Source organism: Nocardioides pinisoli, assembly GCF_024199985.1.
Taxonomy (GTDB): Bacteria; Actinomycetota; Actinomycetes; order Propionibacteriales; family Nocardioidaceae; genus Nocardioides; species Nocardioides pinisoli.
This window is the reverse complement of record NZ_JANARS010000014.1, coordinates 1-56815: the sequence shown is the minus strand read 5'-3', so window position 1 is coordinate 56815 and position 56815 is coordinate 1. Positions and strand designations below refer to the sequence as shown.

Below are 56815 nucleotides of genomic sequence, written 5' to 3'. Positions count from 1 at the left end.
GGGCTCACCGAGCACATCGGCGTGCGCAACTACCCCGCCTACTTCCGGCACCTCCGCGACCGGCTCAAGCCCGGTGGCCGGCTGCTCAACCACTCCATCACCCGCCGGCACAACCGGCGGCAGGAGACCGGCCACTTCATCGACCGCTACGTCTTCCCCGACGGCGAGCTCATCGGCTCGGGCACGATCATCGGCGCTGCGCAGGACCAGGACCTCGAGGTGCAGCACAGCGAGAACCTGCGCCTGCACTACGCCGCCACGCTGCGCGACTGGAACCGCAACCTCGTCGAGCACTGGGACGAGTGCGTGGCCGAGGTCGGCGAGGGGACGGCCCGGGTGTGGGGCCTCTACCTCGCCGGGTCCCGCGTCGGCTTCGAGCGTGGTGAGGTCGAGCTGCACCAGGTGCTCGCGACCCGCAACCACGACGACGGCCGCTCCGACTTCCCGATGCGCCCCGACTGGTGAGCCACCGATAACCTCGTCGGGTGAGCACCCGCGCAGCCCAGTTCCAGGCGACCGTCCGTCGCCGCGAACCGCTGTCGGACCACCTCGTCCGGCTCGTGCTCGACGACCTCGACGGCTTCACCTCGACCGGCGTCCCCGACGAGTGGGTCGGTCTGGTCGTGCCCTCGCAGTTCCAGAGCCGCTACTACACCGTGCGCTCCTTCGAGCGCGGTGAGCTGACCCTCGACGTCGTCGTCCACGACGTCGGCCTGGTCACCGAGTGGGCGACGCGAGACTGCCTTGGCGACACCGTCACGATCACCGAGCCCAAGGCGTCGTTCGCGCCACCGGCCGGAGCCCAGTGGCTGCTGCTCGTCGGGGACCTCACGGCCATGCCGGCCATGGCCCGCATCGCCGAGACCCGCCCCGACCTGCCGACCCGCGTCCTGGCCGAGGTGCCCGACGACCTCACCGGCTACCTGCCGGCCGACGTCGACGTGACCTGGCTGGCCCCGCCCGCGCCCGGGCAGAGCGCGCTGGCCGCCGTGGTCGAGGGCATTGAGTGGCCCGAGGGAGAGGGTTACTTCTGGATGGCGGGGGAGTCCGCGCAGATGCGCGCGATCCGCAAGCACCTGATGCGCGAGGTCGGGCTGCCGACCAGCCACTACGACGTGATGGGCTACTGGCGCGCCACCGCCGCCCGGCAGCCGCGGGCGGTCGATCCCGGTCCGATCTGGCGCGCCGGCAAGGCGGCAGGCAAGACTGACGAGCAGATCTGGGCCGACTACGACGCCGCCCAGAGCGAGCAGCCCGGCACGACCGGGCAGGCGCGGGAGGCGAGCGATGGCTGACGACAACGGCACCGACGACCAGGACCTCGAGCAGGTCGACGACGACCAGGACCTCGATCTGGACGACGACGAGCTGGACGACGAGTTCGACCTCTCCGGCGTCGCGCCGGCCGGCGCCTTCTACGAGGCCCCGGAGGGCTACCGCAGCGGGTTCGCCTCGTTCGTCGGGCGTCCCAACGCCGGCAAGTCGACCCTGACCAACGCGCTCGTGGGCCAGAAGATCGTCATCACGTCCTCGAAGCCGCAGACCACCCGCAACGTGGTGCGCGGCATCGTGCACCGCGAGGACGCCCAGCTGATCCTGGTCGACACCCCAGGGCTCCACCGGCCGCGCACCCTGCTGGGCGAGCGGCTCAACGACCTGGTGCGCACCACGTGGGCGGAGGTCGACGTGGTCGCCGTGTGCTTCCCGGCCAACGAGAAGATCGGTCCCGGCGACCGGTTCATCGTGACCGAGCTCGGCAAGGTGCGCCGCACCGTGCGGATCGCGGTCGCCACCAAGACCGACCTGGTCACGCCCGAGCAGCTGGGCCAGCACCTGCTGGACATCGCCGCGCTCGGGGCCGAGACCTCGACCGAGTGGGCCGAGATCGTCCCCGTGTCCGCCGTCTCCGGCGACCAGGTGCAGCTGCTGGCCGACCTCCTCGTCGGGCTGCTGCCCGAGGGGCCGCCGCTCTACCCCGACGGCGACCTGACCGACGCGCCGGAGGAGGCGCTCGCCGCCGACCTCATCCGCGAGGCCGCCCTCGAGGGCGTGCGCGACGAGCTGCCGCACTCGATCGCGGTCGTGGTCGAGGAGATGGGCCTGCGCGAGGGACGACCCGCCGACAAGCCGCTGCTCGACATCGTCGCCAACCTCTACGTCGAGCGCGACTCCCAGAAGGGCATCATGATCGGCCACAAGGGCTCGCGGCTGCGCTCGGTCGGCACGGCCGCCCGCAAGCAGATCGAGGCGTTGCTGGGCACCCCGGTCTACCTCGACCTGCAGGTCAAGATCGCGAAGGACTGGCAGCGCGACCCGCGCCAGCTGCGCAAGCTCGGGTTCTGAGCACGGCGCCGCGGAAAGTGCGATTCCGCCACGCAGGAGCCACATCACGCCTACGCTTCCTCCACGAGAGAGCAACACGCAAGGTCGTCTCGGAGGATGCACCGTGCCCCACCCCCGTCCGCGGTCCGTCGTCGCATGCCTGGGTCTCGTCGTCGCGGCCGCCGTCGCCGTGAGTGCACCCGCGACGGCCGAGCGCCCTGCCCCCGCGCCCGTCCCGCCGACGGCGCGGGTCGTCGGCGTCGCGGTGGCCGGTGCGCCGACCGACCTCTCCGAGGCCGTCTCCATCGCCGATCGCACCGGCGCGACCATCGACCAGATGACCTTCTACGCCGCGTGGTCCATGGGCGGTGACTTCCCGGCGGCCGATGCCTCCCGCATCGCCTCGACGGGCGCCGTCCCGCTGCTCACCTGGGAGCCGTGGGACCCGCAGGCCGGGCTCGACCAGCCGTCGTACACGCTCAACAGCATCGCGGCGGGCCGGCACGACGCCTACCTCAAGCGCTGGGCCACGCAGGTCAAGGCGTGGGGCCGCCCGCTCGTCATCCGGTTCGCCCACGAGATGAACGGCAACTGGTACCCGTGGGCCGAGGGGGTCAACTCCAACGGCGCCGGCGACCACGCCGCCGCGTGGCGCCACGTCTTGGGCCTGTTCCGTCGCGCGAAGGCGGACAACGTGACGTGGAGCTGGTCGGCCAACGTGCCCTACCCGGGGTCCACGCCGCTGGCGTCGCTCTACCCCGGGGACACCTACGTCGACCGCGTCGGGCTCGACGGCTACAACTGGGGCACGACGCAGTCGTGGTCGTCGTGGCAGTCCTTCGGCGAGGTCTTCGGCCCGGGCGTGGCCGAGCTCGACGCTATCTCCGCCCGACCGGTGCACGTCGACGAGACGGCCGCCCCGGAGGGGGCGGGGGGCGACAAGGCCGCCTGGACCACCGACATGTGGGCATGGCTCGACGCCCACCCCGAGGTGCGGGGCGTCACCTGGTTCTCCCTGCTCAAGGAGGCCGACTGGCGCATCGACAGCTCCGAGGCGACGCTGGCCGCGTGGGGCGCCGGCGCCCGGGTCTTCTGAGGCTCGCCGGCACCCGGGACGTCCTCAGGCAGGCACCCAGCAGATCCCGTAGCGCTGCCCGGCGTCCCACTGCTCACGCGTCGGGCTCTCCTGCGACCAGGTGAGGTCGAGCGGGTCGTCGGTGGCGTCCGCGGCGACGTCGCGGCACACCGGGTCCATCCGGGCAGCGACCGCGTCCCTGGTCGGAAGCCGGCGGCCCGGGATGTCGACGGTCGCGGCCGCCCGCCACGTGTGCGGCGCTCCGCAGGTGACCCGCCGGAAGCCGCGGGTGCCGGGCGCGGCGGTCGCACACATCCCGGGACCGTCCCACCCCTTCGTCGTGCGGGGGAGTCGCAGCAGCCTGCCGGGGGAGGCCACGGCGACGACGTCGCAGCGGAACCAGTCGGCTCCGGCCTCCGCTCGCGCCGGGCTCGGGCTGAACCAGACGGCTCGCACCATGCTGAGCCTCAGCTCGCGCGGCGTACGCCCGAGGTGCCGCGGCAGCCGCGTGGTGCAGGCGCGGCTCATCTGCCGCTGGGCGGCCTGCGAGTCGACGCGCCGGGTGAAGCCCGACTTCGTCGTGAGGTCGAGCCTGCCGACGAAGTAGGTCTGGGCGGTGTGGGGCCGGCGGCACGCGACGGGCGCGGTGCGGCCGACGACGGCGACGGCCTGGCGCAGCGACAGGTCGTGGCACTCGCCCACCTCCGGCGTCGGGCCGGGGTCCGGAGGAGTGGTCTCGGTGGGGGTGGGCGTCGAGGAGGGGGACGTGGTCGGGTCGTCCTCAGGTGCGTCCGGGGGCGACGTGCAGGCCGCCAGCAGCACCGCCGCCGCGGCCGCGGCGAGGAGCCGCCTCATCCCATCACCAGCGCCGCGAGCGTCCCGCCCAGCTCGTACGCCGACTCCCGGTCCGCCTCGCCCACCTCGCCCAGCACCTTCAGGACCGGCGCGCTCTGGCGCCAGGCGAGCGCCCCGACGATCGACTGCACCGACCGGACGGCGCCCGTCGTGTCGTAGCGCCCGTGGACGTAGAGCCCGTAGGGCTTGCGGCCGCCCTCGACCGTCGCGGCGGAGCCGTCGTCGGTGAGCGCGCCTCCGGCCTGGAGGAAGATCGAGTCGAAGAAGTGCTTGAGCGCGCCGCTCATGTAGCCGAAGTTGGCAGGCGTGCCGAGCACGTAGCCGTCCGCCGCCAGCACGTCGTCGGCGTCGGCCTCCAGGGCTGCGCGGACGACCACCTCCACGCCGTCGATCGCGTCGTCCGAGGCCCCGGCGACCACGGCGTCGGTGAGCGACCGGACCGACGGGGTCGGGGAGTGGTGGACCACCAGCAGACGGGGCATGACGTGAGCCTACGAGGCGAGTAGCGTCGTGTGCCGTGAGCTTCGAGGTGGCGGGCGACGCGTACGACCGGTTCATGGGCCGCTACTCCGGCCCGCTCGCGGTCCGGTTCGCCGACTGGCTGGAGGTCTCGGCCGGGCAGCGGGTCGCCGACGTCGGGTGCGGTCCGGGTGCCCTGACGGGCGTGCTGGTCGAGCGGCTCGGCCCCGACCGGGTGGCCGCGGTGGATCCGTCGCCGCCCTTCGTGGAGGCGTGCCGCGAGCGCCACCCGGGCGCGGACGTGCGCCTGGGCACCGCCGAGGACCTGCCGTGGGAGGACGACGCGTTCGACGCCGCGGCCGCCTGCCTGGTCGTCCACTTCATGACCGACCCCGTGCGCGGCCTGGCCGAGATGCGCCGGGTCGTGCGCGAGGACGGGCAGGTCGGCGCGACCGTGTGGGACCTCGCGGGCAACCGGGCGCCGATGCACCCGCTCTGGGACGCGGTGGCCGAGCTCGACCCCGACCACCCGGGGGAGCGCGACTTCCAGGGCGGCTCGCGCGACAGCCTCGTCGAGGTGTTGGACGGGGCGGGGCTGCGCGACGTCGAGGCGGTGGAGCTGGCCGTCACCGTCACCCACCCGACCTTCGACGAGTGGTGGGAGCCCTACCTCCACGGCGTCGGTCCGGCGGGCGAGGCGGTGGCCGCCCTCGGCCCCGACGGTCGCGCTCGCCTCGAGGAGGTGCTGCGGCGTCGTCTCGGCGACGGACCGTTCGACCTGACCGCCACGGCCTACGCCGCACGCGGGCGGGCGTGAGCACCGGTCCGGGGACCGGACAACCGGCTGTGCCCGTGGGCGCGACGGCGTACGCTGGTCCCGTCATGATGCGCAGCCTCCTCCTTCGCTGCCGCAACGAGGCCTAGGATCCGGCCCCCTCGTTGCGGAGGGTGTCGCGCGCCGGTCGCCCAGCACCGACCGATCCTGACGAGGTAGACCATGACCAACCTGAGCAACACCGCCAACCAGCAGGGCACCAGCCCGATGCCGTTCGGCCGCTACACCCCGTTCTCGCCCGTCGACGTGCCCGACCGCACCTGGCCGACGAAGAAGATCGACAAGGCGCCGCGCTGGCTGTCCACCGACCTGCGCGACGGCAACCAGGCGCTGATCGACCCGATGACGCCGGCGCGCAAGCTCACGATGTTCGAGCTGCTGGTCTCGATGGGCTACAAGGAGATCGAGGTCGGCTTCCCCAGCGCCAGCCAGACCGACTTCGACTTCGTGCGCAAGCTCATCGACGAGGACCGCATCCCCGACGACGTACAGATCTCGGTGCTGACGCAGGCCCGTGAGGACCTCATCGAGCGCACCGTCGACTCGCTGGTCGGCGCCCCGCGCGCCACCGTCCACCTCTACAACGCCACCGCTCCGCTCTTCCAGCGCGTCGTCTTCAACGTCACCCCCGACGAGTGCCGCAACATCGCCGTGCGCGGCACCGAGATGGTGATGAAGTACGCCGAGGAGCGGCTCGGCGGCCTCGTCGGCAGCGAGGACTTCGGCTACCAGTACAGCCCGGAGATCTTCACCCAGTCCGACACCGACTTCGCCCTGAGCGTGTGCGAGGCCGTCTCCGACGTGTGGCAGCCCGAGGCGGGCCGCGAGATCATCCTCAACCTGCCCGCCACCGTCGAGATGTCGACGCCCAACACCTACGCCGACCAGATCGAGTACTTCGGCCGAGGGCTGACCCGCCGCGAGCACTCGGCGATCAGCCTGCACCCGCACAACGACCGCGGTACCGCCGTCGCCGCCACCGAGCTCGGCCTGATGGCGGGCGCCGACCGGGTCGAGGGCTGCCTGTTCGGCCACGGCGAGCGCACCGGCAACGTCGACCTGGTGACCCTTGGCATGAACCTGTTCAGCCAGGGCATCGACCCGCAGGTCGACTTCAGCGACATCGACGAGGTCCGCCGCACCGTCGAGTACTGCACGAACCTCCCGGTCCACCCGCGCCACCCCTACGCGGGCGACCTCGTCTACACCGCCTTCTCCGGCTCCCACCAGGACGCCATCAAGAAGGGACTGGAGGACCTCGACAAGAAGGCCGCCGCCCTCGGCGTGCCCGTGGGCGAGCTGCCCTGGGAGGCGCCCTACCTGCCGATCGACCCCAAGGACGTCGGCCGCACCTACGAGGCGGTCATCCGGGTCAACAGCCAGTCCGGCAAGGGTGGCGTGGCCTACGTGCTCAAGTCCGAGCACAAGCTCGACCTGCCGCGTCGCGCGCAGATCGAGTTCAGCCGGGTCGTGCAGCAGCGCACCGACACCGAGGGCGGGGAGATCACGCCCGAGGAGATCTGGTCGGTGTTCCGCTCGGAGTACCTCGACCGCGAGGCCCCGCTCAAGCTCAACTCGGTCCACACCTCCAGCGCGGCGGGCGAGAAGGACCAGCTCACCGTCGGGGTCTACGTCGACGGCGAGCGCCGCGAGCTGACCGGTGAGGGCAACGGCCCGATCGCCGCCTTCGTCGACGCGATCACCGCGGTCGGCCACGACGTCCGCGTCCTCGACTACCACGAGCACGCGCTGTCGTCGGGCGGCGACGCCATCGCCGCGGCCTACGTGGAGTGTGCGGTCGGCGAGAAGGTGCTCTGGGGCGTGGGGCTCGACGCCAACATCGTCACCGCGTCGCTCAAGGCGGTCATCAGCGCGGTCAACCGCGGCTGAGGGACAGCTCCTCGACGCGCAGCGGCGAGCCCTCGCGCAGGGGCTCCCAGGTGCCCGTCGGCTCGAAGCCGCGGCGGACGTAGAGCCGGCGGGCGACGTCGTTGCCCTCCGTGACGTGCAGGTGCAGGACGCGCCCGAGGTCGTGCGCCCACGTCACGACGGCCTCGAGGAGCGCGCCCGAGTGCCCGCGTCCGCGCGCCTCGGGCGCGGTCCACATGCCCCACACGAAGGCCTCGGGTGAGTCGTCGGGCGCGAACCCGCCGGCCATCGCGACGGCGCTCCCGCCCTCCCGCACGACGTACGTCGGGTTGCCCGTGGCGAGCCGCTCGCGCCAGACCTCGTCGTCGTACGCCTGAGCGTCGGCGAGGACCGCCGCGAAGGCGTCGGGTGCGTCGGCGAGCGCGCGGAGCCGGATGTCACGGAGCTCCGCCCAGTCCCCGGGAGCGAGCCGGACGACGGTCGAGGTGGTCACCTGGCGAGAGTGCCAGCCGTTCGGGCCGGACGCGACTACATTTCATGCATGTTGGTGAGCGAGCGGATCGGACAGTTCTTCGTCGAGTCCGACGGCGGGCGCGACCGGCTGGAGTACACCGAGTACGGCTCCGGCGACGACTGGGTCGTGCTGCTGCACGGCCTGCTGATGCCGCGGCGGATGCAGCAGCCGCTCGCCCGGGCGATGGCCGCGCAGGGCCTGCACGTGGTCACCCTCGACCTCCTCGGCCACGGCCGCTCCGACCAGCCCGCCGACCCGCTCGTCTACTCGATGACCTCGTTCGGGGAGCAGGTGGTCGCGTTGCTCGACCACCTCGGTGCCGAGCAGGCCGTCATCGGCGGCACGTCGCTGGGGGCCAACGTCTCGCTCGAGGTGGCCGTCATCGCTCCCGAGCGGGTCAAGGGCCTGATCGTCGAGATGCCGGTGCTCAACAACGCGCTGGTCGCCGGCATCCTCGCGTTCGTGCCGATCATGCTGGCCGCGCGCTACCTGCCCGTCACGGCCAACACGCTGCAGCGGCTCTCTCGCTCCGTTCCTCGCGGCATCGTCCCCTTCTGGGCCGGGATCTGCCTCGACACCGTCGACCACCGCGCCGAGTCCATCGCCTCGGTGCTGCACGGGGTGATCTTCGGCCGGCTCGCGCCGTCGCGCAGCCAGCGCCGCCGCATCCAGGCGCCCGTCTTCCTGGTGGGCCACCCGGTCGACCCGATCCACCCCTTCGTCGACGCCGACATGCTGGCCGCCGAGCTGCCCAACGTCCGGCTCGAGCGGGCGAGCTCAATCCTCGAGTGGCGGATCCGGCCGGAGCGGCTGACCGCCGCCGCCACGGACTTCGCGCTCGACTGCTCGCGGGTGCGCCCCGCCACGACGGCGGCCCGCACCCGGAAGCGCTGACGCCGGCGGTCACTCCCAGCGACGGGACGCGCCGGGGGACCTGAGGGCGGGTCGGCAGCCCCCACGGGTGGACAATGGAGGGGTGCCCCTCTACCGCGACGAGGCCGTCGTGCTCCGCACCCACAAGCTGGGCGAGGCCGACCGCATCATCACCCTGCTGACGCGTCAGCACGGGCGGGTGCGCGCGGTCGCCAAGGGCGTGCGTCGTACGACGTCGCGCTGGGGCTCTCGCCTCGAGCCGTTCACCCACGTGGACCTCCAGCTGGCGGAGGGCCGCAGCCTCGACGTCATCACGCAGGCCGAGACGCTCGACCCGTTCCACGCCCGGCTGGGACTCGACTACGACCGCTACACCGCCGGCACGGTGATGCTCGAGACGGCCGAGCGGCTCGTCACCGAGGAGAAGGAGCCCGCGGTCCAGCAGTTCCTCCTGCTCGTCGGCGGGCTGCGGGCGATGTCGGGTGGCGAGCACCCGGCCAAGCAGGTCCTCGACTCCTACCTGCTGCGCTCGCTGTCCGTCGCGGGCTACGCGCCGTCGTTCGACCACTGCGTGCAGTGCGGCGTCGAGGGACCGCACCGCTTCTTCAACCCGTCGGCGGGCGGCGTGCTGTGCACCTCCGACAAGCTGCCCGGATCGGCCACGCCGGCCACGGAGACCGTCCGCGTGCTCGGCGCGCTCCTCGTCGGCGACTGGCCCGTGGTCCACGCCGCCGACCCGCGCCACCTCCGCGAGGCCAGCAACCTCGTCTCGGCCTACCTCGCCTGGCACCTCGAGCGCGGCCTCCGCTCGATGGCGTACGTCGAGCGGTGACCGCCGGCGGCACGGCCCGCCTCGTGCAGGAGGCCCTCGACCCCGTGCTCGTCGCCGCCGGCTTCCTGGCCGGGCAGGGCGGGGACGCCCCCGACGGCAGCACCCAGGTCATCTACTGCCTCGCCCACGACGAGCTGGTCCGCCGCCATCCGATGCTGCCGCAGGCGGGTTCGGGCGACGCCCCCGGCGCGTGCGACGACCTGGTGGTGGAGATCGGGATGGACGGCTCCCTCGGCCGGCTGGACCTCGAGCAGCTCCCCGTCGTCGAGATGCTCCGCCGGGCGGGGTTCGTGACCGACGCGGAGGCGGTGGCCGCGGTCCTCGGACAGCCGGGCGGCCGGACTCTCCCGACGGTCAGGGCAGCCCTCGGGCGACTGTTCGACGTCCCGGGCTGACCACCGCCGACGGCCTTCGGGCGGGGAGAGCGACACGGTCGGTCGGGCGGTAGTGGGAGTCGCTCTGGTGTGCTTCTTCGCCTCGGTGGCACCGACCCGTGCCGGCTCCGGCATCGCATGCCTCCGCACGACCTCTCCGTCATCAGCGACCTCGCGGGTTCGGAACGTGCCTGTGACCCCGCTACCTGGTGGGTGGCGGGGTGTGGGGCGGGGTCATGGTCGGCGGGGTCGTGGGATGCCGGGTGGATCCGGCGGGTGGGGCGCGCTGGTGGAGGAGTGCGCTCTGGCGCGCGTCACGAGACCCCGTTCCGGCTCGATCCGTTCGGTGCCGGTGTGGTCGCGGCGGTAGCGGTGGCCGTGCGGTGAGGTCCACTCATAGGTCCCGGGCGCGACCATCTCGTAGCGCCAGGCCGAGTGCGTCTTCAACCGGTGGTGGAACCGGCACAGGCAGGCCAGGTTCCACGTGGCGGTGGGTCCGGGCTGTTCGCGTCCTTCTGCGGCGGCGTCGGGGTCGTGCGGGATGACGTGGTCGATGTCGGCTCGCCGCGCGGGTCGGGTGCACCAGGGGAAGACGCAGGTGCGGTCTCGGAGGATGACCTGCTCGCGCAGCTTGTCCGGGACCGCGTAGGCCTCGGTCGCCAGGTCGGTGTTGAGGTCGATGACGGGCTTGATGGTGACCTTGGTGCGGGTGTCGGCGCACCAGGACTTGATCTGGTCCAGCAGTACCAGCCGCTGGCCTTCCTCGAGCCGTCCGGTGGGACCGAACACCGTCGACAGGCCGTCGAGGTTGGCGGCGAAGTGGACGTGCAGCACGACCTCCCGCGCGGCCGGCAGGCGCTGCGGGTCGGTGCCCGTGTCGCTGTCAGTGCCCGTGCCGGTGTCGGTGTCTGTGCTGGTGTCGGTGGACTTGGCCGCGGTGGAGCCCCGGGTGTGAAGGTCGAGGGCGGTCTGGGTGCGAGCCAGGTCGCCGAGGGCCTTGGCCCGGCGGACGTTCAGCGATTCCGTGGAGCCGAGTGCCTTCAACGTGGCCGCACCGTGGACGAGGGCGCGGTCGACGTCGAGGGCGTCGGCGATGCCGAGCTCGGCCTCCATCCGCATCGTCCCGGCGTAGTGCACGTCCTGGGTGTCGATGCTCGCGTGGCGGGGGTCGACGTAGAGCCAACCGTCCTCCGGATCCTCCGTCGGGTCAGGCACGGCGAGGTCGAACCGCTTGATCGCCTCGGCCACGAGCCGGTCGAGCTGGGCGGAGCCGACCTTCCCCGCCACGGCGGCGACCTGCGCGTCGACGAACGCCGCCGCCTCACGGGTCAGCGACGGGCACGAGTGGATGGTGGTCTCAGCGACCAGCCGGGCCCGCCACGCCGGCACGGCCCCGGCGTGCACCTGCGCCCACAGGCGGGGCAGGCGGTGGCGCAGCTCGAGGGCGTGGCCGATGAGCTTCTTCGCCGCCGTCGTCGAGATCCCGAGGACGCTGCCGAGCTCGGCGACGCAGAACTCCGCCACCAGCGGGCACCCCTCACCGGCGATGGGTTCCTCGTGCTCCCGGCCGCCGGCGGGGATCGAGAACACGGCCGCGTCGTGGATCGATTCCGGCGGGTGCAAGTCGGCCCACTGCGCGGCGATCGTGAGAAGGTCGGCCGCAGCCCGGTCCTCGGTCGCCTTGCGGTCGCGGGCGAGCGCGAGCAGGTCACGGGCGGTGAGATCTTCGACCTCACTTGCTCCGGGCCCTGCCAGCACTTCGATCATGTGTTCGATTGTACGGCGGACCACCGACAGCGGCCGATGACCGCGATCTCAACCGGTTGTTGCAACGAGCCTCTTGTTGAGGGCCTGGCTGGGAGTCTGCCATTCGAGGGTCTTGCGGGGTCGGGTGTTCAGCTGCAGGGCGACCCGGTCGCACTCGGCCATGGTGAGGCGACGCAGGTCGGCGCCCTTGGGCCAGTACTGGCGCAGCAGGCCGTTGGTGTTCTCGTTGGTGCCGCGTTGCCACGGTGATTGGGGGTCGCAGAAGTAGATCGGGATCCCGGACTCGATGGTGAATCTGGCGTGCTGGGCCATCTCGCTGCCGCGGTCCCAGGTGATCGACTTGCGCAGCTCCAACGGCAGGGTGGCGATCATCTCGTTAAGCGTCCACCGGGCCTGATCGGCGCGGTGCTGGCCCGGCAGCGGTGCGAGGAGCACGAACCGCGAGGACCGTTCGACCAACGTGAGCACGGCGCCCTTGCCGACGCCGCCGAGCAGCAGGTCGCCCTCCGGTGCCCGGGCACTGCCCGGTCCTCAACCTCGGCCGGCCGGGCGGAGATCCGGATGTCGTCAGTGATGCCGAGCGTGACCCGCTTCGCGCCACCGGTCTGGGCCTTGCGGTGCTGGCGCCGGGTGCGCAGGTGCGCGGTCAGCTCACGCTTGAGCTCACCTTTGGTCTGGACGAACAGCGACTGGTAGATCGTCTCGTGCGACACCCGCATCCTCAGATCGCGTGGGAACAACACCGGCAGCATCGCCGCGATCTGTTCGGGCGACCAGTTCGCCCGCAGCAGCTCCCACACCTTCTCCCGCAACGGGGCGTGGTCGAGCCGTCGCGGTTTGGGCCGGCGTGCCTTCCGGGCGGCCTCACGCTGGGACCACTTCGCGCTGTACTTCACCCGATACCCACGACCGCCCGCGCGTGCCGTGCGAGCACGCGGGGACCGGGTCCCGAACGAGCCCGCCCGCCGTAGCTCCCGCGAAATCGTCGAGGGATGCTTGCCCACCAACGCCGCAATCGTCGCCTGTGGCAGACCCGCCATGTACGCCCGCTCAATCACCCACCGCTGATCTGCGGTCAACCTCACTCCCGGCACGCGCCGCAACCTCTCACTCACGATCGAGTTGCAACAACCAGTTGAGTTCGCGCTGTCGAAACGGCCCGGGTGTGGACGGTCGCTGGGCGACCTTTCGGACGGGTCTCGGGACGGGACTTCGTCCCTCCTCAACCAGCGGGGTGCGGGGTCTCGATACGCCCGCTCGTTCCTCGCGGGCTACTCGACCGACGAGGGCGGGTGCGGGGTCTTGATACGCCCGCTCGTTCCTCGCGGGCTACTCGACCAGCAAGGTGGACGGGCTACAGGACCATCGACGTACGAGGGGTCTCGATACGCCCACTCGTTCCTCGCGGGCTACTCGACCAACGAGATGGGCGGGCTACTCGACCAACGAGATGGGCGGGCTGCTCGACCAACGGCCCGCGCCCCGACCGGGACGGGTGACGCAGGGAGGTCGGACCTTCGGCCCTACGCCGGCGGCGTCGGGTCCGGGACGCTCGGGGCATGGATGACGCGTCCCACAGCCAGCCGCGTCGTGACACCCGGTCCGCAGGCGGGTCGGCCTGGCGGCTCGCGGCGCTGTCGCTGATTGTCCTCGCGCTGGCGGCAGTGCTGTTCGGGGCGGCGTGGGCGATCGGGGGTGACGACGCGGTCTCCGACAACTGGGTCGGGATGACGGTGGTCCTGGGCCTCTTCGTGGGCGTGACCGAGGCGTTCGTCGCGCTGGTCATGGCGCTCTACGCCGGACTGCGGCGTGAGCCGTGGGGGACCCTGTGGTTCCCGCTCACGACGTTCCCGGCCGTCGTGACCGTCATCGTGCTGCTCGAGGCGTTCGTCTTCGAGTGAGCGACACACCCGCCTGGGAGTCGAGGCGCACTGGCCGCGACGCCGCCCGCCCGGCCTACGCTGGGCACCGTGAAGCGACAGGTGAGGCCGCCGACCCCGCACCCGAGCGGCGCCGTGCCGCCGCCGGTCCCGCGCGACCTCGTGCCCGAGCACGTCGCGATCATCATGGACGGCAACGGTCGGTGGGCGAAGGAGCGCGGGCTGCCGCGTACCAAGGGCCACGAGCAGGGCGAGCACACCCTCTTCGACGTCGTCGAGGGCGCGATCGAGATCGGCGTGAAGGCGGTCTCGGCCTACGCCTTCTCGACGGAGAACTGGTCGCGCTCGCCCGACGAGGTGCGCTTCCTGATGGGCTTCAACCGCGACGTGATCCGTCGGCGGCGCGACGAGATGCACGAGCTCGGCGTACGCGTGCGCTGGGCCGGTCGCACTCCGCGCCTGTGGAAGTCGGTCATCAAGGAGCTGCAGGTCGCGGAGGAGCTGACCAGGGACAACGACGTCCTCACCCTCACGATGTGCGTCAACTACGGCGGCCGTGCGGAGCTCGCCGACGCCGCCCGGGCGATCGGTCGCGAGGTGGCGGCCGGTCGCCTCAACCCGGACAAGATCGACGAGAAGGTCTTCGCCCGCCACCTCTACGTGCCCGAGCTGCCCGACGCCGACCTCGTCTGGCGCACGTCGGGCGAGCAGCGGCTGTCCAACTACATGCTGTGGCAGGCGGCGTACAGCGAGATGGTCTTCACCGACGTGCTGTGGCCCGACGTCGACCGGCGACACCTGTGGTCGGCGATCGAGACCTACGCCAGCCGCGACCGGCGCTATGGCGGCGCCGTCCCCAACCAGACCCCCCAGCAGACCTAGCGGCAGGCCGGGCAGGTCCCGAAGATCTCGAGCGTGTGGCTGATGTCGCCGTAGCCGTGCTCGGTCGCGATCGCGCTGGTCCACCGCTCGACGGCCGGGCCCTCGACCTCCACGGTCGCCCCGCACGTGCGGCACACGAGGTGGTGGTGGTGCGTGTCGGAGCAGCTGCGCCAGATGGCCTCGCCGTCCTCGTTGCGCAGCATGTCGACCTCGCCGGCGTCGGCGAGCGTCGCCAGCGTGCGGTAGACCGTCGCGAGCCCGACCGACTCGCCCTGCCGCGAGATGAGGTCGTGGATCTCCTGCGCGCTGCGGAAGTCGTCGAAGCCGGCCAGGGCCGCGGCGACCGCCCGGCGCTGGCGGGTGGGGCGGACCGCGGGACGCGGGGTCGGGTCAGTGCTCGTCATAGTGCTCTCCGTGTACGGCGTGCCGGTGGCCGTCGTGGACGTAGTCGACGTGGTCGCCGTGGGGGACTGCCGGGTGACCGCAGGCCTCGCCGTGCTCGTGGGGGTGCTCGTCCACCTCGTGCGGGCCGGGCGTCTCGGTCCCCAGGGCGGGGAACGGCTCGGTGAGACGGCGGCGTCGTCGGATCCACACCCCGACCGGCCAGGTGGCGGCGAACATGACCAACGCGAGGATCACGATGGAGGGGCCGGGGGCCACGGTCGCACGCGCCGACAGCCAGGCTGCGACGACCAGCCCCCCGACCGCGGCGACGCCCCCGACGACCATTGCCCCCAGCAGCGTCGACCGGAAGGATCGCGCGAGCTGCTGGGAGGTCGCGACCGGCACGACCATCAGCGCCGAGACGAGCAGCAGCCCCACCGTGCGCATGGCGACGGTGACGCTCACGGCGGCCAGGACGGCGACGAGGAGGTTGTAGGCGCGGACGCGGAGACCGGCGACCCGCGCGAACTCCGGGTCGGAGGCCACCGCGAAGAGCTGGGGGAGGAGACCGAGCGTGAGGGTCAGCACCACCAGCGCGAGCCCGGCGGTGTACCAGACCTCGGTGGGACTGATGCTCGTCACGGACCCGAAGAGGTAGACCTGCAGAGCGGCGGCCCCGTCCCCGGCGAGCCCCGTGATGAGGACTCCGCCCGCCAGCCCGCCGTAGAACAACAGCGCCAGGGCGACGTCGCCGTTGGTGTGTCCCTGCTCCCTGATGACCTCGATGAGCACGGCACCGAGGATGGCGACGACGACCGCCGTCCACGTGGGGGAGGCGCCGGTGAGCAGCCCGAGCGCGACGCCGGTGACGGCGACGTGCCCGATGCCGTCGCCCAGGAGGGCAAGGCGGCGCTGCACGATGAAGGTGCCGATCGCGGGTGCGGCCAGCCCGGTGAGCAGGGCGGCGAGGAGCGCTCGTTGCATGAAGTCGCGCCCCAGGAGGTCCGCGAGCTCGGCGAGGCTCATCGGAGGTCCTCCCTCGGGTCGAGCGACATGGTGTCGAACGGTGAGCCGACGTGCGGCGCGTGGTCGTGCGGACCGGCGAACGGGTGGTGGTGGCCGTGGACGTCCTCGTGGGCCAGCGGTGGCCCGTCGTAGGCGATCCGGCCGTCGCGCATCACCACGGCCCGGTCCACGAGCGGCTCCAGCGGTCCGAGCTCGTGCGCGACGAGGACGACCGTGGCCCCTCGGTCCGACAGGGTCCGCAGGGCCTCGGCGAGCGCGCGCTGGTTGGGCAGGTCGACGCCGGCGGTCGGCTCGTCGAGGAAGAACAGCTCGGGCTCGCCCGCGAGCGCCCGAGCGATGAGCACCCGTTGCTGCTGGCCGCCGGAGAGGGTCGAGACCCCGTCGCCTGCCATCTCGGTGAGGCCCACGACCTCGAGGGCGTCGTCGACGGCTGCCCGGTCGGCCTTCCCGGCCGGTCGGAGCAGGGGACGCCGGGTGAGCCGGCCGGAGGCCACCACCTCGCGCACGCTGGCCGGGACGCCGCCCGCCGCGGTGCCGCGCTGGGGGACGAAGCCGAGACGACGACGCTCCTTGAAGTCGTGCAAGGGCGTGCCGAAGAGGAGGACCGAGCCCTGGGTGAGTGGACGCAGGCCGGTGAGTGCGCGCACGAGCGTGCTCTTGCCCGACCCGTTGGCGCCCATCAGCGCCACGAACTCGCCCTGCCGGACCACGAGGTCGTTGCCGCGCAGCACCGGACGGCCGCCGAGGGCGACCGTGACGTCACGGGCCTCGACGACCGGAGTGCCGGCGGGGTTCAGCATCCGTTGGCTTGACGGAGGGCCGCCAGGTTCGCCTGCATGAGAGCAACGTAGTCGCTGGCCTCCTCTCCGTCGCCCGGTCCCTCGATCGGGTCGAGGACGGCGGTCTCCACTCCGGTGTCAGAGGCCAGGCTCTCGGCCATGGCGGGCGAGGCGAGCCGTTCTGAGAAGACGGTGGTGATGCCCTCGGAGGCGATCAGCTCCTCCAGCTCGGCGAGCCCGGCCGGGGTCGGCTCCGCATCGGGGGACAGGCCGGCGATCCCTTCGAAGTGGAGGCCGTAGCGCTCGAGGTAGCCGAACGCCTCGTGGCTCACGACGACCGTGTCACGCTCGCAGCGCGCGAGCCCCTCGGTGAACTCGGCGTCCAGATCCTCGAGCTCGGCTCGCAGCTCGTCAGCGTTGGCGCGGTAGGTCGCCGCGCCGTCGGCGTCGACCTCGGCGAGGCCGTCGGCGACGGCGTCGGCCAGGTCGGCCATCAGGAGGGGGTCCTGCCAGAAGTGCGGGTCGGTGTCGCCGTGCGAGTGCTCGTCGTCGGAGTGCTCGTCGGAGTGCTCGTCGGTGTGCTCGTCGTCGTGGCCCGCGTGCTGCTCCTCGATCGAGCGGAGCTCGATCGACTCGGCGGCGTCCACGACGACGGCGTCCGAGACGTTGTCGATCGCCTCGTCGACAGCAGGCTGGAACTCGTGCTGGAAGACCACCACGTCGGCCTCGTCGAGGTCCGCGGTCTGGGCGATCCCGAGCTCGAGGTCGTGGGGCTCGCCGCCGGGCTGGGTGAGGTTGGTGACCTCCCACGCGTCGCCCGCCACCCGATCGGTCACCCAGGCCAGCGGGTAGAACGCAGCGATGGCCGAGCGACCATTCCCGGCGGCAGCGTCGGACCCGCCACAACCGGCAAGGAGGGCGGTCGAGGCGAGGGCGGTGGCGAGGGCGATCGATCGAGTAGCGGACGACATGAGAACGATTCTCACGATGTTTGAGAACCGTTGTCAAACCAAGGGGGTAGTCCACCGGGAAACGGTCGTGGGAGTGGTGTCCGGACGACCGGATCCCGGTGGACTACCCGCCACTAGGGTGGGCGCCGTGCTGGTCGTCACCCGTCTCCGCGCCCCCGCCCCCGACGACGCCGCGGGGGAGGAGCTGCGGCGCGGCCTGCTGCACGCGCTCGGCATCCTCGCCGCCAAGCCCGGCTACGTCGGCGGCGAGGTCGGTCGCAACGTCGACGACCCCACGCTGTGGGTGCTGACCACCCGCTGGCAGAACGTCGGCTCCTACCGGCGCGCGCTCGGGTCGTACGAGGGGAAGATGCACATCCAGCCGCTGATGGTCCACGCGCTCGACGAGCCCAGTGCCTACGAGGTGGTCGAGGAGGGGACCGACCTCAACGAGGCCCAGCCCCGGTCGATAGGCTGACCGCTCGTTCGTGCGAGCCGGCAGCCAGCCGACCCGACCTGCCCACACCTGAAGGACCTGCACCGTGGCCAAGCCCGCCCCGACCGCCCTGGACAACGTCGTCTCGCTCGCCAAGCGCCGAGGTTTCGTCTACCCCAGCGGTGACATCTACGGCGGCACCCGCTCGGCCTGGGACTACGGCCCGCTCGGCGTGGAGCTCAAGGAGAACATCAAGCGCCAGTGGTGGAAGTTCATGGTCACCCGCCGCGACGACGTGGTCGGGCTCGACTCGAGCATCATCCTGCCCACGCGCACGTGGGACGCCAGCGGTCACCTGAGCACGTTCAGCGACCCGCTCGTCGAGTGCCAGTCCTGCCACAAGCGCTTCCGCGAGGACCACCTCCAGGAGGACCACGCCGCCAAGAAGGGCATCGACGACCCCGACACGGTCGACATCAACGAGTCGGTCGCCTGCCCCAACTGCGGCACCCGCAACGCCTGGACCGAGCCGCGCAACTTCAACATGATGCTCAAGACCTACCTCGGCGTGATCGAGGACGAGTCCGGCCTGCACTACCTGCGGCCCGAGACCGCGCAGGGCATCTTCCTCAACTTCGCCAACGTGGTGACCTCCAGCCGCCAGAAGCCGCCCTTCGGCATCGCCCAGATGGGCAAGAGCTTCCGCAACGAGATCACCCCCGGCAACTTCATCTTCCGCACCCGCGAGTTCGAGCAGATGGAGATGGAGTTCTTCGTCAAGCCGGGCGAGGACGACGAGTGGTTCCGCTACTGGATCGCCGAGCGCACCCGCTGGTACGTCGACCTCGGCATCAACCCCGACAACCTGCGCCACTACGAGCACCCGCAGGAGAAGCTCTCCCACTACTCCAAGGGCACGACCGACATCGAGTACCGCTTCGGGTTCTCCGGCCGTGACTTCGAGGAGCTCGAGGGCATCGCCAACCGCACCGACTTCGACCTCAAGCAGCACAGCGAGTTCTCCGGCAAGGACCTGTCCTACTACGACCAGGCCGCCGACGAGCGCTACCTGCCCTACGTCATCGAGCCCGCGGCCGGCCTCACCCGGTCGCTGATGGCCTTCCTCATCGACGCCTACACCGAGGACGAGGCCCCCAACACCAAGGGCGGCGTCGACAAGCGGGTCGTGCTGAAGCTCGACCCGCGCCTCGCCCCGGTGAAGGTCGCGGTGCTGCCGCTGAGCCGCAACGCCGACCTCTCGCCCAAGGCCAAGGCCCTCGCCGCCGAGCTGCGCGACAACTGGAACGTCGACTTCGACGACTCCGGCGCCATCGGCCGCCGCTACCGGCGCCAGGACGAGATCGGTACGCCGTACTGCGTGACCGTCGACTTCGAGACCCTCGAGGACGACGCCGTGACGGTGCGCGAGCGCGACTCGATGAGCCAGGAGCGGGTCGGCCTGGGCGGCATCAGCGCCTACTTCGCCGAGAAGCTCCTCGGCTGCTGACGCGGTACCACGCGCGTCCGTGGCCGTCACCGGCCCCGGGCGTGGATGATGGCGCGGTGCGGTCCACCCTGCTCCTGACGACGGTCCTGACGGCCGCCGTCTCGCTGTCGCTCGCGGCATGCTCGACCTCGACGCCGGCGGACGAGCAGCCGGAGTCGTCCCGCGTCCCCGCGGCGGCCGCCACGGCGTCGGGCACCGAGCCCGGCACCCGGCTCGAGCACGGTGACGCCGCGACGCTGGTCTGGCAGCCGGCCCGCGACGTGACCGGCGAGCTGGAGCTGAGCGTCGACGCCGTCGTCGGGAAGTGGCCGGGCGTCTTCGACGGCTGGGTCGGCGGCGAGGCGGCTGGTGACGCGCGGCCCTACTTCGTGACGGTGACCGTGGCCAACGTGGGGGAGTCCGGCCTCGGCGGGCAGGACGTCCCGCTCTACCTGCGCGACACCCGGGGCACGCTCGGGGCGCCGTGGACCCTCGGTGGCGACTTCACGCCGTGCCAGAGCGGGCCGCTGCCGGAGCCCTTCGAGCCGGGCGACGAGACCGAGATGTGCCTGGTCTACCTCGTCCCCGACGGCGGTCGCGTCCGGGACCTCGTCTTCGAGCCCACCGAGGGCTACGACCCGATCACCTGGACCGGCGAGGTTCGGGAGCCCCGCACGCGGGACGAGCGGCGGGACGACCGGCGCGACGACAGGGGCTGATTTGGGCGCATCGCCGGCGGGCTCGGACAATGGGGCCATGACCGTCGTGCCCGACTCCCTGACCCTGGGCCCGCTGCGCGTCGACACCCCGGTCGTCCTCGCGCCGATGGCCGGCATCACCAACGCCGCCTACCGCCGCCTGTGCGCCGAGCAGGGCGCTGGCCTCTACGTCTGCGAGATGATCACCAGCCGCGGCCTCGTCGAGGGGGACGAGACCACGAAGAAGATGCTGGTCTTCGACGAGCTCGAGTCGGTGCGCTCGGTCCAGCTCTACGGCACCGACCCGGTTTACATCGGCAAGGCGGTGGAGATCCTCTGCGCCGACCACGGCGTGGCCCACGTCGACCTCAACTTCGGGTGCCCGGTGCCCAAGGTCACGCGCAAGGGTGGCGGGGGCGCGCTGCCGTGGAAGCGGGGCCTGCTCGGCGAGGTCCTCGAGCACGCGGTCGCCGCCGCGGCGCCGTACGACGTCCCGGTGACGATGAAGACCCGCAAGGGCCTCGACGACGACCACCTGACCTACCTCGACGCCGGCCGCATCGCCCAGGAGAGCGGGGTCGCGGCGATCGCCCTGCACGGACGCACCGTCCAGCAGGCCTACTCCGGCGAGGCCGACTGGGACGCCATCGCCGCCCTCGTCGACCACGTGGACATCCCCGTCCTCGGCAACGGCGACATCTGGGAGGCCGCCGACGCGCTGCGGATGGTCGAGCAGACCGGCGCTGCGGGCGTCGTCGTGGGCCGCGGCTGCCTCGGGCGCCCCTGGCTCTTCCGCGACCTGGCCGCGGCCTTCCACGGCGAGGACGTCGCCACCCTCCCGACGCTCGGGGAGGTCAAGGCGATGATGCGTCGTCACGCCGAGCTGCTCTCCGAGCACATGGGGGAGGAGCGGGGCTGCAAGGAGTTCCGCAAGCACATCACCTGGTACCTCAAGGGCTTCCCGGCCGGCGGCGAGCTGCGCCACCGGCTGGCCCTGGTCGACTCCCTCGCCTCCCTGGACGAGCTCCTCGCCGGGCTCGACGACACCGCGCCGTTCCCCGAGCACGAGCTCGGCACGCCACGTGGGCGACAGGGTTCCCCCCGCAAGCGCGTCGTGCTCCCGGACGGCTGGCTCGACGACACCGACGGCCGCGGCGCCCACCTGCGCGAGGACGTCGACGAGACCACGGGCGGCTGAGCCCGGGGCTTCGTCGCGCACGGATCCGTCGACGGGTGAGCCGGAACACGCGGAAATTTACCGGGGAAGATTGGGACAGGCCGAGTTTCCTGTGCTTCACTCGTGGATCGCGTCGACGTGGGCATGAGTTCTTCCCCCGTTTCCGGGCTCGTGGATCGGCGCAACGTCCCCCCGACAGCAACCGCAAAGGATCAGCGCTGTGGCTCAGCATCGCCACAAGCGGGAAGCCCCTGCTACCACCACCCCCCGTCCCTCCCGAGTCCCCCGCTCCGTCCTCGTCTCCGCACCGCTCGCCGTCGTGGCGACGCTCTCCGCGGTGACCATGGGCGTGCTCGCCGCAGAGCCGGCGACCGACGTGAACCTCCTGGCCTCCTCCGGCACCTCCGAGCCGGTCGCCGCGGGCACGTCCGCCGACAGCACCGTCGAGGACTCCTCGCTCCGCCGGCGCGCCGTGACCACCACCGTGTCCCGCTCGCAGATCCGCGGCGCCGCCAGGGCCGAGGCCGCCGCGCGCAAGGACATCAGCGTGGACAAGAAGGCGCGCCAGCTCGCCAAGAAGCTCGACGACACCGTGTGGACCACCGACGTCCTCAACCTCTGGGACGGCCCGTCGGAGAAGGCCGACAAGCTCGGCGTCATCGACGCCCTCAAGAAGGTGCCGGTCACCGGTCGCGAGCAGCTCGGCCGCACCCAGGTCGTCATCGACGGCCAGTCCCGCTGGGTGACCTCCGACTACCTCAGCGCGACGAAGCCGAAGCCCGAGCCCGAGCCGAAGCCCGAGGTCCAGGCCAAGCCCGCCGGTCCGAGCCTGGGCGGCAGCTGCGCCAACGGGTCCTCCATCGACGCCGGTCGCGCCTCGCTGTACGAGATCCACGACGTGGTGTGCGCCAACTGGCCCTCGATCACGAGCTACGGCACGTGGCGCGGTGACGGTGAGCACGGCCAGGGCCGCGCCATCGACATCATGGTCAGCGGCGACACCGGCTGGGCCGTCGCCGACTTCCTGCGCGCCAACTACGCCGCCCTCGGCATCGAGTACATCATCTACGCGCAGAACATCTGGTCCGTGGAGCGCTCCGGCGAGGGCTGGCGCGGCATGTCCGACCGTGGGTCGGTCACCGCCAACCACTACGACCACGTCCACGTGACGGTCTACTGACACCACACCGCCGAGCATGTCGCCGACCGGGGCGTCGGCGGAGTCCGTGGCGCTCGCTAGGCTGACCGGCCGATGAGCATCGAGGACCCGTACGACGACTCGGCGCGCGAGCGCATCGTCGCCGAGCCACCCAAGCGGGTGGAGGCGCCGGTGCGCCTGGCGTTCGAGCGCGACCGGGCGCGCGTCGTCCACGCGGCGGCGTCGCGCCGGCTCGCGGCCAAGACGCAGGTCGTGGGTCCGCAGACCGACGACTTCGTCCGCAACCGGCTCACGCACAGCCTCGAGGTGGCCCAGGTCGCCCGCGACCTGGCCCGCGCCATCGGCACCCACCCCGACATCGCCGAGACGGCGGCGCTCGCGCACGACCTCGGGCACCCGCCCTTCGGCCACAACGGCGAGCGGGCGCTCGCCGGCCTCAGCACCGACTGCGGCGGGTTCGAGGGCAACGCGCAGACCCTGCGCCTGCTCACGCGGCTGGAGTCCAAGACCTTCGACGCCGACGGCCACTCCGTCGGCCTCAACCTCACCAGGGCGACCCTCGACGCCTGCACGAAGTACCCCTGGGCGCGCTCGGAGGCCACCGGGCCGCACGGCGTGCACGCAGACGGCACCCCGCGGGTCGTCGTGAAGTTCGGCGTCTACGACGACGACCGGCCCGTCTTCGACTGGGTGCGGTCAGGGATCGAGGGCCGCCGACGCTGCCTCGAGGCGCAGGTGATGGACCTCGCCGACGACGTCGCCTACTCGGTGCACGACGTCGAGGACGGCATCGTCGCCGGTCGCCTCGACCTGACCCGGCTCGACCGGGACGCGCTGTGGGAGACCGTGCGCTCCTGGTACCTGCCCGGCCTCGACGACGACGCCCTCGACTCCGCGCTGGCCGACCTTCGGGCGATGGGCAGCTGGCCCCGCACGTCCTACGACGGCAGCCGGCGCAGCCTCGCGGCGATCAAGAACCTCACCAGCGACCTCGTCGGCCGCTTCTGCGGCAGCGTGCAGCAGGCCACCCTCGCCGCCACGGGAGGAGAGCCCCCGGTGCGGCACCGGGCCGACCTGGTCGTCCCGGAGGCCACCGAGGTGGAGATCGGGGTGCTCAAGGGGATCGCCGCCCACTACGTCATGCAGGCCGACGACCGGGTCGCGCTGATGGAGCGGCAGCGACAGCTCGTGGCCGAGCTCGTCGAGCGGTTGTGGGCGCGCGGTGTCGACGCGCTCGACCCGGTCTTCGTCGAGGACTGGGAGCGGGCGGGCGACGACGCCGGTCGGCGACGCGTGGTCATCGACCAGGTCGCGTCACTGACCGACGCCAGCGCCGTCGCGCGCCACGAAGCGCTCGGTCAGGGCAGGTTGCCCTGGGGGTAGGGGTCGTCCTGCCGTGCCGTGCTGTCGGGGTGCAGCTGTTCCTCGAGGTCGGAGCGGTGCTCGCCGCTGCCCGACGGGGTCACCTTGTCGGCGGCCGTGCTGGCGGCCGTGCTGGCGGCGGAGGTCACCTTGTCCTTCACCACCGGGGCCTTGTCCTTGGCGAGGTCGGCGGCCTGGTGCGCCTTCTCCTGGACCCGCGGATCCTCCTTCACGCGGGTGGCCGCCTTCTTGATCTGGTCGTAGCGCTCCCGTCCGGCACGGGCGCCGAGCACGTAGCCGACACCTCCGGCGACGAGCAGCATGAGCTTCTTCATGGGGTCTCCCTTCCCTGGGTCAATGGTTGTTCAGTGGGCACCGCGGCGCCGCCACAGCAGCAGCACCACGGCCATCGCCACGAGCGATCCGGCAGCGGCGAGCACCTCGGTGCGCGGCTTGCCGGTGTCGTCCGTGACGGAGTCCTTGAGCGAGGCCACCTTGTGCTGGGCCTGCGACTTCACGTCGAGCTTGGCGGCGAGCTGGTCGACCGTGCCGGCCAGCTGCTCACGCTGCTGCGCGATCTCGGCCTCGAGCTGCTCGGGCGTCTTCTCGGGCGTCTGGTCACCCATGGTGGCCTCCCTTCACCGTCGCGATGTCCTCCTTGATGCCCTCGATCGCCCGCTCGGGCGCCGGAGGAGCGGCCTCGGCCACCTTGCTCCTGCCGACCACGCCCGCCACCGCAGCGGCGGCGACGAGGGCGAGCGCCACGACGAGCGCGGCCAGCCACGCGTCGACGACGAGCGCGAGGGCGAGGATGGCGGTCGTCACCAGGCAGGCGAGGGCGAAGAAGGCGAGGAGCCCGGCGACGCTGAACATGCCGATCCCGACGCCGGCGCGCTTGCCCTTCTGGGCGACCTCCGCCTGCGCGAGGCGGATCTCCGAGCGGATGAGCTCGGGGACCTGCTGGGTGAGCTGGTGGACCAGTGCGCCGAGGGTCTGACTCTGGGTCTGACTCTCTGGCGCTCCGTGCTGAGCAGTCATGTTTCGACCTTCCCAGACCCGCGGGCGGGGCACCAGCGACGTACGCCCCAAGGGGTGGCGTGACCCCCGTGAAGGGGGTGGCCGCGGCCGTTGTGGAGACGCCGCGGCGCTCGTGGGAGGCCGCCCGTAGACTCCCCGGCGTGGCAGGCCGGATTCGCGACGACGACATCGCCGAGGTGCGCGAGAAAGCGCGGATCGACGACGTGGTCTCCGGCTACGTCACGCTCAAGCGCGCGGGCGGCGGGTCGCTGAAGGGGCTCTGCCCGTTCCACGACGAGAAGACCCCGTCGTTCAACGTCAACCCCGCGCGCCAGTTCTTCCACTGCTTCGGCTGCGGCGAGGGCGGCGACGTCCTCTCCTTCCTCATGAAGGTCGACGGGCTCACCTTCACCGAGGCCGTCGAGCGGCTCGCGGAGAAGTTCGGCGTGCAGCTGCGGCGTGAGGACGGCGACGACGAGCCCGTCCGGCCGCGTGGGCCGGCTCGTGGCCGGCTGATCGAGGCCCACAAGGTCGCCCAGGAGTTCTACGCCGAGCAGCTCGCCGGCCGCGATGCGGTCGTCGCGCGGCAGTTCCTCCACGAGCGCGGCTTCGACCAGGCCGCGGCGGCGACCTTCGGGGTCGGCTTCGCCCCCCGCGACGGCGAGGCGCTGCTCCGTCACCTGCGCGGTCGGCGGATCAGCGACGAGGAGTCGGTCGCCGCCGGTCTCGTCGCCCTCGGTCGCTCCCACTACGACCGCTTCCGGGGTCGGCTCGTGTGGCCCATCCGCGAGGCCAACGGCGACACGATCGGCTTCGGCGCCCGCCGGATCTTCGACGACGACCGCATCGAGGCGAAGTACCTCAACACCTCTGAGACGGCGATCTACAAGAAGAGCCAGGTGCTCTACGGCATCGACCTGGCCCGCACCGCGATGAAGGAGAGCCAGCAGGCCGTCGTGGTCGAGGGCTACACCGACGTGATGGCCTGCCACCTCGCCGGCGTCAAGACGGCCGTGGCCTCCTGCGGCACCGCCTTCGGCACCGACCACGCCCGCGTGCTGCGTCGTTTCCTCGGCGACCACGACACGACCAGCGGCGAGGTCATCTTCACCTTCGACGGCGACTCGGCCGGGCAGAAGGCCGCCATGAAGGTGCTCGACAGCGACCAGGTGTTCGCCTCGCAGACCTACGTCGCCGTCGCCCCCGAGGGGATGGACCCGTGCGACCTGCGGCTCAAGGAGGGCGACGAGGCCGTGCGGGAGCTGGTCGCGAGCCGCCAGCCGCTCTACCGCTTCGCGCTCGACAACGTGCTCAACCGCTACGACCTCGACCGGGCCGACGGCCGTGTCGACGCCCTGCGCGACGCCGCCGGCCTGGTGGCGAGCATCCGCGACCGGACGAAGGTCGAGACGTTCTCCCGCGAGCTCGCCCACATGGTGGGGGTCGACCTCGACCAGGTGCGCGCCGAGGTGCGCCGGGCCGCCGACCGTCCGGCCCCCGGCCCCAAGGACGAGCGCCGACCCGCACGGGGAGCCGAGGCCGCCCACGCCCCGGAGCCGGCCCGTCCGGCCCTGCCGAGCCTGTCCGACCCGCGCTTCCTCATCGAGCGCGAGCTGCTCAAGCTGGTCATCCAGCACCCGGGCGGCGTGGGCCGCACCACCACCCACGTGACGACCGGCGACTTCACCCACCCGACCTTCCAGGGGGTCTGGGCGGCGGTGACAGAGGCGGGTGGTCCGGTCGCCGGCGTCGACGACCAGGGCTGGGCCGCGAAGGTGCGTGGCTCGGCCACCGACCCCGCGGTCGCCGCAGCGATCACCGAGCTGGCCGTCGAGCCGGTCCGCGGCACGACCGACCCCAACCCGACGTTCGCCGTGGCCTACGTCTACCGACTCCAGGAGCTCACCACGTCCCGCCGCATCGCCGACGTCAAGGCCCGCCTCCAGCGCACCAACCCGGTCGAGCAGGCGCTCGACTACAACCGGATGTTCGGCGAGCTGGTGGTGCTCGAGCAGCACCGCCGCAAGCTGCGCGAGGGCGCCGTCGGGCAGCCGGGAGGACAGGCATGAGCACGCCCGCCAGGAAGCGGTGGGGCCGTCGGCCCGGCCCGTCCGTCGCGGTCGGTCCGGGCGAGCGGGTGCTCGCGGCGGCGACCACGGGCGACGGCGTCGTGCTGGCCGGCACCCGCGACGCCTTCTACGTCGTCCGCGACGGTGACACCCGGCGCGTCCCGTGGGAGCAGGTGGAGGCCGCCGGCTGGGACCGCGACACCGACACCTTCCGGCTCTCGGAGGTGGGCGCGTGGGGTGAGCAGCGCCCCGTCCACACCGCGACGCTCGACGAGCCGGGGCGACTGCTCGAGCTCGTGCACGAGCGGGTCACCGCGAGCGTCGTCCTGCAGCGCCACGTGCGGCTGGGGCGGCGCCTCGGCCTGCGGGTGATCGCGCGCCGCGCTCCCTCCGGCGCCGGGGGCGTCCAGTGGGTCTACGAGTACGACGAGGGGGTCGATCCCGACGACCCGGAGGTCCGCGCCGCGGCCCGCGAGGCCCTCGAGCTGGCGCAGCGCGATGTCGGGCTGCCCTGATTTCACCCGCGGCGCGGAGGCTTGCTAAGGTTTCGCCTCGCTGCACAAGCGATCCCCTGTAGCTCAACTGGCAGAGCATTCGGCTGTTAACCGGAGGGTTGTTGGTTCGAGTCCAACCGGGGGAGCAAGAGAAACAGCCCGTGACCTGCGGAGACGCAGGTCGCGGGCTGTTCTGCTGCGCCGTGCAAGCGGCCATGCGTCGCGCGCAGGGTGATCTGGGACCGGCGGCTCAGCCCAGGCGGCGCGCGGCGAGCACGGCGACGTCGTCGTCGCGTCGTGGGTCACCGACCTCGTCGACCAGCGACGGAACGAGGTGACTGAGGGGTCGACCAGCCAGCGCCTGAGCTGCCGCAGCTGCGCGGTCCTGTCCGTCGGTGATGTCCTCACCACGTCGTTCGATGAGCCCGTCGGTGAAGGCGACGACGAGGTCGCCGACTTTGAAGGGGATCTCGATCGCGGTGCGGGTCGGGGTGCCGACGCCCAGCGGCGGACCGTCGGCTGAGGGGAGCCGTACGGAGCTCCCGCAGCTCACCAGGAGAGGTGCGGGGTGGCCTGCGTTCGCCAGGCTGAGGGTGTCTCGGTCGGGGTCGGCCAGCATGTACAGGAGCGTGACGAGCTGCTCCGACCCGTAGTGCTCGAACATCCGGTCCAGCCGGGCGAGGACGACCACCGGCTCAGGGTCGAGTGCTGCGTAGGCTCGTACCGCTGCACGGACCTGGGCCATCGCCGCAGCAGCTCCGACGCCTCGTCCCATCACGTCACCGATGAACATCAGCAGGCGGCCGTCAGCGAGCTCCACCACGTCGTAGAAGTCGCCGCCGACCTCCGTGCGGCCCGCTGGACTGTAGGAGTGCTCGAGCTCCCATCGCGAGGACGCGACCAGCGCGTCCGGCAGCACGGCGCGCTGCAGCTGGACCGCGGCGGCCAGGGTCTGGCTGTGGAGCTCGGAGTTGTCGAGCGACACGGCTGCGCGCTGCGCGAGCTCCTCGGCCAGGGCGAGGTCGTCAGGGGTGAAGTGGCGTTCGGACTCCGCCGTGACCCACGTGATCACTCCCAGGACGCGATTGCGCGCGACGAGTGGCACGGTGACGGCGCTGCGGAGGTGGAGGGCACGCGCGATCGCGGCGTGCTCGTCGTCCACGGCACTGGCCGTCAACATCTCGTCCGTGATCTCGGTGATGAGCTCGCTGCGACCGGTGCGCATGACGTGCCACGCGCCATGCGCGGCCTCGGGGTCGGCGGGGTAACGCTCGGCCAGCTGATGGGCGAGCCGTACCTTGTCCGGGTCGACGCGGGCCACCGCGAGCCGGTGCAGCCGGCCATCGTCGACCACGTCGATCGCGCACCAGTCGGCGAAGTCCGGCACGGCGAGGCGGGCGACGTTGGCCAGTGTCACCTGGTAGTCCAGGCTGCTGGCCAGCTCGGCGGCCGCCTCGGCCAGGAACTCCAGCTTGGCCCGCTGACGCGCTGCCTCGTCCCTGGCCGAGATGCGGGCGACGCTCTGCGCGCACGCACCGGCCAGGATGTCGAGGAACTCGATCTCGGTGTCATCGAGGTGCCGGGCCTCGGTGAAGATCAGGCTGATGGCTCCGATCACGGCTCCCGCTGTGACCAGGGGCAGGGCGACGACGGTCTGGGCACCGTTCCTCGGCATGTCACTGAATCGACGCTCGATGCTGTCCGGTCCGTTGACGACCATCCGGCTGCCGGCGCGGATGGCCTCCGCCGACGGCGTCTGCACGGTGAGGGGAAAGGTGCTCCACTGCTCCTCCGCCTCGGCGAGACCACCGGTCAGCGCCATGAGCTGGACCGTCCGCTGGTCCTCGTTCAGGAGCGTCATGGACGCGACAGCTGCCCCGACGGCTTCCGCCCCGTGGGTGACGACGGCGTCGCCGACCGCCTGGACGGTGTGCAGGTCCGCCAGCTCACCCGTCACGCGTGCGAGACGGGTGAGCCGGTCGGACAGGGTCACGGGACCGGGCACGGGATCATCATCGCAATGAAGGGACCCGGTGCGAGCAGCTATCGGCGCGAGCTCCATCCTTCGGTCGGCCCTGTCGTGACCTTTCGACGACGGTGATCAGTGGTTCCATCGGCGGTGTGCACTCCTCGAGGTCGACGCTGACCTGCTGCCCGCGCTCGACGACCACGGGCACGGTCTGCAGACGTGGCCGTCCCTCTCGCACGTCAGCGTGTGCCGTTGCGGCGGTCGGTTGCCAGATCAACGCGGCAGCATGAGCTGCGTTACGGGCCGGCCAAGCGTGCGATCGGCAGCAGGCGCCGGCCAGCCGGGGTGGGGCGGATCACCGCCCGGACTTCCACATCCGACCCCCGGCGGGCGGATCGGGTCACGACATCCGGGTACTGCGGGTCAGGTCCTTGCGGCGTCGCGACTCCGCACGGACCCAGGCCCGGGTGGTCAAGAAGCGGCCACCCGGGCCGCCTCCATGGTCACGTGACGACGGATCGGGCGAGACCGGCAGGGGGCGTCCCGTCCGCCGTGTCAGGCCTCGTCTATACGATGCGGTCGGGGTGACCCCATGGGAGGGAAGTCTTGAGCATGGACCGACACGAGTTCGGCCGACGGCTGGCCGAGGCCGCACGCGCGATGTCGGGCACCCGGCACCCGGCCGACACCCTCGAGCACATCGCGGCGATGGCCGTCGACCTGATCGGCCCGTGTGCCGTCGCCGGTGTGTGCGTGCTGCGGCCGGGGCGCAACGACACGTGCGCCCACTCCCACGCGTCCGTGCAGGTGATGGACGACCTGCAGCACGACCTGGCCGAGGGTCCGGCCATGGACGGCCCGTCGACCGCCGACGTGGTCTCGATCGGTGACCTCACCAAGGACGCCCCCTGGCCACGGTGGGCCGAGGAGGCGGTCGCGCGGACCGGCGTGCGGTCCTACCTGGGCTTCCGCCTGTTCGTCGAGGACGACGACAGCATCGGGATGCTCAACCTCTACGCCTACGAGCCCAACGCCTTCGACCACGAGGACCGGCTCGACGGTCTCGTCGCAGCCGCGCACGCCTCGGTCGCCCTGAGCACCACCGTGCGTCACGACCAGCTGCACACGGCGCTGACCAGCCGTCAGCTGATCGGCGAGGCGACGGGGATCCTCCGCGAGCGGTTCTCGCTGACGTCCGACCAGGCCTTCGCCGTGCTCAAGCGGCTCTCGTCGCAGCAGAACATCAAGCTCTTCGCCGTCGCCCAGCACGTGGTCGAGACGGGCACCCTCCCGAGCCCCGCCCCCTCGTCGCCCTAGCCCGGTCGCCTCGGTTGCGGTGACGTAACGCTTCCGAGGGCCCGTGTGAACTGTGCGTTACGTGCCTGCCGGAACCCGTGGGGCTGGGTCAGGGTGGCCGCATGAGCACAGACGCGAGCGAGGTTGACGACGAGCGTGGGGGGTTCGTCGTACGCCCGGACGGGACCGTGGTCGGTGACGACGGGGCCGCGGGTGCGCTCGCCGCGGCGTTGCCCTACACGGGCCGGTTGGCGCGGCGCGCGGGCGAGCTCGTCGGTGTCGGCGACCTGCGAGCCGTGGAGGCGCTGGGCTCGCGCCGGCTCACGGTCGGGGTGACCTGGACCCCGGCCGGCGAGGGCACCTACCGGGCGGTGCTGGCGCAGGCCGAGCCCCGCACGGTGCCGACCTTCATGGTCGTCGGTGGGGCGGACGCCACCGCCGCGGTCGTCCACTGCGTCGACCGGCTCGTCGCGGTCGCGGGGGTGCGCTGGGGCTCGGTCGTCACAGCAGGCTCGCGCGTGGTGGCGGCGGCGGGGGAGACGACCGGGACGGCCCACCTGGCCGAGGTGGGCACCCGCATGCTGGCGATCCTGCGCTCGCTGGAGGACCAGCAGGTCGCCGGCTTCGTCCGGTTGCGCTTCGAGGACGGCTCCCTCGTCGGCGCGTCGCTCGGCCGCCACGCCCTCCTCGCCCGCACGGACACGACGGACGACGAGGCGCTGCTCGCGACCGTCGACGAGGTGCGCGCGATCCTCGCCGACCGGGACCTGTCGCAGGTGCCGACGCAGGACGGCCCGGTCGCCGCCACCCGCCCGGCCCCCGAGCCCGTGCCGGAGGCCGCCCCGCCGGTTCCGCCCCCGCTGGTCGGTGCCCGGTTCGCCGGCGCGGGTGCTCGTGAGCCGCGCCGTGCTCGACGCCGCCGCTTCGCGCGGTGACTCAGCCCCAGCCGAGGGGGAACACCTCGAAGGTGGCCGCGTGGGTGACGCCGAGGCCCTGACCGCCACCGCGGAGGATGCCGTCGAGGAACTCCTCGGGGTCCCAGCCCTCCCAGCCGAGGCCCTCGATGTAGGCCCGGTGCTCCTTCAGCGACGCGACGCCGGCGGCGAAGGTGTCGGTGACGTCGACGGCGTGCGTCGCCTGCGGTGACCCGCCCGCCCACACCGCTTGCACGCCGCCCCAGGGCTCGAGGCCGTCGGTGAGCTGCTCGGAGAACACCCAGCGGTTGCCCGCGTCGCGGACCGCGTCGAGGAGTGCCTTGCCCACCGCGATGTGGTCGGCCTGGTTGAGGCTGGTGCCGCCGAACGTCTCGCGGAAGTTGATGGTCAGGGCGATGTCGGGCTTCTGCTCGCGCACGACCTTCGCGAGCACGCGCCGCAGCTCGACGCCGTACTCCAGGATCCCGTCGGGCAGGCGCAGGAACAGCACCTCGTCGACGCCGACGGTGGCCGCGGACGCGATCTCCTCCGCCTCGCGCAGCGACCTGCACTCGTCGGGATGGAGCCCGTCGATGCCGGCCTCGCCGCTGGTCACCATGCAGTAGACGACCTTCTTCCCCTGACCGGTCCACCGGGCGACCGCAGCGGCCGAGCCGTACTCGATGTCGTCGGGGTGCGCCACGACGAACAGCGCGGTCTGCCAGTCCTCGGGCAGGAGGTCGAAGGAGGGAGGCGTGGGGCGCTCGTCACTCATGTCCCGAGCATGGCACCGACCGGGCTCGTGTGTCTCGAGGGACGCAGGTCGATCAGGCCATCACGCCGACGGCCTGCGGCGCGAAGCCCGGGAAGACCTGCGCGACGGAGACGCCGAACCGGCGGGTGACGACCTCCGCGAGGACGCTGCGGTAGTCGGTGGTGACGAGCAGGTCGGCGTCGGGGGTGTCGGACAGGCCCGGCCACGAGCCGAGGTAGCGGCCGCCCCGCACCCCGGCGCCGGCGACGAGCATGACGTTGCCGAAGCCGTGGTCGGTGCCGTAGTCGTCGTTCTCCCGCACCCTCCGGCCGAACTCGCTGAGGGTCACGAGGGTGACCCGGTCGGCGGCCGGGCCGAGGTCGGCGAAGAACGCTGCGATCGAGCTCGCGAGGTCGCCCGCGTTGCGCCTCATGTCGCCCCACTCCAGGGTGCCGGCGTCGGTGTGCATGTCCCAGTCGCCCTGGTCGACGGTGACGACCTCGGTGCCGACGCCCGAGCGCACGATGCGCGAGACGTCGGACAGCGCCCGGCCCAGCCCGCTGTCGGGGAAGGCCGTCGCGGGCGTGCCGGCCGGCGTGTCCCGGGCGGCGCCGAAGGTCTGCGCGCCCGTGATCGCGTCGCGCACCGCGCGGCTCATCGGGTCGCTGCCCCGCCAGGCGTGCGCGAGGGACGCCAGCCGACGACCGTCCTCGTCGGCGCCCGCGACCTTGGCCTGGTCGACGCGGCCGACGACGAAGGCCGGCTGCGCGCCGAAGAGCGACGTCGGGGCCTGGTTGCCCATGGCCGTGCCCTGCAGCGGGGAGGTCCCGGGCAGCTCGCCCAGCAGTCGGTTGAGCCATCCGGTGCGCTCTCTCGAGCCTGGGGCGGCGTCCTCGATGGCCTCCATCGCGGCGAAGTGCGACCGGTTGGGCGTCGCCATGCCGGTGGCGTGGACGGCTGCCAGCGTGCCGGCGTCCCACATCGGCAGCAGCGGTGCGAGCGCGGGGTGCAGGCCGAACATCGCGTCCGGTGCCAGCAGGGCGGTGTGCGGGATCGCCAGGCGAGGCCGCGCGGCGTAGTAGACCGGGTCGCCGTGCGGGACGACCAGCGACAGCCCGTCGGCGGCGCCTCGCAGGGAGAGCAGGACGAGCACCGGGCCGCCCGGCACGCTCAGCCCGGCGGCGCTGCGGCCGGTGACGGCGTACGCCGACGGGCCGGTGCCGGTGAGCGACGGCCCGAGCGCGACGGCGCCCCCGGCCAGGGCGGTGCCGAGGAGCGCGCGCCGGCTGAGGGCCAGCCGGGCCTCGTCGTAGCCGGGGCAGCCGCAGGGACGGGCGGCGGGGGAGGTCGGGTGGGGATCGGTCATGTCAGCACGCCAGGTGGTCGGGGGAGTCGAGGACGGCGGCCAGCAGCCGCGGGAAGCCCCACTGGACGAGGGCGTGGTCGCGGTCGATCTTCTCCCTGGCCCGGCAGCCGGTGGCCAGGATCGCCGTCTGCACGAGCCGCTTGCCGGCGGGCCGGTGCAGCAGGTCGCGGCTCACCGCGTCGACGAGGTCCTCGAAGCGGATCGGCTTCTTCGCCGGCACCCACGCCTTCGGGGAGCGGTAGCGGATGCCCTCGGACGGCCACCACCCGCCGGCCATCGACCAGTGCAGGTCCATCGAGCCGAGGGCTCGCGACGGGGAGGCCCAGACGCCGTCGGTGACGGGCGTGCCGTCGGGACGTGGCCAGGCGTGCGGGGAGAGGCCCAGCCGGGACGCCTGCCAGAGGATCGCGTTGGCGGCCGAGTCGTTGCGAGCCGGCCGTCCGACCTCGGCGCCGAGCGCGCGGTAGGTGGCGACGACGTCCTCGCCGGGGTCGCGCAGCTTGTCGCCGGCCGACGTGCGGAACTCCTTGCTGGCCACCAGGGCGCGGAGCACCGGCACGATCGCGGTGTCGTTGCGCAGGTAGACCTTCGCGAGCCGCTTCACCAGCGACCGGGGCGGGTCGTCTCGCACGAACTTGGTCGCCAGCCGCCGGCAGACGTGCTCCGCGGTCAGCGGGTGGTGGGCCAGGTAGTGGAGGTAGTCGCGCGTGACCTCGCGGCCGTCGGCCTTCCGGTTCGCGTGCGTGAACCCCTTGACCCGGACCCTCCCGGTCGCGTGGTCCTCCTTGATGTAGGACGCCTTCCACGTCTCCCAGAGATCGACGTGGTGGCCGGTGAGGATCCGCGCCGACGCCTTGACTTCGTCCTCGTCGTAGTTGCCGGCCCCGAGGGTGTGCAGCTCGAGCAGCTCGCGGCCGAGGTTCTCGTTGGGGGCGCGCTTGGTGGAGGTCGCCGCCGACAGGAAGATCAGCATCGCCGGGTGGGTGGTGGTGGCGGCGAGCAGCTCGTCGAAGCGACCGAGGGCGTGGCGCCGAACGGTGTCGCCGTAGTCCACGCGCCACGTGAAGTGGGCGTCGCCACTCACCGGCACGTGGAGCATCGCCTCCCAGAACTCGGTCATCTTCTCCAGCAACGGCCGTCGGGTGCGGATGCGGCGCAGGAGCAGCCAGCGGCCGTAGTCCTCCATGACCTGCCACCCGCCGCGCACCTCCTGCACCTGGCGCTGCCACAGGTCGGCGGGTCGCCGGTCGAGGTCGGGCCACCACCGGCGTACGGCGTCAGCGGGCCCGTCGGGGAACGACCCCGGCCTGGAGACCTGCTGCTCGAACCACGCGGACGCCCCGCCGGCACGACGTACGTCACGGACGAGCGTCGCATCGATGCCATAGCCGAAGCGCGTGACGAGGTGACGCTGCGCGGGGGGCAGCAGAGCCGAGCGATCCTTGGCCACCGAGGTCCTCCCAAACCCGAGCCGCTTCCGAGACGCCTCACCCTCCCACGTGCGGCTTCGCGTGCGAAGTCGAACGCCGAATCCCGGTTGCCGCCCGGCCGTCGCTGCGGTCGGATGGGGCGGTGGAGATCGAGGAGCTGCCCGTGACCGACCCGGCGGCGAGGGCAGTCTGGCACGACGTGATGGAGCGGGCGGTCCGTGCCGACCGGCCGCACGCGCTGGTCAGCACCGCCGGTGCCTTCGAGGTGACCGCGACGTCGCCCAGCACCCATTACGCGCGCACCTGGCTGCAGGCCGTCGCCGACGGCGAGGTCGTGGGCGTCGCCGAGCTCGAGCTGCCGCTGAGCGAGAACACCGACGTCGCGTGGGCCGAGGTCCAGGTGCTGCCCGCCCACCGGCGCCGCGGCATCGGTCGCGCGCTCTGGGGTGCCGTGGTCGAGCGCGCCCGTGCCGCGGGCCGCAGCCGCATCGGAGGAGAGGTGACGGTGGACGTCGCGTCCCCAGGACCCGCGCACGCGTTCGCGGCGGCGGTGGGCACGGCCGACAGGCACCGCGAGGACCACCTCGTCGTGGACCTGCCCGTCGCCCTGTGCCCGGTCGACCCGGCCTACGAGGTCGTCACCTGGCGCGGCCGCTGCCCCGACGAGCACCGCGAGGCCTACCTCGCGATGCGCAACCAGATGAACGCCGACGTCCCCACCGGGGACCTCGACCTCGAGCCCGAGGTGCTCGACGACGCGCGGCTGGCGACGTCCGAGGAGCGGCTGATGCGGGCGTACGACGTCCGCGTCGCCGCGGCCCGCCGCCGCTCGGACGGCTCCTTCGGGGGCTACTCGCTGCTGTTCGTCCCGCACGGCACCGACTACGGCTGGCAGGACGACACCCTCGTGATGCCCGACCACCGGGGCCACCGGCTGGGGGCCGCCCTCAAGTCCGCCAACTACGCCGACCTGCCCGACGACGTCCGGCTGGTCCACACCTGGACCGCACCGTCCAACACCGCGATGCACCGCACCAACACCGCGCTCGGCTTCCGCGTGGTGGAGCACATGTACGAGGTCGAGGCCCCCATCGCCTAGGGTGCGCCCCGAGGGGCGGTAGCTCAGTCGGTCAGAGCAGAGGACTCATAATCCTTGGGTCGTGGGTTCGAGCCCCACCCGCCCTACGAGAGGGACGTGTATTGCTTCGCCTGATGGGTGACGGCTACTCCGGTTGATTGGTGACCCTCGCCAGATGAGGGACTTGAGCGTGACCGAGCAGCGGTATCAGGCCGTGCTGGCTGTGATCAGTGACGCTTCATCATCGGCGACGTCGATTACGCAACTGCCGGCTGGGTCGACTGGTACAACAACAGACGCCTGCACAGCACCCTTGAGATGATGACCCCGGGTGGAGTTCGAGCAAGCCCACTACGCGACTCTCAACCGAGAGCCGCAACCCGTACAGGAGCGGCGGAGAACCTGGGACGCTTCACCGTGAGAACCTCAGGGTGCGGTGGTGGGCGCGGGCAGATCCAGGACGCGCGAGTGGCGGAGGCGCCATACGAGGTACGCCGTGCCGAGGCGCGTGCGACCGTAGCCATCGAACGGGTCGAACCCGAGGGTCGCCGTCACCGTCTCGAGGCGCGACTGCATCGTGCTGTGGTGGACCCCGGCCGCGCGAGCCGCCTGCCGCAGCGAGTGCGAGCGGACCACCGCCGCCAGCGTCTCCGCGCCCCAGGCATGGGTCATCACCGTGTCGATCAGCGCGACGTCGGGTTGGAAGGAGCCGTCTGGCGCGTCGGCGAGCAGCCCGATCAGTCCGCCGAAGTCGTCGGCCAGGACCGAACCGACCGCGGGTGGGTCGCACAGCCGAAGCGCGACAAGTGCCGTGCGGAAGGAGTGGTGGAGGTCCTCGACCTCGGTCGCGACGCCGACCCCGCTCGGAGCGGCACTCACTGCGTGGTCGCCGTCCGGGAGGACGAGCGCGTGGATAGCGCCGAACCGGGTCGGGACGACGTCCTCGGGACCTTGCGGGTGCTCAGGCCAGACGGCGAAGAGCGGCGCACAGACGACCCGGTAGCGCGATCCCGGTCGCAGCCCGAGGGTGATCGCGGAGACGCAGCGGGCTTGGACGTCCACCTCGCGGTCGAGCAGGAGGCTCAGGTCGCGGCGGTGGTCGCTTCGGCGCCCTCGGCCGTGTCGGATCCGGATGGCCAGTGCGAGCCGCTCGAGCACGATCGCGTCGTTGGGCTGCCGTTCGCCGTAGCGCTCCAGCCATACCGTCAGCCCGTCGCTCGCGTCCTGCCGGAAGTCGGGGAGCACGTCAGGGAGTACGCCGTCCGCGTGGTGACCGCGGGGATCGATGCGCACGGTCCGGCCCGAGACCTCGGACCGGAACCCGGCCACGCAGCCGGCGAGCGAGGCAGCCGCGGCGAGGAGCGCTCGGGTGTTGACGTTGCCGACCATGAGCTCGTCGAAACACGCGATGACGCGCAGCCCGAGGCTCGCGCTTGGGTCCAGACGCGCGATGCGCCCGAGCAGCTCCTGCACGACGACCTCCTTCTGGTGAGCGAGCGTAGTCCGATTCTCAATCGGCGATGATCCGCTCGACCCAGCCGTTCCTGGCCCGGATCATGGCGCGACCGACGGCCGTATGGGCAGCGAAGATGTCACACGCGTGGAACGCGCCCGACCACACGTGCAGCTCGGCGTCGCCACCCGCGTGCCAGATCGCATCGGCGTAGGCGATCGCCTCGTCGCGGAAGATCTCGGCCGCGCCTACGTCGATGAACGCCGGCGGCAGGCCGGAGAGGTCCGTCGCACGAGCGGGAGCTGCGTACGGCGAGACCTCCTGCGTGCCGCGGGCGCTCCCGAGCAGCGCGGTCCAGCCGGTCTCGTTGCTGACGCGGTCCCACACGCCGACGCCGTCGAACTGGTGGGTGGAGGCTGTCACGCAGCGGTCGTCCAGCATCGGGTAGTCGAGCACCTGGCCCCGTAGCGCCGGCCCGTCCCGGTCGCGAGCCGCCAACGCGAGTCCGGCCGCGAGCCCACCCCCGGCGCTCGCGCCTGCAACCAGGAGACGGTCGCGCCGCAGACCCCACTCGCCCGCGCGCGACGCGGCGGCGTCGAGTGCGGCGTACATGTCGTCGAAGGGGAACGGGTGCGGATGCTCGGGCGCCAGCCGGTACTCCACCGTCACGAGGACCGCTCCGAAGTCGGACACCCAGTCGAGCACGAGGTCAATCCCGCTGAACCGGTCGCCGAACATCAGCCCGCCCGAGTGCGCGTAGACCACTCCGGGCCGCTCGCTCGTGACGTCCTTCGGACGCAGCACGGACACCACGACCTCGTGCCCGTCGGGAGCGACGACCACGTCGTCGGTGCACACGATGTCCTTGGCGAGGAGGAGGTCGTCGATCGGCGGCGCGGCATAGGACGTACGCATGAAGTCGATGAGGTCGGGCGTGATCGTCGGGGGGAACATCCCCCCGACGACCGCCAGGCCAGCCCGGAGCTCGGCATCGAACGGCGGCCGCGCGACGGGCTGCACCTCAGCTGTCACAGGGTTCCTCCGCAGTTCGTGTGGTCGGGGGATGGGGGGCAGGTCAGCGGCTCCAGCACATCGGTTTGCTCGCAAGCCTGCCACCGCCATGTGGCGGTCGTCACTGGGCGGACCCGGACGTCTTGTCGGTTCCGAGCGGGAATCGGGTGCACGACGGTGGACGGCAGCCGGACGGAGACACCGTCCCCGCACACCGAGGAGCAGCCATGGCCACACACATCGACGGATCCGGGATCGACCGTGTGCTCGCCGACGCAGTGTCGGACGGGGCGGTGCCCCACGTCGCCGCGATCGTCGCCGACCGCGACGGCGTCCGATATGAGGGGGGCGCGGGGGTCCGCGTGGCGGGTGAGTCCGACGACCCGGTGGGGACCTCCACCCACTTCCGCATCATGTCGATGACCAAGATGGTCTGCACCGTCGCCGCACTGCAGCAGAAGGAGCGCGGCGAGCTCGACTTCGACGCGCCCGTCGAGGACTACGTCCCGGACTTCGCCGACGTCAAGGTGCTCGAGGGCTTCGACGGCGACGAGCCGATCGTCGTCGAGCCACGCACGAAGGCCACGGTCCACCAGCTCGTGACCCACACGTCCGGCCTCGGCTACTGGTTCTGGAACGACCAGCTCGTGAAGTACGAGGCGGTTACCGGCGTCCCCAACGTGGTGCCCGGGTCGATGGCCGCCTTCGGCGCACCCATGACCGCGCACCCCGGCGAGAAGTACGTCTACGGCATCAACACCGACTGGCTCGGCCGCGTCGTGGAGGCGGTGGCCGGCACGACGCTGGACGCGGTCATCCAGGAGGGCATCGCCGGCCCGCTCGGGATGAGCAGCACGACGTTCCACCCCGACGAGACGCAGCTGGACAACGCCGTCACGGTTCACGTGAAGGGCGAGGACGGGACGTGGGGATCCGCCGGCAACATCCTCAACCCCGAGCCCGACTGGTGGGCCGGTGGCCACGGCCTCTTCTCCACGCCGCGCGACTACATCCGCTTCGAGCGGGCGCTCCTGCGGGGCGGCGAGCTCGACGGCGTACGCATCCTCGAAGAGGCCACCGTCGACGCAGCCTTCACCAACCAGATCGGCGAGCTCGACTTCCCCGCCGAGATCCCCACGGCCGACCCGCCGATCACCGACACGATGTATGCCGGCCCCGGTCACAAGTGGGGCTACGGCCTGCTGCTCAACAGCCACGACGTGCCGGGCCGCCGCCGCGCGGGCACGGGCTCGTGGGCCGGGCTCTTCAACACCCACTTCTTCATCGACCGCACGACCGGGATCTGCGCCTCGATCTACACCAACTCGCTGCCCTTCATCACGCGCGACGAGGCCTGGAAGCTCTACGGAGACTTCGAGGAGGCGGTCTACGCCGCCCTCTGATGCGACATGACGTGACGTGACATCCGTGCGGCTCAGCGGCAAGCGCAAGGGAGGGGCTCTTCGCGTGCTTCGTAGTGCCCCAGCCCTGGCTTGGCGCCGGCTTGCAGCAGTGATCTCGCGCACGTGTCGTATGGCGTCAGGTGCGTCCGCGTGAACCCCTGTCCCCGCACGCGCACATCGGGGAGAGTCGTGTCCGAGCAGACCCTGTCGAACCTGTCCCGCGAGGAGCGCCGCTTCGAGCCCCCGGCCGACCTCGCCGCGAGCGCCTACGAGGGGGACGTGCAGGAGAGCGCAGCTTCATCCGTGCGAGGTGATGCCGCCGCGCGCCCCGGCGGTCGAGGCTCGGTCGTGCACCGCCGCTCCGAGGAGACCTCATGACGAAGCCCGCCGACGCCCGCGCCCGCACGATGCTGCCGATCCCGGACCAGAGGCGCCCGGGGCTGACCACCTTCGACGCCAAGGACCCGGACACGTCGTACCCCCCGATCGAGCCTCTGCTGCCTCCGGAGGGTGCGCCCAACGTCCTCGTCGTGCTCCTCGACGACGTCGGCTTCGGTGCCGCGAGCGTCTTCGGGGGCCCGTGCGACACCCCGACCGCCGAGCGGCTGGCGGCGGGAGGGCTGCGCTACAACCGGTTCCACACCACCGCGTTGTGCGCACCGACCCGGTCGGCCCTCCTCACCGGACGCAACCACCACTCGGTGGGCATGGGCAGCATCACCGAGACGGCCACGTCTGCTCCCGGCAACTGCTCGGTGCGCCCCAACACCAAGGCGCCGCTGCCGCTGACGCTCAGGCTCAACGGCTACTCGACCGCGCAGTTCGGCAAGTGCCACGAGGTGCCCGTCTGGCAGTCCTCGCCGATGGGTCCGTTCGACGCCTGGCCCTCGGGGGGCGGCGGCTTCGAGAAGTTCTACGGGTTCATCGGCGGGGAGAACAACCAGTGGGACCCGGCCCTCTACGACGGCACCACGCCCGTCGAGGCCCCGCGGACGCCGGAGGAGGGCTACCACCTCACCGAGGACCTCGCCGACCACGCCGTTGCATGGATGCGTCAGCAGAAGGCGCTGATGCCCGACCGCCCCTTCTTCGTGTACTTCGCCCCCGGTGCCACGCACGCCCCCCATCACGTGCCGCGGGAGTGGGCGGAGAAGTACGCCGGCATGTTCGACGACGGCTGGGACGTCCAGCGGGAGCGGACCTTCGCACGCCAGAAGCAGCTGGGCGTGGTGCCCGCCGACGCCGGCCTGACCGTCCGGCACGACGAGATCGCCGCCTGGGACGACATGCCCGACGACCTCAAGCCCGTGCTCGCCCGCCAGATGGAGGTCTACGCGGGCTTCCTCGAGCACACCGACCACCAGGTGGGGCGGCTCGTCGACACCCTCCAGGACCTCGGCGTCCTGGACGACACCCTCGTCTACTACATCATCGGCGACAACGGCGCGTCGGCCGAGGGCACGATCAACGGCGCCTTCAACGAGATGGCCAACTTCAACGGCATGGCCGACCTGGAGACGCCGGACTTCATGCGGTCGAAGATGGCCGAGTTCGGGTCCCCCACCTCCTACAACCACTACTCCGTGGGCTGGGCGTGGGCGAGGAACACCCCGTTCCAGTGGACCAAGCAGGTGGCGTCCCACTGGGGAGGGACCCGCAACGGCACGATCGTGCACTGGCCGAGCCGGATCCGGGACCGCGGCGGGTTGCGCTCGCAGTTCACCCACGTCATCGACATCGCACCGACCGTGCTCGAGGTCGCCGGCCTCCCCGAGCCGGCGATGGTGAACGGCGTCCAGCAGGCCCCGATCGAGGGCACGAGCATGGCCTACACCTTCGAGTCGGCCGAGGAGCCGGAGCGCCACGACCTGCAGTACTTCGAGATGTTCGGCAACCGCGGGATCTACCACAGGGGGTGGAGCGCCGTGACCAAGCACCGGACCCCCTGGCTGCTCCGGCAGCCCGACGTCCCGGCGTTCGACGACGACGTCTGGGAGCTCTACGACGGCAGGGTCGACTACAGCCAGGCACACGACCTGGCCGCCGAGCAGCCGGAGCGGCTGCGGTCGCTCCAGCGCCTCTGGCTGATCGAGGCCGTCAAGCACGACGTCATCCCGCTCGACGACCGCACGGGGGAGCGGATCAACCCCGACCTGGCAGGGCGGCCCGTCCTGGTGCGGGGCGGCTCCCAGCTGTTCTTCCCCGGCATGGGCCGCCTGTCCGAGAACAGCGTGGTCAACATCAAGAACAAGTCCTTCTCCGTCACCGCGGAGGTCGACGTCCCCGACGGCGGCGCCGACGGCGTGATCATCGCCCAGGGCGGGGGCTTCGGAGGATGGTCCGTCTACACCAGGGACGGGCTCCTCAGGTTCGCCTACAACGTGCTCGGCATCCACCACTACGTCACGACCTCCGAGCGACGGATCCCCGGTGGCACGCACCAGCTGCGGATGGAGTTCGCCTACGACGGCGGCGCGCTGGGCAGGGGCGGAGACGTCACCCTCTACTGCGACGGCGACACCGTGGGCGCAGGACGGGTCGACGCCACCCAGCCGATGATCTTCTCCTCCGACGAGACGACCGACATCGGCTACGAGTCGGGGACGACGGTGTCGGCCGACTACGACGCCCGGACGAGTCGCTACACCGGTCGGATCCACTGGGTGCAGCTCGACACGGGTCGCGACGACAACGACCACTACATCGATCCCGAGGAGCGGCTGCGCATCGCCATGGCCCAGCAGTGAGCGCGCTCGCTACCCCTCGCCGGCGATCAAGTAGCCGTCGCCCTGCCTGGCGAGCTGCAGCTGGCCCTGCTCCGTCCGTGTCTCGCCCGACGTGGTGACGAAGTCGATCGTGTACGTCGTGGTGAGCGAGCGCGGGTCCGCCTTGATGGCGCGCGGGGTGGCCGACTCGATCGTGCTCCAGAAGCCGGAGTAGCCCTCGAACCCACCACTGGCGGCCTGGAACTCCGGGGTCAGCAGCGCGAAGGTCGACTCCGGGTCCGAGGTGACGGTGGAGAAGTAGTCCTGCACGAAGGTGCGCATGGCCGCCGGGGTCCCGGCCGCTTCGGACGGGGTGGGCTCGGAGGTCGGCTCCTCCGTCGGCTCGGACGTGGGCTCCTCGGTCGGCTCGGAGGTGGGCTCCTCGCTCGGCTCCTCGCTCGGCTCCTCGGAGGCGCTGGGCTCCGCCGAGGCGCTGGGGTCGTCGGCGCTGCCGGTCGGCTCGTCGTCGCGCGGCCACAGCAGCCACGCGCCGAGACCCGCGACCAGCACGAGCGCGAGCGCCGCCGCCAGCCAGCCGGCCGGGCGTCGACGCGACCCGTCCGACGCCGCGGCCGCCCCGGGCGGGGGCGGTGCGGGGGTCGGGGCAGGTGCGGGCGCCGGCTCGGCGGGCGCGGCTACGGGCGCCTCCGTGCTCCGTGTCGTCTGCCCCGGGGCGTCTGTCCCCATCGGTGCGGGCGGGGCCATCGCGACCGTCGCCTGCCCGTCGGGCTGCTCCTCGCGGCTGGTCCGCGCTGCCTGCGCCGGTGCCGTGCTGGGCTCGCCCCGGGCGATGCGGCGCAGGTCGTCGCGCACCCGCAGCATGGGCCAGCGCTCGGCGGGGTCCTTGACCATCATCACGGCCAGCAGCGCCGCCGCGGGGTGGTCGTCCGACAGTCGCGGCGGGTCGTCGTTGACGATCCGGTAGAGGCCGCCGAGGACGTTGGTCCCCACGTCGTAGGGAGGCGTGCCGACGACGGCGTGGTAGAGGGTCGCGCCGAGCGACCAGACGTCGCTCGCCTCGCTCGCGGGTTGGCCGGACGCCACCTCGGGGGCGATGTAGGCGGGAGACCCCGTGATCAGACCCGTCTGCGTCAGCGCGGTGTCGCTGGCGGCCCGCGCGATCCCGAAGTCGCCGAGCTTCGCCTGCTCGGTGCCGGTGAGGATGATGTTGCTGGGCTTCACGTCGCGGTGGACGACACCCGCGGCGCCGGCTGTGACGAGCGCGTCGGCTGCCTGGGCGAGGATCGCGGCTGCCCGGCGCTCCGGGAGCGGCCCCTCGGCGGCGACCAGCTCGGACAGCGTCCGGCCGTCGACGTGCTCCATGACGAGCCAGTAGCAGTCCTCCTCCTTGACGAGGTCGAAGATCGACACGACGTTGGGGTGGTTGATCCCCGCGGCCAGCCGTGCCTCACGCTGCGCGCGTACGACGTCGTCATCGGTGGTGCCGGGCAGCAACCCGATGCGCTTCACCGCGACCCAGCGGTCCAGCAGCTCGTCGTGCGCGAGGTGGACCACCCCGGCGCCGCCGCGGCCGATCTCCTTCTCCAGGCGATACCTGCCTGCGATCACGTGTCCCCCTCTCCGTGGCTGACGTTCAAGGCTAGTCACCTCTGCGTGGTGGCCTCACACCCGTTGGGACCAGTCGGGGGTACTAGCACCATCGGCCATCTCGTCGGCGCCCCTGCTGGGAGCGAGGCTGGGAACACCCGACCAAGCCCGACCAAGCCCGACCAAGGAGGAACCATGAACAGCACGACCCGCCTCGCCCGATCGCTCGCAGTCGGCGTCGCCCTCGCCGGACTGGGCGTCGCCACCGTGGGCGTCGGCACTGCCGGCGCCGCACAGGTCGACCACCCGTCGTCGCTCCGCGGTGGTGACGACGACGCGCCCGGCGACGACCATGGCGGTCACGGTGGCGACGACAACGACGACGACCGCGTGATCCGCACGGGGAGCTGCAGCGGCAGCGCCGACTGGAAGCTCAAGGTCAAGACCGACGACGGCCGCCTCGAGGTCGAGGGCGAGGTCGACAGCAACGTCGCCGGCCAGCGGTGGCGCTGGTCGCTGCGCCACAACGGCTCGGTCAGCGACCGCGGCGTGGCCACCACCACGGCGCGCAGCGGCTCCTTCGAGGTCGAGCGCAAGGTGGTCGACCTCGCCGGCGCCGACACGCTGGTGTTCCGAGCCGTGCGCGACGGCCAGGTCTGCCGAGGGTCGCTCAGCTACTGAGCCCCTCAGGCGCGCGGGTCGCCGCCGTACGTCACGCGGGCGCGCTCGAGCGCGGCTACGTAGCCCGATCGCTCGTAGGCGGTCCCGTCCACGTCCCGCGGCACCGCCAGCCGGCCCCGGGCGTCGTCGACCCCGGCGTAGCCCTTCCGCGCCAGCCATGCGGTCAGGCCGTCGAGCAGGACAGACGCGTGCTCGGGTCCGTGGCGCAGCAGCGACGACGTGGTCATCACGACGTCCGCACCGGCGAGGACGTACGCCGCCACGTCCGCGGCGGTCTCGACCCCGGTCGACGCGGCGAGGGAGCACCCCACACGGCCGTGCAGGATCGCCACCCAGGTCCGCGCCAGGGGCGACTCGGCCGGTGTCGAGAGGGCGAAGCCCGGGGTGACGGCCACCCGCTCCGGGTCGACGTCGGGCTGCAGGAAGCGGTTGAAGAGGACGAGCCCGTGGGCACCTGTCCGGTCCAGCCGCACCGCCATCTCGCCGGGTGAGCTGAAGAAAGGGCTGAGCTTGACCGCGACGGGGACCGACACGACCTCCAGCACCCGTTCGAGGATCTCGACGTGGCGGTCCTCGACCTCGCGGCCGGTCGTGTGGGGGTCGGCGGGCAGGAACCGGATGTTGAGCTCGACGGCCGCCGCCCCCGCCTCCTGCATCGCGTGGGCGAACCGGGACCAGCCTCCCGCGGTGCTCCCGTTGAGGCTGGCGACCACGGGTACGTCGACGGCCGCCGCGGCCCGCTCGACGAGGCGGAGGTAGCGCCTCGCACCACCGGGCTCGGACGCCGCCGCTGAAGGGGTCGGCGAAGGGGTGGTCGAAGGGGTGGCCGACGGGAAGTATGAGGCGGCCTCGCTGAAGGCGTGCTCGTGCTCCTCCACCAGCAGCAGGTCGCGCAGCTGCTCGCGGTGCAGCTGCTCCTCGAAGAGCGAGGGCAGCACGACCGCCGCGATCCCGGCGTCAGCGAGGCGGCGGACGTCCGCGACGGTGGACGTCAGGGGGGAGGCGCTGGCCACGAGCGGGTTGCGCAGGGCCAGGCCGAGGTAGCGGGTCGAGAGGTCCACGTCCTACCTCCGCGCGTCCGTGGCGAACCGGGCCGCCCCGCGGCTCGCCATCTCCTCGTAGGTGGCCCAGCGCTGGTCGACCGCCTCCTGGGCCAGGTCGAGGAGGCGCTCGGCCTCGTCCGGGTCGGCGTCGCGCAGCATCCGGTAGCGCAGCTCGCGGTAGAGGTAGTCCTCGAGCCGGATGCGTGGCCGGGGCGAGTCCAGCTGGAACGGGTTGCCGCCCCTCGCGCGCACCGTGGGGTCGTAGCGCACCAGGGGCCAGTGGCCCGACGCGACGGCGCGGTACTGCTGGTCGAGGCCGTCGCGCATCTCGATGCCGTGGGCGATGCAGTGGCTGTAGGCGATGACCAGCGAGGGACCGCCGTACGCCTCCGCTTCGCGCAGGGCGGTCAGGGTCTGGTGGGGGTCGGCGCCCATGGCGACCCGGGCGACGTAGACGTTGCCGTAGGCGATGGCCTGGAGCGCCAGGTCCTTCTTGGCCAGGTCCTTGCCCCCAGAGGCGAACTTGGCGACGGCGCCGAGCGGGGTCGCCTTGGACGCCTGGCCGCCGGTGTTGGAGTAGACCTCCGTGTCGAGGACGAGCACGTTGACGTCGCGCCCGCTGGCGAGGACGTGGTCGAGCCCGCCGGCGCCGATGTCGTAGGCCCACCCGTCCCCCCCGACGATCCACACGCTGCGGCGCAGGAGGTGGTCGGCCACGCTGCGGAGGTCCTGCACGGCCGGGCCGGTCATCCCCTCGAGCCGCCGCCCCAGCTCGGCGACCCGGTCGCGCTGGGCGTCGAGCACCGACTCGCGCACCTGGCCGGCGTCGAGGATGGCGTCGGCGAGGTCCGCGCCGACCTCGTCGCGCAGCTCGGTGAGGCGCGTGCGCGCGAGCGCGGTGTGCAGGTCGGCGGCGAGCCGCAGGCCGAGGCCGAACTCGGCGTTGTCCTCGAAGAGCGAGTTGGACCAGGCCGGCCCGCGCCCCTCGGCGTTGCGGGTCCACGGGGTGGTGGGGAGGTTGCCGCCGTAGATGGAGGAGCAGCCCGTCGCGTTGGCCACCGTCAGCCGCTCGCCGAAGAGCTGCGTGAGCACCTTGAGGTACGGCGTCTCCCCGCACCCCGCGCACGCACCGGAGAACTCGAAGAGCGGCAGCAGGAACTGCGTGCCGCGAACGGTGCCGAAGTCGACGCGCGCCCGGTCGTTGACCGGCAGCGTCTCGAAGAAGGCGACGTCCTGCCGGGCGGGCTCGAGGACCGGCTCGAGCTCCGTGAGGTTGATCGCCTTGCGCGACGGCTCGCCGAGCGGGCTGACCGGGCAGGCCTCGACGCACAGGCCGCAGCCCGTGCAGTCCTCGGCGTAGACCTGGAGCGTGTAGCGCGAGCCGGGCAGGCCGACCGCGTTGAGCGGCGCCGACGCGAACGACTCGGGCGCCCCCTCGAGCTCGGCCTCGTCGTAGTGCTTCGAGCGGATGACGCTGTGGGGACACACGAAGCTGCACGTCCCGCACTGGATGCAGGACTCGGGGTCCCACTGGGCGACGAGGTCGGAGATGCGCCGCTTCTCGTACGCCGTCGTCCCGCTGGGGAAGGTGCCGTCGACGGGCAGGGCGCTGACGGGGAGGGCGTCCCCGCGTCCCGCCATCATCTCCGCGGTCACCGTGCGCACGAAGTCGGGTGCGTCGGCCGGAACGAGCGGCGCCGGCTCGTGCCCGTCCACGCCCTCGGTCGGGACCGCCACCTCGTGCAGGGCCGCCTGGGTGGCGTCGACCGCCGCCTGGTTGCGGCGTACGACCTCGGTGCCGCGCCGGCCGTAGGTCGCCCGGATCGCGACCTTCACCTTCGCGATCGCCTCGTCGCGGGGGAGCACCCCCGAGATCGCGAAGAAGCAGGTCTGCAGCACCGTGTTGGTGCGTCGCGGGAGCCCCGCGTCGCGGGCGACGCGATCGGCGTCGATGGCGAACACCCGCAGCGCGAGCTCCCGGATGCGCTGCTGCACGGGGCGGGGGAGCGCGTCCCACACCTCATCGGGCGGACGGGGTGAGTTGAGCAGGAGTGTGGCGCCACGGCCGGCGGAGCCGAGCACGTCGACCTTCTCCAGCAGGCCGATGTCGTGGCAGCCGACGAAGCCGGCCCGGGTGACGAGGTAGGGGGCGCGGATCTCGTGCGGCCCGAAGCGCAGGTGGCTGACGGTGAGGCCGCCTGACTTCTTCGAGTCGTAGACGAAGTACGCCTGGGCGTGCACGTCCGGGTCGGAGCCGAGGATCTTGATGGTGTTCTTGTTGGCGCCCACCGTCCCGTCCGAGCCGATGCCGTAGAAGACGGCCCGCAGGGTCTCGGGCTCCTCGATGTCGAGGTCGGGGTCCCACGGCAGGCTGGTGCCCCCGACGTCGTCGGTGATGCCGATCGTGAAGCGCGGGCGGGGGACCGGGGTCGCCAGCTCGGCGAGGACGCCCGCGACCATGCCCGGGGTGAACTCCTTGGACGACAGGCCGAAACGGCCGCCGATCACCAGGGGGAGGTGCTCCACCCGACCGTGCTGGTGGGCCTCGGCGAGCGTGGCGGCGACGTCGAGGAAGAGGGGCTCGCCGTGCGAGCCCGGCTCCTTGGTGCGGTCGAGCACCGCGATCCGCCGGACCGTGGGCGGCAGCGCCGCCACGAGCTCGGCCGCCGGGAACGGACGGTAGAGGCGCACGTGCACCACGCCGACGCGCTCGCCGGCCGCGACGAGGTGGCGCACGGTCTCGCGCGCGGTCTGGGCTCCCGAGCCCATCACGACGACCACGTGCTCGGCCTCGGGATGTCCGGCGTACTCGACGACGCGATAGCCACGGCCCGTGTGCGTGGCCAGCTCGTCCATCGCCGCCTGCACCACGCCGGGGGTCCGGGCGTACATCGGGTTCACCGTCTCGCGCGCCTGGAAGTAGACGTCGGGGTTCTGGGCGGTGCCACGGATGAACGGCCGCTCGGGCGTGAGGGCTCGCGACCGGTGCTCGCGCACGAGCGCCTCCGGCACCATGGCGCGCAGCACGTCGTCGTCGAGCAGCTCGATGGTGTTCATCTCGTGCGAGGTGCGGAAGCCGTCGAAGAAGTGGATGAACGGCACCCGCGTGCGCAGGGTCGCCACCTGCGCCACCAGCGCGAGGTCGTGGGCCTCCTGCACCGACGCCGACGCCAGGAGGGCGAAGCCGGTCTGCCGCACCGCCATCACGTCGGAGTGGTCGCCGAAGATCGACAGGCCCTGCGCCGCGAGGGACCGGGCGGCCACGTGCAGCACGGTGGAGGTGAGCTCGCCGGCGATCTTGTAGAGGTTGGGGATCATCAGCAGCAGGCCCTGCGACGCGGTGAAGGTCGTGCTCAGGGCGCCACCTTGAAGGGCGCCGTGCAGCGCTCCGGCCGCGCCGCCCTCGCTCTGCATCTCGACGACCGTCGGGACCGTCCCCCAGACGTTCGTCCGGCCGTGGCTCGACCACTCGTCCGCGAGCTCGGCCATCGTCGACGACGGGGTGATGGGGTAGATGGCGCACAGCTCGTTGAGCCGGTAGGCGACCCGCACCGCCGCCTCGTTGCCGTCGATCGTCTCGCGCACGGCGCTCACTGCTCCGGGACCATCTCGATCGCGTGCACCGGGCACTGCCGGAAGCACGCGCTGCAGCCGGTGCACCGCTCGTAGTCGAACTCGTAGCGCAGGCCCTCGCCCAGCTTGACCACCGCGTCCTCCGGACAGGCGCCCAGGCAGCCGTCGCACTCGAAGCAGTTGCCGCACGAGAGGCACCGGCCGGCCTCGAAGGCCGCCTCGTCCGGGGTGAGCCCGGAGACGACCTCGTCGAAGGCGACCACCCGTGCCGCCGGGTCCAGCTCCGTCTGACGACGGCGGTCGTGGTCGCCGAAGAACCACGGGCTGAGCAGGTCGAACCCCGCGAGCGGGTGCTTGTCGCCGGCGGTCCACTCCGCGCCCCGCAGCCAGGCGTCGACGGTGCGGGCCGCGCGCTTGCCGTGGCCCACCCCGACCGTGACGGTCCGCTCGCTGGGGACCACGTCACCGCCGGCGAAGACGCCAGGGGCGCCGGTCATCAGCGTCGCCGGCGACACCTGCACGGTGTCGTCGACCACCTCGACGCCGGGCACGGTGCGGAGGAACCCGGTGTCGCTCTCCTGACCGAGCGCGAGGATCAAGGTGTCGGCGGCCAGGGTCTCGAACCGCCCGGTCCCGTGCGGCCTGCCCTGCTCGTCGAGCTCCTGCACCTCGACGGTCAGGTCGTCGTCACCCATCGAGGAGATCGTGCGGAGCCAGTTGATCCGGATGCCCTCGGCCTCGGCGTCGGCTGCCTCCTCCTCGTGGGCCGGCATCTGGTCACGGGTGCGCCGGTAGACGATGACGGTGTCGTCGGCGCCGAGGCGGCGCGCCACCCGCGCCGCGTCCATCGCGGTGTTGCCTCCGCCGTAGACGGCGACCCGGCCGTGCAGCGGCTCCTGCTGGCCGGAGGACGCGCCACGCAGGAAACCCACCGCGTCGAGCACCCGGCTCGCGTCCTGGTGGGGGATGTCGACCCGCTTGGAAAGGTGGGCGCCCACGGCCACGAAGACGGCGTCGAAGCGGCCGGTCCGACGCTCCGCCTCGAGGTCCTCGACGACGTGTCCCTGCTCGAGACGCACCCCGAGGTCGGCGATGCGGCGCACCTCCGCGTCGAGCACGTCCCGGGGGAGCCGGTAGGCGGGGATCCCGTAGCGCATCATCCCGCCCGGAAGCTCGCCGCTGTCCCGCACCGTCACGTCGTGCCCGAGACGGGCGAGGTGGTACGCCGCCGACAGCCCGCTGGGGCCCGACCCGACGACCAGGACGCGCTTGCCGGTGCGTGCGGGCGGAGGGGCGAACGTCCAGCCGTGCTCGATCGCGAGGTCGCCGAGATGGCGCTCGACCCCGTGGATCGACACGGCCTCGTCGAGCTCCCTGCGGTTGCAGACGCTCTCGCACGGGTGGTAGCAGACCCGGCCGTGGATCGCGGGGAACGGGTTGTCGTCGGTCAGCTGGCGCCAGGCCTCCTCGGCCCGCCCGGCCTTGACGAGCGCCAGCCAGGCCTGGATGTTCTCGCCGGCCGGGCAGCCCGCGTTGCACGGCGGCAGCAGGTCGACGTACACCGGCCGCTGCGAGCGCACCGGTCCCGCGCGCAGCCGGCCGAGGCCCAGCGGCGCGGGCGGGGTGAGGTCACGATCGGGTCCGGGCACGGCTGTGGCTCCTCCGTCGACTGCTGCCACGGTCGCCCACGGGGCCGGGCCGGCGTAGGGGCGAAAGTCCACCCCCGTGTGGCGGGAGGTCCTGCACGGGTGCCGGGGTCTCGGGCACCACCGCGCCCCCGATGTGGTCCACTGCTCACCTCACCGGAGGTGGAGGATCGTGCGCTGGCTGTCGAATCCCGTGGCCCAGTTCCTGGCCGCGGGCCTCGTCACGCTCGTGACCGTGGTCCTGGTGACCAGCGCCCTCAGCCGCCAGGCGGCCGACGAGGAGGCCGTTGCCGACGCCCGCGCGCTCACGCAGGTGCTCGGCCGGTCGGTGGCGCAGCCCGAGATCCCCGCCGGCCTCGTCGACGGCGACGCCGCTGCCATCGACCGGCTCGACCGCACGGTGCTCGACCGCCTGCTGGTGGGCGACGTACGCCGCATCAAGGTGTGGGCGGCCGACGGGACCGTGCTCTACAGCGACCGCACCGAGCTGATCGGCGCGGTCTACCCGCTCGGCGACGACGAGCTCGACGTCATCGCCGACGGGGGGACCGATGCCGAGATCTCCGACCTGACCCGCCCCGAGAACCGCTACGAGCGCAGCCTCGGCGGCGACCTGCTCGAGGTCTACACGAGGATCCGCTCGCCGGAGGGTGACCCCCTGCTCTTCGAGGCCTACTTCACCGCCGACGAGCTCGGCGAGCAGCGCGCCGCCGTCCTCGACCGGTTCCTGCCGATCACCATCGGCGCGCTCGCCGCCCTGGTCGCGCTCGCCACGCCCCTGATGCTGCTGCTCAACCGGCGCCTGTCCCGGGCGGCGCGCGAACGCGAGCGCCTGCTCGAGGCCGCCGTGCGCGCCTCCGACGCCGAGCGGCTCCGGATCGCGCGCGACCTCCACGACGGGGTGGTCCAGGACCTGGCCGGGGCCTCGATGGCGCTCTCCACGCTGGCCGCGCGCAGCGAGGGCCGCGTGGCCGAGGAGCTGCAGGACGTCGGCCGCTCGCTGCGCGTCAGCATGCGTTCGCTGCGCTCGCTGCTCGTGGAGATCTACCCGCCCGACCTGCACACGGCCGGCCTGGCTGCGGCGCTGCAGGACCTGGTCGCGCCCCTCGCGGCCGCGGGGGTGCACGTGGACGCGGACGTCAGCGGCGACGAGGACGCCTCGGACGCGGCCGTGGCGCTGGTGTGGCGGGTGGCCCAGGAGGCCGTGCGCAACGTGGCTCGCCACGCCCGGGCGAGCCGCATGTCGCTGACGGTCCGCCGCGACGGCGCGGCGCTGGTGCTGGAGGTGGTGGACGACGGGGTCGGCTTCGACCCGGGCGCCACGTCCGGTGACGGTCACTACGGGCTGCGCGCGGCCGGGAGCCTGGTCCGCGAGCACGGCGGGTCGGTGGAGGTGGAGTCCGCGCCGGGCTCGGGCACGATGGTGAGGGTGGAGGTGCCCCTCGCATGATCCGCGTCGTCCTGGCCGACGACCACGCCGTCGTCCGCCGCGGCCTCACCGGCCTCATCGAGTCGACCGAGGACCTCGAGGTCGTCGGCGTCGCGCGCGACGGCAACGAGGCGGTCGACCTGGTGCGTGAGCACCGTCCCGACGTGGCGGTCATGGACCTGCAGATGCCGGTCCTCGACGGGGTCGAGGCCACCCGCGCGATCGTCGGCGAGGCGTCGGGCACCGAGGTGCTGGTCCTGACGTCCTTCTCCGACCACGCCCGCATCGACGCCGCCATCGAGGCGGGCGCGGTGGGCTACCTGCTCAAGGACGCCGAGCCCGAGGCGCTCCTCGACGGGATCCGCGCGGTCGCGCGGGGGGAGTCACCGCTCGACCCCCGGGCCGCGAGGCGGGTGCTCTCACGCCGGTCGACGGGCGTACCCGGGCCGGACCAGGCCGCGGCCGCGCTCTCGCCCCGCGAGACCGAGGTGCTCAGGCTCGTGGTCGAGGGGCTGCTCAACAAGCAGATCGCCCAGCGGCTCGGCATCACCGAGCGCACCGTCAAGGCGCACCTCACCTCGGCCTACCAGCGCATCGGCGTCGCCGACCGCACCCAGGCCGCGCTGTGGGCGCAGCGCCACGACCTCGGCGGGTCGCGCTGATCGGGCGGGTCAGCCCTCACCGGCGATGAGGAGCCTGTCGTCGAGGCGCTCGAGCTGGAGCCGCACCCGCTGGGTGCTGCGGGCCCCCGACTTCATGACGTAGTCCACCGTGTAGCCGACGGTCAGGTCCGACGGGTCGCTCGCGACCTCGGCCAGCGACGCCGACTCCACCTTGCCCCACCAGCCCATGTAGCCCTCGAAGCCGCCGCTGGCGTCCTGGAACTGCGGCGTCAGCTGCTCGAACGCCGCCCGAGGATCGCTCGTCACGGTGGCGAGGTAGGAGGTGATGAACGCGTCCATCTGCTCGCGGGTGTCCTCCGCCGTCATCGGGGGACTGCTGCTGTCGGCGTCGCTGCTGGCGGGCGCCTGCGACGTCTCCGGCGAGCGGGACCGCTGGTCGTCGGGCAGGGCCTCGGGACTGCCGCGCCCCGCCCAGACGTACGCCGTCACGACGGCCGCAACCGCGAGCACCGCCGCGGCCGCCAGCCAGCCCCAGCGCGCGCCGAAGCGGCCGGCGGGGGAGGCGACGGGGGAGGTGACGGGCGGCTGCACCGGCGGGAGCACGTCGGTCGTCTCGCGGACCGGCGCCGGCGCAGGTGCCGGGACCACGGTGGAGCGCTGGCCCCGAGCGATGCGGGCCAGCTCGTCGCGCACCCGCGGCATCGGCCAGCGCGCCTCGGGGTCGCGGTGCATCATCACCGTGAGCAGGCCGGCCATCGGGTGGTCCTCGGGCAGGCGCGGCGGGTCCTCGTGGACGATCTTGTAGAGCGCCCCGATCAGGTTGTCGCCGACGTCGTAGGGCGGCTTGCCCGTGACCGCGTGGTAGAGCGTGGCGCCCAGCGACCACACGTCGCTCGCCGCGGTGGCCGACGAGCCCGACGCCACCTCGGGAGCGAGGTAGGCGGGGGAGCCGGTCACCAGGCCGGTCTGGGTGAGCGACGGGTCGTCCTCCGAGCGGGCGATCCCGAAGTCGTTGAGCTTCGCGGCGCCGCCGGCGAGCATGATGTTGCTCGGCTTGACGTCGCGGTGCACGATGCCGTGGTCGTGCGCCTCGACGAGCGCGTCCGCGACCTGGGCGAGCAGCGTGGCGGCCTCGGTGGCGCCCATCGGGCCTGATGTCCGGACCCGCTCGCTCAGCGTCTCGCCGTCGACGTACTCCATGACGAGCCAGCGCACGTCCTCCTCGTCGACGAGGTCGAAGACGGACACGACGTTGGGGTGGTTGAGGGCCGCGGCGAGCCGCGCCTCCCGCTCGGCCCGCTCCAGCTCGGCGCTGTCCGAGCCGGGGATCAGCCCGATGCGCTTGATCGCCACCTGCCGGCCCAGCACCTCGTCGGTCGCGAGGTGCACCGTGCCGGAGCCGCCGCGGCCGATCTGCTTCTCGAGCCTGTACCTGCCTGCGATCACGTGCCGAACCTCCTGCGTCCTCGCCCTAGGCTAGTGCCCGCGAACCAGTCCACCTCACCCGAAGGAATCCACGTGAGCAGCCCCAACGTCCTCGACGAGCTGGAGTGGCGCGGCCTCATCGCGCACTCCACCGACCGCGACGCGCTCCGCGCCGCGCTGGGCGAGGGGAGCGTCAAGTTCTATGTGGGCTTCGACCCGACCGCGCCCAGCCTCCACATGGGGCACCTGGTGCAGGTGCTGACGGCCAAGCGGCTCCAGGACGCAGGGCACACGCCCTACGCACTGGTTGGCGGCGCCACCGGGATGATCGGCGACCCGCGCGATTCCGGCGAGCGCACGCTCAACTCCCTCGACACGGTCAAGGAGTGGGTCGAGCGGGTGCGGGACCAGATCGAGCCGTTCCTGTCGTTCGACGGCAGCAACGCCGCGGCGATGGTGAACAACTACGACTGGACGGCGTCGCTGTCGACGATCGACTTCCTGCGCGACATCGGCAAGCACTTCCCGGTCAACCGGATGCTCGCGCGCGACACGGTCAAGCGTCGTCTCGAGTCCGGCATCAGCTACACCGAGTTCTCCTACGTGCTCCTCCAGTCGATGGACTACCTCGAGCTCCACCGGCACCACGGCATCACGCTCCAGTTCGGCGGCTCCGACCAGTGGGGCAACCTGACCGCGGGCGTCGAGCTCATCCGGCGCACCGACGGCGCCCACGTCCACGCGCTCGCCACGCCCCTGCTCACCAAGGCCGACGGCACCAAGTACGGCAAGAGCGAGGGCGGCGCGCTGTGGCTCGACCCGGAGATGCTCTCCCCGTACGCCTTCCACCAGTTCTGGCTCAACGTGGAGGACGAGAAGGTCGGTGAGCTGCTCCGGGTCTTCACGTTCCTCTCCCGGGAGGAGATCGAGGACCTCGAGCAGCAGACGGCCGAGAAGCCGTTCCTGCGTGCCGGCCAGAAGCGGCTCGCCGACGAGGTGACCGCGCTGGTGCACGGTGCGGAGGAGGTCGAGCACGCCAAGGCCGCGGCCGCCGCGCTGTTCGGCGGGGGAGACCTGGCGGGCATCAAGCCCGACACGCTCGTCTCCGCGCTCCGAGAGGCGGGCGGTACGACGCTTCCCGCCGGCGAGCTGCCCGGCATCCTCGACCTGCTCGTGGCCGCCGGCCTCACTAAGAGCAAGGGGGAGGCGCGTCGCACCGTCGCCGAGGGCGGCGCCTACCTCAACAACGTGAGGGTCGAGGACCCGGACCTGCAGCCCACCGAGTCCGACCTTGTCGCCGGCTCGTGGCTCGTGCTGCGGCGCGGGAAGAAGAAGTTCGCGGGCGTCGAGGTCGCGTGACGACGCTGTCGGGCGGGCCCGCGCGGCCCGTCCGACACGTCGTCCCAGCCGCACCACCGGCCCCAACAGGCCTCTGACCTGCGGAAACGTCGGTGTGCTCGCGGTCACAGCGTTTCGATTTGCGCGATCCGGGCCAACTGCATAATGTTCTCTCTGTCGCCAGGGAGCGGCGGGGAGCAAGACCGGTCAGGTCGGGCTCCCGGCCCCGGGCAGGACAACCCGAAGCGGTCATCGGTCACGGTGACACCACCGGGTCAGAGCGAAACAGGCGAGGATTTGCTTCGTCAGAAAGTCGCCCGCTAGGTTTGACCAGTTGCCTCACGCAACCGAGATCCTCAGCGGATCTCGATGTGGGTGCGTCTGATACTTGAGAACTCAACAGTGTGTTTGATTAGTCGACGAATTAGTTTGTTATGCCCCGTTGACGTCAACTTGTTCTGCGCCTTTTTTGGGTGTGGGGTTGTTGGTGTCGCGG

The 56815-nt window shown here is 72.1% G+C and carries 51 protein-coding genes, 2 tRNA genes and 2 pseudogenes (1 of these 55 cut by a window edge); 32 read left to right on the top strand and 23 right to left on the bottom strand.

Annotation, left to right across the window (positions count from 1 at the left end; genetic code table 11):
- From NCI01_RS21390 to NCI01_RS21375, 4 genes are all read left to right on the top strand, one after another.
- Positions 1-465, top strand: the final stretch of a protein-coding gene (locus NCI01_RS21390) for a class I SAM-dependent methyltransferase (RefSeq protein ID WP_254183517.1). 840 nt of this gene lie to the left of the window's left edge; only the last 465 of its 1305 coding nucleotides appear in the window; its start codon lies off the left edge, out of view; its stop codon occupies positions 463-465.
- A 20-nt stretch (positions 466-485) separates the two neighbouring features.
- A complete protein-coding gene (locus NCI01_RS21385) occupies positions 486-1295 on the top strand; it encodes a siderophore-interacting protein (RefSeq protein WP_254183516.1) in 810 nt (269 codons plus the stop codon).
- Positions 1288-2343 carry a GTPase Era gene (gene era / locus NCI01_RS21380; RefSeq protein WP_254183515.1) on the top strand — a complete coding sequence of 352 codons (1056 nt, stop codon included), beginning with the start codon at positions 1288-1290 and terminating at the stop codon, positions 2341-2343. The genes NCI01_RS21385 and era overlap by 8 nt, the downstream gene beginning before the upstream one ends.
- A 103-nt stretch (positions 2344-2446) precedes the next feature.
- Positions 2447-3418 (top strand): glycoside hydrolase family 26 protein, encoded by a 972-nt coding sequence (locus tag NCI01_RS21375; protein ID WP_254183514.1) that lies wholly within the window; start codon positions 2447-2449, stop codon positions 3416-3418.
- Positions 3419-3442: 24 nt separating this feature from the next.
- On the opposite strand, the gene NCI01_RS21370 is transcribed toward NCI01_RS21375, so the two are convergent.
- Both NCI01_RS21370 and NCI01_RS21365 read right to left on the bottom strand, forming a co-directional pair.
- Positions 3443-4252 (bottom strand): septum formation family protein, encoded by an 810-nt coding sequence (locus NCI01_RS21370; protein ID WP_254183513.1) that lies wholly within the window; start codon positions 4250-4252, stop codon positions 3443-3445.
- Positions 4249-4734: an NAD(P)H-dependent oxidoreductase gene (locus NCI01_RS21365; RefSeq protein ID WP_254183512.1), complete on the bottom strand. Its 486-nt coding sequence runs from the start codon at positions 4732-4734 to the stop codon at positions 4249-4251. The genes NCI01_RS21370 and NCI01_RS21365 overlap by 4 nt, the downstream gene beginning before the upstream one ends.
- 35 nt (positions 4735-4769) lie before the next feature.
- Here NCI01_RS21365 and NCI01_RS21360 point away from each other — a divergent pair, with 35 nt between their 5' ends.
- Together NCI01_RS21360 and leuA are read left to right on the top strand one after the other, a co-directional pair.
- Positions 4770-5528, top strand: coding sequence for a class I SAM-dependent methyltransferase (locus NCI01_RS21360; protein WP_254183511.1), 759 nt, complete (start codon positions 4770-4772; stop codon positions 5526-5528).
- A 180-nt stretch (positions 5529-5708) separates the two neighbouring features.
- A complete protein-coding gene (gene leuA, locus NCI01_RS21355) occupies positions 5709-7436 on the top strand; it encodes a 2-isopropylmalate synthase (protein ID WP_254183510.1) in 1728 nt (575 codons plus the stop codon).
- Here leuA and NCI01_RS21350 read toward each other — a convergent pair.
- Positions 7423-7908: a GNAT family N-acetyltransferase gene (locus NCI01_RS21350; protein ID WP_254183509.1), complete on the bottom strand. Its 486-nt coding sequence runs from the start codon at positions 7906-7908 to the stop codon at positions 7423-7425. The two genes, leuA and NCI01_RS21350, sit on opposite strands and share 14 nt — an antisense overlap.
- Before the next feature lie 48 nt (positions 7909-7956).
- On the opposite strand from NCI01_RS21350, the gene NCI01_RS21345 reads away from it, so the two are divergent.
- The 3 genes from NCI01_RS21345 to NCI01_RS21335 all read left to right on the top strand — a co-directional run bounded on the left by NCI01_RS21345 (position 7957) and on the right by NCI01_RS21335 (position 10029).
- Positions 7957-8823, top strand: coding sequence for an alpha/beta fold hydrolase (locus NCI01_RS21345; protein WP_254183508.1), 867 nt, complete (start codon positions 7957-7959; stop codon positions 8821-8823).
- 82 nt (positions 8824-8905) lie between these two features.
- A complete protein-coding gene (recO, locus tag NCI01_RS21340; RefSeq protein ID WP_254183507.1) occupies positions 8906-9634 on the top strand; it encodes a DNA repair protein RecO in 729 nt (242 codons plus the stop codon).
- The gene (locus NCI01_RS21335; RefSeq protein WP_254183506.1) at positions 9631-10029 is read left to right on the top strand and encodes a hypothetical protein; all 399 of its coding nucleotides are present in this window, start codon (positions 9631-9633) and stop codon (positions 10027-10029) included. Before recO ends, NCI01_RS21335 begins: the two co-directional genes overlap by 4 nt.
- A 213-nt stretch (positions 10030-10242) precedes the next feature.
- Here the strand turns inward: NCI01_RS21335 and NCI01_RS21330 are convergent, their stop codons facing one another.
- Together NCI01_RS21330 and NCI01_RS22990 are read right to left on the bottom strand one after the other, a co-directional pair.
- Positions 10243-11775 carry an HNH endonuclease signature motif containing protein gene (locus NCI01_RS21330; RefSeq protein ID WP_254183505.1) on the bottom strand — a complete coding sequence of 511 codons (1533 nt, stop codon included), beginning with the start codon at positions 11773-11775 and terminating at the stop codon, positions 10243-10245.
- 48 nt (positions 11776-11823) lie between these two features.
- A pseudogene (locus NCI01_RS22990) lies at positions 11824-12869 on the bottom strand (IS30 family transposase).
- Between the two features lie 465 nt (positions 12870-13334).
- Here NCI01_RS22990 and NCI01_RS21315 point away from each other — a divergent pair.
- A complete protein-coding gene (locus tag NCI01_RS21315) occupies positions 13335-13676 on the top strand; it encodes a hypothetical protein (protein ID WP_254183503.1) in 342 nt (113 codons plus the stop codon).
- A gap of 69 nt (positions 13677-13745) precedes the next feature.
- The gene (locus tag NCI01_RS21310; RefSeq protein ID WP_254183502.1) at positions 13746-14537 is read left to right on the top strand and encodes an isoprenyl transferase; all 792 of its coding nucleotides are present in this window, start codon (positions 13746-13748) and stop codon (positions 14535-14537) included.
- On the opposite strand, the gene NCI01_RS21305 is transcribed toward NCI01_RS21310, so the two are convergent.
- The 4 genes from NCI01_RS21305 to NCI01_RS21290 are packed head-to-tail and all read right to left on the bottom strand — an operon-like array spanning position 14534 to position 17697.
- Positions 14534-14941, bottom strand: coding sequence for a Fur family transcriptional regulator (locus NCI01_RS21305; protein ID WP_254183501.1), 408 nt, complete (start codon positions 14939-14941; stop codon positions 14534-14536). The genes NCI01_RS21310 and NCI01_RS21305 overlap by 4 nt on opposite strands.
- The gene (locus NCI01_RS21300) at positions 14928-15947 is read right to left on the bottom strand and encodes a metal ABC transporter permease (RefSeq protein WP_254183500.1); all 1020 of its coding nucleotides are present in this window, start codon (positions 15945-15947) and stop codon (positions 14928-14930) included. Before NCI01_RS21300 ends, NCI01_RS21305 begins: the two co-directional genes overlap by 14 nt.
- The gene (locus NCI01_RS21295) at positions 15944-16747 is read right to left on the bottom strand and encodes a metal ABC transporter ATP-binding protein (RefSeq protein ID WP_254183499.1); all 804 of its coding nucleotides are present in this window, start codon (positions 16745-16747) and stop codon (positions 15944-15946) included. The genes NCI01_RS21300 and NCI01_RS21295 overlap by 4 nt, the downstream gene beginning before the upstream one ends.
- On the bottom strand, positions 16741-17697 hold the full coding sequence (locus NCI01_RS21290; protein WP_254183498.1) for a metal ABC transporter substrate-binding protein: 957 nt from the start codon (positions 17695-17697) through the stop codon (positions 16741-16743). Before NCI01_RS21290 ends, NCI01_RS21295 begins: the two co-directional genes overlap by 7 nt.
- A gap of 127 nt (positions 17698-17824) precedes the next feature.
- Between NCI01_RS21290 and NCI01_RS21285 the strand changes: the two genes are divergently transcribed.
- The 6 genes from NCI01_RS21285 (at position 17825) to NCI01_RS21260 (ending at position 24015) form a co-directional block, all read left to right on the top strand.
- Positions 17825-18154, top strand: coding sequence for an antibiotic biosynthesis monooxygenase family protein (locus NCI01_RS21285; RefSeq protein WP_254183497.1), 330 nt, complete (start codon positions 17825-17827; stop codon positions 18152-18154).
- Between the two features lie 64 nt (positions 18155-18218).
- Entirely contained in the window at positions 18219-19619 is a 1401-nt protein-coding gene (locus tag NCI01_RS21280) for a glycine--tRNA ligase (RefSeq protein WP_254183496.1), read from the top strand.
- 56 nt (positions 19620-19675) lie between these two features.
- Positions 19676-20317: a hypothetical protein gene (locus tag NCI01_RS21275; RefSeq protein ID WP_254183495.1), complete on the top strand. Its 642-nt coding sequence runs from the start codon at positions 19676-19678 to the stop codon at positions 20315-20317.
- Between the two features lie 37 nt (positions 20318-20354).
- Positions 20355-21494, top strand: coding sequence for a tRNA dihydrouridine synthase DusB (dusB, locus tag NCI01_RS21270; protein ID WP_254183494.1), 1140 nt, complete (start codon positions 20355-20357; stop codon positions 21492-21494).
- 298 nt (positions 21495-21792) lie between these two features.
- On the top strand, positions 21793-22653 hold the full coding sequence (locus NCI01_RS21265; protein ID WP_254183493.1) for a VldE C-terminal domain-containing protein: 861 nt from the start codon (positions 21793-21795) through the stop codon (positions 22651-22653).
- Positions 22654-22725: 72 nt separating this feature from the next.
- Positions 22726-24015 (top strand): deoxyguanosinetriphosphate triphosphohydrolase, encoded by a 1290-nt coding sequence (locus NCI01_RS21260; RefSeq protein ID WP_254183492.1) that lies wholly within the window; start codon positions 22726-22728, stop codon positions 24013-24015.
- On the opposite strand, the gene NCI01_RS21255 is transcribed toward NCI01_RS21260, so the two are convergent.
- The 3 genes from NCI01_RS21255 to NCI01_RS21245 are packed head-to-tail and all read right to left on the bottom strand — an operon-like array spanning position 23991 to position 25032.
- A complete protein-coding gene (locus NCI01_RS21255; RefSeq protein WP_254183491.1) occupies positions 23991-24329 on the bottom strand; it encodes a YtxH domain-containing protein in 339 nt (112 codons plus the stop codon). The genes NCI01_RS21260 and NCI01_RS21255 overlap by 25 nt on opposite strands.
- A 30-nt stretch (positions 24330-24359) precedes the next feature.
- Entirely contained in the window at positions 24360-24620 is a 261-nt protein-coding gene (locus NCI01_RS21250) for a DUF3618 domain-containing protein (protein ID WP_254183490.1), read from the bottom strand.
- The gene (locus NCI01_RS21245) at positions 24613-25032 is read right to left on the bottom strand and encodes a phage holin family protein (RefSeq protein ID WP_254183489.1); all 420 of its coding nucleotides are present in this window, start codon (positions 25030-25032) and stop codon (positions 24613-24615) included. The genes NCI01_RS21250 and NCI01_RS21245 overlap by 8 nt, the downstream gene beginning before the upstream one ends.
- A gap of 140 nt (positions 25033-25172) precedes the next feature.
- Here NCI01_RS21245 and dnaG point away from each other — a divergent pair, with 140 nt between their 5' ends.
- The 3 genes from dnaG (at position 25173) to NCI01_RS21230 (ending at position 27720) form a co-directional block, all read left to right on the top strand.
- A complete protein-coding gene (dnaG, locus tag NCI01_RS21240; protein WP_254183488.1) occupies positions 25173-27080 on the top strand; it encodes a DNA primase in 1908 nt (635 codons plus the stop codon).
- Complete coding sequence (locus tag NCI01_RS21235) at positions 27077-27595, top strand: hypothetical protein (RefSeq protein ID WP_254183487.1); 519 nt, start codon at positions 27077-27079, stop codon at positions 27593-27595. The genes dnaG and NCI01_RS21235 overlap by 4 nt, the downstream gene beginning before the upstream one ends.
- A 52-nt stretch (positions 27596-27647) precedes the next feature.
- Positions 27648-27720: transfer RNA gene (locus NCI01_RS21230), tRNA-Asn, on the top strand.
- 104 nt (positions 27721-27824) lie between these two features.
- On the opposite strand, the gene NCI01_RS21225 is transcribed toward NCI01_RS21230, so the two are convergent.
- On the bottom strand, positions 27825-29579 hold the full coding sequence (locus tag NCI01_RS21225) for a GAF domain-containing SpoIIE family protein phosphatase (RefSeq protein WP_254183486.1): 1755 nt from the start codon (positions 29577-29579) through the stop codon (positions 27825-27827).
- Positions 29580-30155: 576 nt separating this feature from the next.
- Here NCI01_RS21225 and NCI01_RS21220 point away from each other — a divergent pair.
- Positions 30156-30860 carry a GAF and ANTAR domain-containing protein gene (locus NCI01_RS21220; RefSeq protein WP_254183485.1) on the top strand — a complete coding sequence of 235 codons (705 nt, stop codon included), beginning with the start codon at positions 30156-30158 and terminating at the stop codon, positions 30858-30860.
- 101 nt (positions 30861-30961) lie between these two features.
- Positions 30962-31774, top strand: coding sequence for a hypothetical protein (locus NCI01_RS21215; RefSeq protein WP_254183484.1), 813 nt, complete (start codon positions 30962-30964; stop codon positions 31772-31774).
- A gap of 1 nt (position 31775) precedes the next feature.
- Here NCI01_RS21215 and NCI01_RS21210 read toward each other — a convergent pair whose 3' ends face one another.
- From NCI01_RS21210 to NCI01_RS21200, 3 genes are read right to left on the bottom strand one after another with little or no spacing between them, the layout of a single operon-like run.
- Positions 31776-32528 carry a PIG-L deacetylase family protein gene (locus tag NCI01_RS21210; protein ID WP_254183483.1) on the bottom strand — a complete coding sequence of 251 codons (753 nt, stop codon included), beginning with the start codon at positions 32526-32528 and terminating at the stop codon, positions 31776-31778.
- A 52-nt stretch (positions 32529-32580) separates the two neighbouring features.
- Positions 32581-33873, bottom strand: coding sequence for a DUF1501 domain-containing protein (locus NCI01_RS21205; RefSeq protein ID WP_254183482.1), 1293 nt, complete (start codon positions 33871-33873; stop codon positions 32581-32583).
- A 1-nt stretch (position 33874) separates the two neighbouring features.
- Positions 33875-35323 (bottom strand): DUF1800 domain-containing protein, encoded by a 1449-nt coding sequence (locus tag NCI01_RS21200; protein WP_254183481.1) that lies wholly within the window; start codon positions 35321-35323, stop codon positions 33875-33877.
- Positions 35324-35445: 122 nt separating this feature from the next.
- On the opposite strand from NCI01_RS21200, the gene NCI01_RS21195 reads away from it, so the two are divergent.
- The 3 genes and pseudogenes from NCI01_RS21195 to NCI01_RS21185 form a co-directional block, all read left to right on the top strand.
- Entirely contained in the window at positions 35446-36402 is a 957-nt protein-coding gene (locus NCI01_RS21195; RefSeq protein WP_254183480.1) for a GNAT family N-acetyltransferase, read from the top strand.
- A gap of 12 nt (positions 36403-36414) precedes the next feature.
- Positions 36415-36488 (top strand) — tRNA-Ile (locus NCI01_RS21190).
- A gap of 136 nt (positions 36489-36624) precedes the next feature.
- Positions 36625-36802, top strand: a pseudogene (locus NCI01_RS21185) (integrase core domain-containing protein); the annotation flags it as partial.
- 5 nt (positions 36803-36807) lie between these two features.
- On the opposite strand, the gene NCI01_RS21180 reads toward NCI01_RS21185, so the two are convergent.
- The gene (locus tag NCI01_RS21180; RefSeq protein WP_254183479.1) at positions 36808-37854 is read right to left on the bottom strand and encodes a helix-turn-helix domain-containing protein; all 1047 of its coding nucleotides are present in this window, start codon (positions 37852-37854) and stop codon (positions 36808-36810) included.
- Positions 37855-37891: 37 nt separating this feature from the next.
- Positions 37892-38866 (bottom strand): alpha/beta hydrolase, encoded by a 975-nt coding sequence (locus NCI01_RS21175; protein ID WP_254183478.1) that lies wholly within the window; start codon positions 38864-38866, stop codon positions 37892-37894.
- A gap of 206 nt (positions 38867-39072) precedes the next feature.
- Here NCI01_RS21175 and NCI01_RS21170 point away from each other — a divergent pair, with 206 nt between their 5' ends.
- The 3 genes from NCI01_RS21170 (at position 39073) to NCI01_RS21160 (ending at position 42995) form a co-directional block, all read left to right on the top strand.
- Positions 39073-40248: a serine hydrolase domain-containing protein gene (locus tag NCI01_RS21170; RefSeq protein ID WP_254183477.1), complete on the top strand. Its 1176-nt coding sequence runs from the start codon at positions 39073-39075 to the stop codon at positions 40246-40248.
- Between the two features lie 189 nt (positions 40249-40437).
- On the top strand, positions 40438-40626 hold the full coding sequence (locus tag NCI01_RS21165) for a hypothetical protein (protein WP_254183476.1): 189 nt from the start codon (positions 40438-40440) through the stop codon (positions 40624-40626).
- A complete protein-coding gene (locus NCI01_RS21160; protein WP_254183475.1) occupies positions 40623-42995 on the top strand; it encodes an arylsulfatase in 2373 nt (790 codons plus the stop codon). Before NCI01_RS21165 ends, NCI01_RS21160 begins: the two co-directional genes overlap by 4 nt.
- A gap of 9 nt (positions 42996-43004) precedes the next feature.
- Here NCI01_RS21160 and NCI01_RS21155 read toward each other — a convergent pair whose 3' ends face one another.
- Positions 43005-44582, bottom strand: a complete 1578-nt coding sequence (locus NCI01_RS21155) for a serine/threonine-protein kinase (RefSeq protein WP_254183474.1) — start codon at positions 44580-44582, stop codon at positions 43005-43007.
- A gap of 174 nt (positions 44583-44756) precedes the next feature.
- Between NCI01_RS21155 and NCI01_RS21150 the strand changes: the two genes are divergently transcribed.
- A complete protein-coding gene (locus NCI01_RS21150; protein ID WP_254183473.1) occupies positions 44757-45242 on the top strand; it encodes a hypothetical protein in 486 nt (161 codons plus the stop codon).
- A gap of 5 nt (positions 45243-45247) precedes the next feature.
- Here the strand turns inward: NCI01_RS21150 and NCI01_RS21145 are convergent, their stop codons facing one another.
- From NCI01_RS21145 to NCI01_RS21135, 3 genes are read right to left on the bottom strand one after another with little or no spacing between them, the layout of a single operon-like run.
- Positions 45248-46303, bottom strand: coding sequence for a dihydroorotate dehydrogenase-like protein (locus NCI01_RS21145; RefSeq protein WP_254183472.1), 1056 nt, complete (start codon positions 46301-46303; stop codon positions 45248-45250).
- A gap of 3 nt (positions 46304-46306) precedes the next feature.
- Positions 46307-49879 carry a pyruvate:ferredoxin (flavodoxin) oxidoreductase gene (gene nifJ, locus NCI01_RS21140; protein WP_372495232.1) on the bottom strand — a complete coding sequence of 1191 codons (3573 nt, stop codon included), beginning with the start codon at positions 49877-49879 and terminating at the stop codon, positions 46307-46309.
- Positions 49876-51507: an NAD(P)-binding protein gene (locus NCI01_RS21135; RefSeq protein ID WP_372495231.1), complete on the bottom strand. Its 1632-nt coding sequence runs from the start codon at positions 51505-51507 to the stop codon at positions 49876-49878. Before NCI01_RS21135 ends, nifJ begins: the two co-directional genes overlap by 4 nt.
- A 169-nt stretch (positions 51508-51676) precedes the next feature.
- On the opposite strand from NCI01_RS21135, the gene NCI01_RS21130 reads away from it, so the two are divergent.
- A complete protein-coding gene (locus NCI01_RS21130; protein WP_254183470.1) occupies positions 51677-52954 on the top strand; it encodes a sensor histidine kinase in 1278 nt (425 codons plus the stop codon).
- Complete coding sequence (locus NCI01_RS21125) at positions 52951-53595, top strand: response regulator (RefSeq protein WP_254183469.1); 645 nt, start codon at positions 52951-52953, stop codon at positions 53593-53595. Before NCI01_RS21130 ends, NCI01_RS21125 begins: the two co-directional genes overlap by 4 nt.
- Before the next feature lie 9 nt (positions 53596-53604).
- On the opposite strand, the gene NCI01_RS21120 is transcribed toward NCI01_RS21125, so the two are convergent.
- A complete protein-coding gene (locus NCI01_RS21120) occupies positions 53605-55002 on the bottom strand; it encodes a serine/threonine-protein kinase (RefSeq protein ID WP_254183468.1) in 1398 nt (465 codons plus the stop codon).
- Positions 55003-55074: 72 nt separating this feature from the next.
- Between NCI01_RS21120 and tyrS the strand changes: the two genes are divergently transcribed.
- Positions 55075-56340 (top strand): tyrosine--tRNA ligase, encoded by a 1266-nt coding sequence (tyrS, locus tag NCI01_RS21115; protein ID WP_254183467.1) that lies wholly within the window; start codon positions 55075-55077, stop codon positions 56338-56340.
- The last annotated feature ends 475 nt before the right edge of the window (positions 56341-56815 follow it).

Excerpts from the sequence above, each read along its gene's own strand:
- era (WP_254183515.1), top strand. The coding sequence starts at position 1,288 with ATGGCTGACGACAACGGCACCGACGACCAGGACCTCGAGCAGGTCGAC.
- NCI01_RS21370 (WP_254183513.1), bottom strand. The coding sequence starts at position 4,252 with ATGAGGCGGCTCCTCGCCGCGGCCGCGGCGGCGGTGCTGCTGGCGGCC.
- NCI01_RS21365 (WP_254183512.1), bottom strand. The coding sequence starts at position 4,734 with ATGCCCCGTCTGCTGGTGGTCCACCACTCCCCGACCCCGTCGGTCCGG.
- leuA (WP_254183510.1), top strand. The coding sequence starts at position 5,709 with ATGACCAACCTGAGCAACACCGCCAACCAGCAGGGCACCAGCCCGATG.
- NCI01_RS21345 (WP_254183508.1), top strand. The coding sequence starts at position 7,957 with ATGTTGGTGAGCGAGCGGATCGGACAGTTCTTCGTCGAGTCCGACGGC.
- NCI01_RS21330 (WP_254183505.1), bottom strand. The coding sequence starts at position 11,775 with ATGATCGAAGTGCTGGCAGGGCCCGGAGCAAGTGAGGTCGAAGATCTC.
- NCI01_RS21315 (WP_254183503.1), top strand. The coding sequence starts at position 13,335 with ATGGATGACGCGTCCCACAGCCAGCCGCGTCGTGACACCCGGTCCGCA.
- NCI01_RS21305 (WP_254183501.1), bottom strand. The coding sequence starts at position 14,941 with ATGACGAGCACTGACCCGACCCCGCGTCCCGCGGTCCGCCCCACCCGC.
- NCI01_RS21300 (WP_254183500.1), bottom strand. The coding sequence starts at position 15,947 with ATGAGCCTCGCCGAGCTCGCGGACCTCCTGGGGCGCGACTTCATGCAA.
- NCI01_RS21295 (WP_254183499.1), bottom strand. The coding sequence starts at position 16,747 with ATGCTGAACCCCGCCGGCACTCCGGTCGTCGAGGCCCGTGACGTCACG.
- NCI01_RS21290 (WP_254183498.1), bottom strand. The coding sequence starts at position 17,697 with ATGTCGTCCGCTACTCGATCGATCGCCCTCGCCACCGCCCTCGCCTCG.
- dusB (WP_254183494.1), top strand. The coding sequence starts at position 20,355 with ATGACCGTCGTGCCCGACTCCCTGACCCTGGGCCCGCTGCGCGTCGAC.
- NCI01_RS21260 (WP_254183492.1), top strand. The coding sequence starts at position 22,726 with ATGAGCATCGAGGACCCGTACGACGACTCGGCGCGCGAGCGCATCGTC.
- NCI01_RS21255 (WP_254183491.1), bottom strand. The coding sequence starts at position 24,329 with ATGAAGAAGCTCATGCTGCTCGTCGCCGGAGGTGTCGGCTACGTGCTC.
- NCI01_RS21250 (WP_254183490.1), bottom strand. The coding sequence starts at position 24,620 with ATGGGTGACCAGACGCCCGAGAAGACGCCCGAGCAGCTCGAGGCCGAG.
- NCI01_RS21245 (WP_254183489.1), bottom strand. The coding sequence starts at position 25,032 with ATGACTGCTCAGCACGGAGCGCCAGAGAGTCAGACCCAGAGTCAGACC.
- NCI01_RS21235 (WP_254183487.1), top strand. The coding sequence starts at position 27,077 with ATGAGCACGCCCGCCAGGAAGCGGTGGGGCCGTCGGCCCGGCCCGTCC.
- NCI01_RS21220 (WP_254183485.1), top strand. The coding sequence starts at position 30,156 with ATGGACCGACACGAGTTCGGCCGACGGCTGGCCGAGGCCGCACGCGCG.
- NCI01_RS21215 (WP_254183484.1), top strand. The coding sequence starts at position 30,962 with ATGAGCACAGACGCGAGCGAGGTTGACGACGAGCGTGGGGGGTTCGTC.
- NCI01_RS21210 (WP_254183483.1), bottom strand. The coding sequence starts at position 32,528 with ATGAGTGACGAGCGCCCCACGCCTCCCTCCTTCGACCTCCTGCCCGAG.
- NCI01_RS21205 (WP_254183482.1), bottom strand. The coding sequence starts at position 33,873 with ATGACCGATCCCCACCCGACCTCCCCCGCCGCCCGTCCCTGCGGCTGC.
- NCI01_RS21170 (WP_254183477.1), top strand. The coding sequence starts at position 39,073 with ATGGCCACACACATCGACGGATCCGGGATCGACCGTGTGCTCGCCGAC.
- NCI01_RS21160 (WP_254183475.1), top strand. The coding sequence starts at position 40,623 with ATGACGAAGCCCGCCGACGCCCGCGCCCGCACGATGCTGCCGATCCCG.
- NCI01_RS21150 (WP_254183473.1), top strand. The coding sequence starts at position 44,757 with ATGAACAGCACGACCCGCCTCGCCCGATCGCTCGCAGTCGGCGTCGCC.
- NCI01_RS21125 (WP_254183469.1), top strand. The coding sequence starts at position 52,951 with ATGATCCGCGTCGTCCTGGCCGACGACCACGCCGTCGTCCGCCGCGGC.